52 protein-coding genes (1 of these 52 cut by a window edge) are annotated in these 57,184 nt (G+C 67.7%); 22 read left to right on the forward strand and 30 right to left on the reverse strand.

The window, feature by feature from the left end; translation table 11 throughout:
• Positions 1-822: 822 nt before the first annotated feature.
• From ABD231_RS17430 to murI, 3 genes are all read right to left on the reverse strand, one after another.
• Complete coding sequence (locus ABD231_RS17430; protein ID WP_344152380.1) at positions 823-1,668, reverse strand: alpha/beta fold hydrolase; 846 nt, start codon at positions 1,666-1,668, stop codon at positions 823-825.
• Positions 1,649-2,395, reverse strand: coding sequence for an MBL fold metallo-hydrolase (locus ABD231_RS17435; protein ID WP_344152383.1), 747 nt, complete (start codon positions 2,393-2,395; stop codon positions 1,649-1,651). Before ABD231_RS17435 ends, ABD231_RS17430 begins: the two co-directional genes overlap by 20 nt.
• 158 nt (positions 2,396-2,553) lie before the next feature.
• Positions 2,554-3,366, reverse strand: a complete 813-nt coding sequence (gene murI / locus ABD231_RS17440) for a glutamate racemase (protein WP_344152386.1) — start codon at positions 3,364-3,366, stop codon at positions 2,554-2,556.
• A 194-nt stretch (positions 3,367-3,560) separates the two neighbouring features.
• Between murI and ABD231_RS17445 the strand changes: the two genes are divergently transcribed.
• Positions 3,561-3,920 carry a hypothetical protein gene (locus ABD231_RS17445; protein WP_344152389.1) on the forward strand — a complete coding sequence of 120 codons (360 nt, stop codon included), beginning with the start codon at positions 3,561-3,563 and terminating at the stop codon, positions 3,918-3,920.
• 13 nt (positions 3,921-3,933) lie between these two features.
• On the opposite strand, the gene ABD231_RS17450 is transcribed toward ABD231_RS17445, so the two are convergent.
• The 4 genes from ABD231_RS17450 to ABD231_RS17465 are packed head-to-tail and all read right to left on the reverse strand — an operon-like array spanning position 3,934 to position 7,057.
• Complete coding sequence (locus ABD231_RS17450; RefSeq protein ID WP_344152392.1) at positions 3,934-4,881, reverse strand: PLP-dependent cysteine synthase family protein; 948 nt, start codon at positions 4,879-4,881, stop codon at positions 3,934-3,936.
• A gap of 2 nt (positions 4,882-4,883) precedes the next feature.
• On the reverse strand, positions 4,884-5,162 hold the full coding sequence (locus ABD231_RS17455) for a MoaD/ThiS family protein (protein ID WP_344152395.1): 279 nt from the start codon (positions 5,160-5,162) through the stop codon (positions 4,884-4,886).
• Position 5,163: 1 nt separating this feature from the next.
• Positions 5,164-5,616, reverse strand: a complete 453-nt coding sequence (locus tag ABD231_RS17460) for a M67 family metallopeptidase (protein WP_344152398.1) — start codon at positions 5,614-5,616, stop codon at positions 5,164-5,166.
• A gap of 1 nt (position 5,617) precedes the next feature.
• Entirely contained in the window at positions 5,618-7,057 is a 1,440-nt protein-coding gene (locus ABD231_RS17465; RefSeq protein WP_344152401.1) for an MFS transporter, read from the reverse strand.
• Between the two features lie 106 nt (positions 7,058-7,163).
• Here ABD231_RS17465 and ABD231_RS17470 point away from each other — a divergent pair, with 106 nt between their 5' ends.
• Positions 7,164-8,111: a LysR family transcriptional regulator gene (locus ABD231_RS17470; protein ID WP_344152404.1), complete on the forward strand. Its 948-nt coding sequence runs from the start codon at positions 7,164-7,166 to the stop codon at positions 8,109-8,111.
• Here ABD231_RS17470 and ABD231_RS17475 read toward each other — a convergent pair.
• Both ABD231_RS17475 and ileS read right to left on the reverse strand, forming a co-directional pair.
• Positions 8,080-9,057: an aldo/keto reductase gene (locus tag ABD231_RS17475; protein WP_344152407.1), complete on the reverse strand. Its 978-nt coding sequence runs from the start codon at positions 9,055-9,057 to the stop codon at positions 8,080-8,082. The two genes, ABD231_RS17470 and ABD231_RS17475, sit on opposite strands and share 32 nt — an antisense overlap.
• Before the next feature lie 10 nt (positions 9,058-9,067).
• A complete protein-coding gene (gene ileS / locus ABD231_RS17480; protein WP_344152410.1) occupies positions 9,068-12,148 on the reverse strand; it encodes an isoleucine--tRNA ligase in 3,081 nt (1,026 codons plus the stop codon).
• Between the two features lie 62 nt (positions 12,149-12,210).
• Here ileS and ABD231_RS17485 point away from each other — a divergent pair, with 62 nt between their 5' ends.
• The gene (locus ABD231_RS17485) at positions 12,211-13,056 is read left to right on the forward strand and encodes a phosphotransferase family protein (RefSeq protein ID WP_344152413.1); all 846 of its coding nucleotides are present in this window, start codon (positions 12,211-12,213) and stop codon (positions 13,054-13,056) included.
• 555 nt (positions 13,057-13,611) lie between these two features.
• Here the strand turns inward: ABD231_RS17485 and ABD231_RS17490 are convergent.
• Positions 13,612-14,163: a DUF2017 domain-containing protein gene (locus ABD231_RS17490; protein ID WP_344152416.1), complete on the reverse strand. Its 552-nt coding sequence runs from the start codon at positions 14,161-14,163 to the stop codon at positions 13,612-13,614.
• Entirely contained in the window at positions 14,160-14,447 is a 288-nt protein-coding gene (gene clpS / locus ABD231_RS17495; protein ID WP_344152419.1) for an ATP-dependent Clp protease adapter ClpS, read from the reverse strand. Before clpS ends, ABD231_RS17490 begins: the two co-directional genes overlap by 4 nt.
• A gap of 94 nt (positions 14,448-14,541) precedes the next feature.
• Here clpS and ABD231_RS17500 point away from each other — a divergent pair, with 94 nt between their 5' ends.
• Together ABD231_RS17500 and ABD231_RS17505 are read left to right on the forward strand one after the other, a co-directional pair.
• The gene (locus tag ABD231_RS17500) at positions 14,542-15,831 is read left to right on the forward strand and encodes a nicotinate phosphoribosyltransferase (RefSeq protein ID WP_425554188.1); all 1,290 of its coding nucleotides are present in this window, start codon (positions 14,542-14,544) and stop codon (positions 15,829-15,831) included.
• On the forward strand, positions 15,828-16,298 hold the full coding sequence (locus tag ABD231_RS17505; protein WP_344152425.1) for a MarR family winged helix-turn-helix transcriptional regulator: 471 nt from the start codon (positions 15,828-15,830) through the stop codon (positions 16,296-16,298). Before ABD231_RS17500 ends, ABD231_RS17505 begins: the two co-directional genes overlap by 4 nt.
• Positions 16,299-16,389: 91 nt before the next feature.
• Here the strand turns inward: ABD231_RS17505 and ABD231_RS17510 are convergent, their stop codons facing one another.
• Both ABD231_RS17510 and ABD231_RS17515 read right to left on the reverse strand, forming a co-directional pair.
• A complete protein-coding gene (locus ABD231_RS17510) occupies positions 16,390-17,778 on the reverse strand; it encodes a PepSY-associated TM helix domain-containing protein (protein WP_344152428.1) in 1,389 nt (462 codons plus the stop codon).
• Between the two features lie 97 nt (positions 17,779-17,875).
• Positions 17,876-19,099, reverse strand: a complete 1,224-nt coding sequence (locus ABD231_RS17515; protein WP_344152431.1) for a D-arabinono-1,4-lactone oxidase — start codon at positions 19,097-19,099, stop codon at positions 17,876-17,878.
• A gap of 104 nt (positions 19,100-19,203) precedes the next feature.
• Between ABD231_RS17515 and ABD231_RS17520 the strand changes: the two genes are divergently transcribed.
• Together ABD231_RS17520 and ABD231_RS17525 are read left to right on the forward strand one after the other, a co-directional pair.
• The gene (locus ABD231_RS17520; protein WP_344152434.1) at positions 19,204-20,190 is read left to right on the forward strand and encodes a hypothetical protein; all 987 of its coding nucleotides are present in this window, start codon (positions 19,204-19,206) and stop codon (positions 20,188-20,190) included.
• A 37-nt stretch (positions 20,191-20,227) separates the two neighbouring features.
• Positions 20,228-21,226, forward strand: a complete 999-nt coding sequence (locus ABD231_RS17525; protein WP_344152437.1) for a YdcF family protein — start codon at positions 20,228-20,230, stop codon at positions 21,224-21,226.
• A 249-nt stretch (positions 21,227-21,475) separates the two neighbouring features.
• Here ABD231_RS17525 and ABD231_RS17530 read toward each other — a convergent pair whose 3' ends face one another.
• Positions 21,476-22,240: a sulfite exporter TauE/SafE family protein gene (locus tag ABD231_RS17530; protein ID WP_344152440.1), complete on the reverse strand. Its 765-nt coding sequence runs from the start codon at positions 22,238-22,240 to the stop codon at positions 21,476-21,478.
• 46 nt (positions 22,241-22,286) lie between these two features.
• On the reverse strand, positions 22,287-22,988 hold the full coding sequence (locus ABD231_RS17535; RefSeq protein ID WP_344152443.1) for a FadR/GntR family transcriptional regulator: 702 nt from the start codon (positions 22,986-22,988) through the stop codon (positions 22,287-22,289).
• Between the two features lie 75 nt (positions 22,989-23,063).
• Between ABD231_RS17535 and ABD231_RS17540 the strand changes: the two genes are divergently transcribed.
• Entirely contained in the window at positions 23,064-24,320 is a 1,257-nt protein-coding gene (locus ABD231_RS17540; protein WP_344152446.1) for an SLC13 family permease, read from the forward strand.
• Positions 24,314-25,702, forward strand: coding sequence for a carboxyl transferase domain-containing protein (locus tag ABD231_RS17545; protein ID WP_344152449.1), 1,389 nt, complete (start codon positions 24,314-24,316; stop codon positions 25,700-25,702). Before ABD231_RS17540 ends, ABD231_RS17545 begins: the two co-directional genes overlap by 7 nt.
• Here the strand turns inward: ABD231_RS17545 and ABD231_RS17550 are convergent.
• The gene (locus ABD231_RS17550; protein ID WP_344152452.1) at positions 25,683-26,360 is read right to left on the reverse strand and encodes an alpha/beta hydrolase; all 678 of its coding nucleotides are present in this window, start codon (positions 26,358-26,360) and stop codon (positions 25,683-25,685) included. The genes ABD231_RS17545 and ABD231_RS17550 overlap by 20 nt on opposite strands.
• Before the next feature lie 125 nt (positions 26,361-26,485).
• On the opposite strand from ABD231_RS17550, the gene ABD231_RS17555 reads away from it, so the two are divergent.
• Together ABD231_RS17555 and ABD231_RS17560 are read left to right on the forward strand one after the other, a co-directional pair.
• Positions 26,486-29,455: an AfsR/SARP family transcriptional regulator gene (locus ABD231_RS17555; RefSeq protein ID WP_344152455.1), complete on the forward strand. Its 2,970-nt coding sequence runs from the start codon at positions 26,486-26,488 to the stop codon at positions 29,453-29,455.
• Complete coding sequence (locus ABD231_RS17560) at positions 29,452-32,427, forward strand: AfsR/SARP family transcriptional regulator (protein WP_344152458.1); 2,976 nt, start codon at positions 29,452-29,454, stop codon at positions 32,425-32,427. Before ABD231_RS17555 ends, ABD231_RS17560 begins: the two co-directional genes overlap by 4 nt.
• On the opposite strand, the gene ABD231_RS17565 is transcribed toward ABD231_RS17560, so the two are convergent.
• The 4 genes from ABD231_RS17565 to ABD231_RS17580 form a co-directional block, all read right to left on the reverse strand.
• Positions 32,417-32,983, reverse strand: a complete 567-nt coding sequence (locus tag ABD231_RS17565; RefSeq protein ID WP_344152461.1) for a thioredoxin-like domain-containing protein — start codon at positions 32,981-32,983, stop codon at positions 32,417-32,419. The genes ABD231_RS17560 and ABD231_RS17565 overlap by 11 nt on opposite strands.
• Positions 32,980-34,152 carry a hypothetical protein gene (locus ABD231_RS17570; protein ID WP_344152464.1) on the reverse strand — a complete coding sequence of 391 codons (1,173 nt, stop codon included), beginning with the start codon at positions 34,150-34,152 and terminating at the stop codon, positions 32,980-32,982. Before ABD231_RS17570 ends, ABD231_RS17565 begins: the two co-directional genes overlap by 4 nt.
• 100 nt (positions 34,153-34,252) lie before the next feature.
• A complete protein-coding gene (locus ABD231_RS17575) occupies positions 34,253-35,344 on the reverse strand; it encodes a HesA/MoeB/ThiF family protein (protein WP_344152467.1) in 1,092 nt (363 codons plus the stop codon).
• A gap of 325 nt (positions 35,345-35,669) precedes the next feature.
• Positions 35,670-36,749 carry an aldo/keto reductase gene (locus ABD231_RS17580; protein WP_344152470.1) on the reverse strand — a complete coding sequence of 360 codons (1,080 nt, stop codon included), beginning with the start codon at positions 36,747-36,749 and terminating at the stop codon, positions 35,670-35,672.
• A 111-nt stretch (positions 36,750-36,860) separates the two neighbouring features.
• Between ABD231_RS17580 and ABD231_RS17585 the strand changes: the two genes are divergently transcribed.
• The 9 genes from ABD231_RS17585 (at position 36,861) to ABD231_RS17625 (ending at position 45,465) form a co-directional block, all read left to right on the forward strand.
• A complete protein-coding gene (locus tag ABD231_RS17585; RefSeq protein WP_344152473.1) occupies positions 36,861-37,745 on the forward strand; it encodes an AraC family transcriptional regulator in 885 nt (294 codons plus the stop codon).
• 120 nt (positions 37,746-37,865) lie between these two features.
• Positions 37,866-38,987: an inositol-3-phosphate synthase gene (locus ABD231_RS17590; protein WP_344152476.1), complete on the forward strand. Its 1,122-nt coding sequence runs from the start codon at positions 37,866-37,868 to the stop codon at positions 38,985-38,987.
• Between the two features lie 274 nt (positions 38,988-39,261).
• Positions 39,262-40,236 (forward strand): SCO3242 family prenyltransferase, encoded by a 975-nt coding sequence (locus tag ABD231_RS17595; protein WP_344152479.1) that lies wholly within the window; start codon positions 39,262-39,264, stop codon positions 40,234-40,236.
• Complete coding sequence (locus tag ABD231_RS17600; protein WP_344152482.1) at positions 40,233-41,057, forward strand: sugar phosphate isomerase/epimerase family protein; 825 nt, start codon at positions 40,233-40,235, stop codon at positions 41,055-41,057. The genes ABD231_RS17595 and ABD231_RS17600 overlap by 4 nt, the downstream gene beginning before the upstream one ends.
• Positions 41,054-41,605, forward strand: coding sequence for an EboA domain-containing protein (locus tag ABD231_RS17605; RefSeq protein ID WP_344152485.1), 552 nt, complete (start codon positions 41,054-41,056; stop codon positions 41,603-41,605). Before ABD231_RS17600 ends, ABD231_RS17605 begins: the two co-directional genes overlap by 4 nt.
• Before the next feature lie 8 nt (positions 41,606-41,613).
• The gene (locus ABD231_RS17610) at positions 41,614-42,465 is read left to right on the forward strand and encodes a TatD family hydrolase (RefSeq protein WP_344152488.1); all 852 of its coding nucleotides are present in this window, start codon (positions 41,614-41,616) and stop codon (positions 42,463-42,465) included.
• Positions 42,462-43,607, forward strand: a complete 1,146-nt coding sequence (gene eboE, locus ABD231_RS17615; protein ID WP_344152491.1) for a metabolite traffic protein EboE — start codon at positions 42,462-42,464, stop codon at positions 43,605-43,607. The genes ABD231_RS17610 and eboE overlap by 4 nt, the downstream gene beginning before the upstream one ends.
• Entirely contained in the window at positions 43,604-44,971 is a 1,368-nt protein-coding gene (locus ABD231_RS17620) for an alkaline phosphatase family protein (RefSeq protein WP_344152494.1), read from the forward strand. The genes eboE and ABD231_RS17620 overlap by 4 nt, the downstream gene beginning before the upstream one ends.
• A 140-nt stretch (positions 44,972-45,111) precedes the next feature.
• The gene (locus tag ABD231_RS17625; protein WP_344152497.1) at positions 45,112-45,465 is read left to right on the forward strand and encodes a pyrophosphohydrolase domain-containing protein; all 354 of its coding nucleotides are present in this window, start codon (positions 45,112-45,114) and stop codon (positions 45,463-45,465) included.
• Between the two features lie 246 nt (positions 45,466-45,711).
• Here ABD231_RS17625 and ABD231_RS17630 read toward each other — a convergent pair whose 3' ends face one another.
• The 5 genes from ABD231_RS17630 to ABD231_RS17650 all read right to left on the reverse strand — a co-directional run bounded on the left by ABD231_RS17630 (position 45,712) and on the right by ABD231_RS17650 (position 50,389).
• Complete coding sequence (locus ABD231_RS17630) at positions 45,712-46,776, reverse strand: hypothetical protein (protein ID WP_344152500.1); 1,065 nt, start codon at positions 46,774-46,776, stop codon at positions 45,712-45,714.
• 156 nt (positions 46,777-46,932) lie between these two features.
• The gene (locus tag ABD231_RS17635; protein ID WP_344152503.1) at positions 46,933-48,228 is read right to left on the reverse strand and encodes an FAD-binding oxidoreductase; all 1,296 of its coding nucleotides are present in this window, start codon (positions 48,226-48,228) and stop codon (positions 46,933-46,935) included.
• Between the two features lie 68 nt (positions 48,229-48,296).
• Positions 48,297-48,860 (reverse strand): HutD/Ves family protein, encoded by a 564-nt coding sequence (locus ABD231_RS17640; RefSeq protein WP_344152506.1) that lies wholly within the window; start codon positions 48,858-48,860, stop codon positions 48,297-48,299.
• The gene (locus tag ABD231_RS17645) at positions 48,860-49,156 is read right to left on the reverse strand and encodes a hypothetical protein (protein ID WP_344152509.1); all 297 of its coding nucleotides are present in this window, start codon (positions 49,154-49,156) and stop codon (positions 48,860-48,862) included. The genes ABD231_RS17640 and ABD231_RS17645 overlap by 1 nt, the downstream gene beginning before the upstream one ends.
• Positions 49,157-49,276: 120 nt before the next feature.
• Positions 49,277-50,389, reverse strand: coding sequence for a sugar phosphate isomerase/epimerase family protein (locus ABD231_RS17650; protein ID WP_344152512.1), 1,113 nt, complete (start codon positions 50,387-50,389; stop codon positions 49,277-49,279).
• Positions 50,390-50,576: 187 nt separating this feature from the next.
• Between ABD231_RS17650 and ABD231_RS17655 the strand changes: the two genes are divergently transcribed.
• On the forward strand, positions 50,577-51,356 hold the full coding sequence (locus ABD231_RS17655) for an SDR family NAD(P)-dependent oxidoreductase (protein WP_344152515.1): 780 nt from the start codon (positions 50,577-50,579) through the stop codon (positions 51,354-51,356).
• A 19-nt stretch (positions 51,357-51,375) separates the two neighbouring features.
• Positions 51,376-51,954 (forward strand): nicotinamidase, encoded by a 579-nt coding sequence (locus ABD231_RS17660; RefSeq protein WP_344152518.1) that lies wholly within the window; start codon positions 51,376-51,378, stop codon positions 51,952-51,954.
• On the opposite strand, the gene ABD231_RS17665 is transcribed toward ABD231_RS17660, so the two are convergent.
• The 5 genes from ABD231_RS17665 to ABD231_RS17685 form a co-directional block, all read right to left on the reverse strand.
• A complete protein-coding gene (locus ABD231_RS17665) occupies positions 51,947-53,479 on the reverse strand; it encodes an AbgT family transporter (RefSeq protein ID WP_344152520.1) in 1,533 nt (510 codons plus the stop codon). The genes ABD231_RS17660 and ABD231_RS17665 overlap by 8 nt on opposite strands.
• Positions 53,476-54,414 (reverse strand): CE1 family esterase, encoded by a 939-nt coding sequence (locus ABD231_RS17670; protein WP_344152523.1) that lies wholly within the window; start codon positions 54,412-54,414, stop codon positions 53,476-53,478. The genes ABD231_RS17665 and ABD231_RS17670 overlap by 4 nt, the downstream gene beginning before the upstream one ends.
• A gap of 168 nt (positions 54,415-54,582) precedes the next feature.
• A complete protein-coding gene (locus ABD231_RS17675) occupies positions 54,583-55,326 on the reverse strand; it encodes a creatininase family protein (RefSeq protein ID WP_344152526.1) in 744 nt (247 codons plus the stop codon).
• Positions 55,313-56,092: a FadR/GntR family transcriptional regulator gene (locus ABD231_RS17680; protein WP_344152529.1), complete on the reverse strand. Its 780-nt coding sequence runs from the start codon at positions 56,090-56,092 to the stop codon at positions 55,313-55,315. The genes ABD231_RS17675 and ABD231_RS17680 overlap by 14 nt, the downstream gene beginning before the upstream one ends.
• Positions 56,093-56,124: 32 nt before the next feature.
• Positions 56,125-57,184: the 3' portion of a beta-N-acetylhexosaminidase gene (locus ABD231_RS17685; RefSeq protein ID WP_344152532.1), read on the reverse strand. The gene runs 437 nt beyond the window's last position; only the last 1,060 of its 1,497 coding nucleotides appear in the window; its start codon lies beyond the right edge, outside the window; its stop codon occupies positions 56,125-56,127.

Here is a 57,184-nt window from a genome sequence, read left to right on the forward strand (position 1 = left end):
GGAGGATCCACCCCCCCCCGAATACGACTGATATCCACCCCACACCAGTTCAACCCCGGCCGGCATCCTCCCCAAACCGGTTTGGGGAGGACTCACCACCACCGTTCCACACGGCTGGGGAGCGCTACCCGCCGATTCGGTGGGGTAGCGCTCCCCAGCCGCGCCGTACAGCACCACTCTTGACACCACCCCGAACCGCTTGACCAACCGGCCTGGGGGGCGGGTTCACCCATCACCTTGTGGGTTCTCCCACCGCATGCGGGTACAGAACCCACAACCTGATGGGGTAACCCGTGGCCGGTTGGTCAAGGCTCGCCGCCGCGGCATCCGGGTCCTCCTGCCCCAACGTCCGAAGGACTGCACGCACCGTCAGCACGCATCGTCTCCGGACCCTCGGACGTGAATCACCGCTCCCGGCTACCGCACGATCGGCGGCACGAGCGGGGGCGAGGGGCGAGTCAGCCGCAAGCGGTCCCTTCCCGCACGGCAACCACAGCCCGCAACCCCAAGCAACCTGAAGCCACGGTCACCGGACCGCACCATCCACCTCAGCCACCGCGGCGCCCAGCCACGCTTTCTTTGTCATCGGCCGGACGCGGCGATCAACCACAGCGCACGTCCCCGGCCGAGTCCCTTTCGGCCTGTACCCCGACTCGACCACCAACGGCGGCCGAACCGTGCTCAACGTTGCCCGGCCAACGCACCTTGAGCACTCCTCAACCACTTCTGGCCCGTGCAGATGGTTGACCCGTGCACAACGTCGTACCGGGTCATGGTGAGAGCCTTGGCCTGCACTCCCGGTTCTCGGGGCGAGGAGGACGATCAGGGGGTCTTGAGCACCACGGAGCGGAGGATTTCGCGGACGGTCTCGGGCTGTTCGCGCCACGGGGAGTGACCGGCGTTGGGGATGAGGTGGAAGGACGGTTGCTGGGCGTGCTCGGCAAGAGCCTGTACGGCGGTGTGGGGGCGCGGGTCGCCTTCGCCGTGGATGAACGTGATCGGGGCGGGGATCGCGGCGGCGTCATCGGTCTTGCGGGTGTCCGGCCAGCTGTTGATTTCGTTGCTGAGGGCGCGGTTTGCGGCGAAGTTGATGGGGAGGTCGACGGCTGCTTCTTCGGCGGCCCACTCCATCGCCCTCGACGCGTCTGCGTGGCTGGTGAACCAGGCGAGGACGCGGAACTCGGTTTCCTCGGCCGGGGTTCGGGGGCGGCGGGCGGAGAGGTCGTCGAGGCGGGCGGCTTGTTCGGGGGTCATGCGGCGACGTTGTTCGGCCTCGCAGGGGGTGTGCCAGTCACCGATGCCGACGCCGCCGAGGTAGACCACTGCGGCGACGCGGTCGGGGTGGGCGGCGGCGTAGGTGACCGCAAGGGTGGCTCCGAAGGAGTGGCCGATGACAACGATCTTCTCGTGGCCCCAGAACGCGCGTAGCTCGTCGATGTCCTGCACGCTGAGGGCCATCGACTGCTCGGCGGACGCGCCGGAGCGGCCGCAGCCCCGCTGGTCGAAGCGGTGTACGACGGTCAGGTCGTCCACCATCTCCGCGAGAACGGCGTAGTCATCCCACAAGCCGGGGCCACCGTGCAAGATGACCGCCGGCGCGGCGGCAGGGGTCGCCGTACCGGTTGTTGCGGTCCACAACGAGATGCCGTCAGATGTCGAAAACTGCATGGGGGGTCGCAATCTCGATCGGTCCCGAGTAGGTGCGCCGGGCGTTCTCCGCTTGGGTCACCCGGTTGTACCACGGTGGGACGTGCGTGATCACGAGCTTTTTGGCGCCGGCCTTCTTGGCGTGTTCGCCGGCGTCGGAGGGGGTCAGGTGCAGGTCTGTCGGGTTGTTCGGATTCTCGTCCTGCAAGGCCGCTTCGGACAGCAGCAGGTCGGCGCCGCGGGCGAGCTCGACGAGTGCGTCGTTCGGCCCGGTGTCTCCGGTATACACCAGCACCTTGCCGGCGTGCTCGACGCGGATCGCGTACGCCGGGACCGGGTGCACCATCTGTGCGGTGCGGACCGTGAACGGGCCGATCTGCTGAACGTCCTGCCAGGTATGGAATTCCAGCTCTTCCTCCATCCCGGGGTCGATGGGCAGGTCATAGGCCAGAGCCATGCGTTCGGCCGCGTTGGGCGGCGCGAACACGGGGATGCGGGGGATGGGCGAACCTGGCGCGTATTTGGCCGCGACGTACAGGCCGGTCAGGTCCATACAGTGGTCAGGATGCAAGTGGGACAGGCCGATCGCGCCGATCTGCGGAACGGCGATATGCCGCTGGAGCGATCCGAGTGCGCCGCTGCCGAGATCGAGGACCAGGTGGAAGTCCTCGGCAGTGACCAGATAGCTCGAGGCGGCCGAGTCCGGCCCGGGGACGGACCCGGAGCAGCCGAGCACGGTGAGCTTCATATCTTGAGATTACCGGCGGGTTGCCGGCTTCGCAGGGAACCTCGTCGCGTCGCCGGGCCGCCGAACGGGTTACCTGGCTAAGGTTTCGCGCAGGTCACGGCCGGAACCGGTGCCGTGGACAACATCCGGGGCGCCGTCCGAAGCACCTTCTGAAGCGCTTAGCGGACCCAGGCGAACTGGTCTACCCCGGAGAGCACCGGGCCGAGGAAGCGGGACCCGATCGCCTCGAACTCGGACGGAGTGCCAGTCGTGACGAAACGGTGCTTGGGTTCGGCGAGTGCGTCGGATCGGAGCAGCCCGGTCTTCGTCAGCACGCCGTAGACATCCTTCGCGCACTCCTCGGCGCTGCTCACCAGCGTCACGGCGTCACCGACGACGTACTGGATCACGCCGGTCAGCAGCGGGTAGTGCGTGCAGCCGAGGATGAGCGTGTCGACTCCGGCATCAACCAGCGGGTCGAGGTACTCGTGGGCCGCCTCGAGCAACTCCGGTCCGGACGTCACGCCGGACTCGACGAAGTCGACGAACTTGGGGCAGGGACGCGTGATCAGCTCGACCTGCGGTGCGGCGGCGAACGCGTCGTCGTACGCGAGTGACTGTGCCGTGGCGCGCGTGCAGATCACGCCGACCTTCTGATTGCGCGTCGCGGCAACCGCTCGCCGAGCAGCCGGGAGGATCACTTCAACGACCGGTACGTCGTACCGTTCGCGGGCGTCGCGCAGCATCGCGGCACTGGCCGAGTTGCAGGCGATGACCAGCATCTTCACGCCGGCCTCGACCAAGTGGTCCAGACACTCCAGCGCGTACTCCCGAACCTCGGCGATCGGCTTCGGCCCGTACGGCTGCCGGGCGGTGTCGCCGAGATACAGAACCGGTTCATGCGGCAACTGATCGAGCACTGCGCGGGCGACGGTGAGACCGCCGAAACCTGAATCGAAGATCCCCACCGGCGCATCTGTCACGTCGCGCATTCTATCGGGGACACGCCGAGTGCCGACTGCGACCCGTAACCGGGGCCGGATTCGGGTCGTTCTAGAAGACACCCCGTCCCTTCTCCTGAAACGACACGCCGAACCTTGTCCACATCTTTACGTTATGTAATTGCCAACCGACGTGATCCGCGCCACTCTGGACCGATGTTCGTACGATCCGCCCTCGAGCTGCCATGAGTCTGGCTCATCACTTCGTGGCGGTGCTGAGCAGCACCGCCGGACCGAATCCGCAACCTGATCACGTCGCCGCCTCCGGGCAGGCCGCCAATCAGGCCGCGGAAACCAACAGCACGGCCGCAGACATCGCGTCGTCCCTCGGGCCGACCGGAGTCCTGCTGCTGATGCTGATGGCGGCGTTCTTCCTGTACGTCGTCTCGCTGTCGCTGCACCCGAATGCCAAGTGCAACCGTTGTAAGGGCGCCGGCCGTCACCACGGTGGCGTCTTCAGCTACGCACAACGCCCCTGCACGAGCTGCAAGGGACGTGGCGTGCATCCCCGCATCGGCCGCCGGATCCTCTTCAAATCCCCATAGCAGTCACGACTTCTCAGGCCCAGAGCTGACCCTCGAGGCGGTCCTCCGCCTCGTCGATCGTGCCCTCGTAGGCGCCCGTCGACAGGTACTTCCAGCCGCCGTCGGGGACCACGAAGGCGATATCGGCTTGCTGTCCGTCACGCACGCACTTGGCCGCCTGGCCGAGCGCGGCGTGCAGGATCGCGCCGGTCGAGACGCCGGCGAAGATGCCTTCGTTGTCGAGCAGTTCGCGGACCCGCCGGACGGCGTCCCGCGGACCGACCGAGAACCGCGCGTCGATCAGCGTCGCGTCGTACAGCTCCGGGACGAAGCCTTCCTCGAGATTGCGCAGACCGTAGACGAGTTCGCCGTACCGCGGCTCGGCGGCGACGATCCGGACATCCGGCTTGTGCTCACGGAAGAAGCGGCCGGCACCCATCAGCGTGCCGGTCGTGCCGAGGCCTGCCACGAAGTGCGTCACCGACGGGAGGTCGTCGAGGATCTCGCGCGCGGTGCCGTCGTAGTGCGCGGCCGCGTTCGACGGGTTGCCGTACTGGTAGAGCATCACCCAGTCGGGGTGTTCGGCGGCCACCTGCTTGGCGACCCGGACCGCCTCGTTCGAACCACCCGCGGCCGGGGAGGAGATGATCTCGACACCCCACATCCGCAGGATCTGCCGGCGCTCCTCCGAGGTGTTCTCCGGCATCACGCAGACCATCCGGTACCCGCGCAGCTTGGCCGCCATCGCCAGCGAGATCCCGGTGTTGCCCGATGTCGGTTCGAGGATCGTGTTCCCCGGCCGGAGCCGGCCGTCCTTCTCGGCGTCCAGCAGCATCCGCAGCGCCGCCCGGTCCTTGATCGAACCGGTCGGGTTGTGGTCCTCCAGCTTGGCCCACAACCGCACCTCGGCCGACGGCGACAGCTTCGGCAGACCGACCAGCGGCGTGCCTCCGACCGAGTCGAGCAGGCTGTCGAAACGCATCGTCAGCCGCCGGCCACCGCAGGCAGAACCACGACCACGTCGCCGTCCTTCACGCCGGTCGCCAGCCCACCGGTGAACCGGACGTCCTCGTCGTTCACGTACACGTTGACGAACCGGCGCAGCTCCTCCGGCTCACCCTCGACGATCCGCTCCTTGATCCCCGGGTGACTGCCGTCCACGTTGTCGATGAACGCGGCCAGCGTCTCCCCCGCCCCGGTGACCAGCTTCTCGCCACCGGTGAAAGTGCGCAGGATCGTCGGGACCCGCAACTCGATCGCCATCTCAGTTCTCTCCTGTTTCACTGTAGGCCGTCACGACCTGGACCTCTTCTTCGGTGACCGTACCGTCGACGATCCGGAACGACCGGAACTCGACCGGCCCGTCGTACGTGAGCGACTCGGCGCCCTCCCGCGTCGACACCAGCACGTAGTGCGCGTTCGGCTCCCGTGCCTCCGAGATGTCGGTCCGCGACGGGTATGCCTCGGTCGCCGTGTGCGAGTGGTAGATCACGACTGCTTCCTCGTCGTTGTCCCACATCTCGTCGTACAGCTTCTTCCAGTCGTCGTCATCGAACTTGTAGTACGTCGGCGACATCGCCGCGTTCAGCATCGGCACCACCCGCACCGGCCGGTCCGAACCCTCCGGCCCGACGACCACCCCACAGGCCTCGTCCGGGTGGTCCTTCCGCGCGTGCGCAACGATCGCGTCGTACGCCGCCTGCTCGATGATCAACACGTCACCCACGGTACGGCGACCGCTCGGCCGCCCCCGCCATCTCGCCCGACGGTCCACGATGTGGACGCTCAGCGGTCATGATCACGGCCGCCAGCGCGGCACCGAGGACCAGGACGACGGCCGCCACCACGAAGGCCAGTTGGTAGCCGGACACAACGGCCTCTTCGACCTTCAGGCCGGTACGGCGCGCTGCCGCGGCGTGGCTGAGCGCGATCATCGTCAGCACCGCCAGCCCGAGCGCACTGCCCAGCTGCTGCACCGATGTCTGCACACCCGCGCCCAGCCCGGCGTCAGCCTCGGAGAGACCGTGCAGTGCGGCGTTCTGCAACGCCGGCAGGCCGATGGCCAGTCCCAGCGCCAGGACGACCGTCGCAGGCAGCAACTGCCCCCAGAACGAGCCCTGCGCATCGATGCGGGCCAGCAGCAACATGCCTGCCGCAGACACCACGAAGCCGGTGCAGATGGCTGCCTTCGTGCCGAAGCGGGTCACCAGCTGCGTCGACAGCACCATGCCCGGGACGAAGGCGACGCAGAACGGGACATCGGCCAGCCCGGACCGCAGCGGTGAGTAGCCCAGGACCTGCTGGACGTACAGCGTGACCATGAAGAACATGGCGGCCATCGCACTGGTCAGCAGGATCGTCGTGAGGTTGGCCGTGACGCGTGTCCGGTTCGCGAAGAACCGCAGCGGCATCATCGGATCGCTGGAACGCGCCTCCACCAGCGCGAACAGCGCGAGCAGCAGGAACCCGGCCACGAACCAGCCCCAATGGTGACCGTCGCGCAGCAGACCGTTCACCACCAGGATCAGCCCACTGGTCACCAGCAGACCGCCGGGAAGGTCGAGCGTCCGGCGTCCGCTCTGCGCGGGGATGTCGGGAACGAGCCGGATGCACAGCACCAGTGCGACGACGGCCACCGGGAGGTTGATGAAGAACACCCAGCGCCAGTTCGCGAGGTCGACCAGTACGCCGGACAGCAGCACTCCGGCTGTCGCGCCGAGACCGGCCAAACCGCCCCAGAAGCCGAGCGCCTTGGCGCGCTCTTCGCGGGTGGTGAACATGACCACGATCAGCGCCAGCGCCGCGGGCGAGGCGAGCGCCTCTCCAGCACCTTGCACGAACCGGCCGGCGATCAGGACACCCGAGTTCCAGGCGGCTCCACTGATCAGCGAGCCGAGCGCGAAGACCGCCGTACCGGTGATGAAGATGCGCTTGCGACCCAGCAGATCGGCGCACCGCCCACCAAGCAGCAGCAGACCGCCTGCGGTGAGCAGATAGCCGTTCACCACCCAGGCGAGCCCGGCCTGTGAGGTGCCCAGGTCGGTGCGGATCGACGGCAGCGCGATATTCACCACGGTGTTGTCGATGACGATCATGAGCTGCACCATCGCCAGCACGGCCATCGCGCGCCACCGACGAGGTTGCATCGTTGTGGACATCAGAACTCCCTTCGGACTCCTTCCAGCGAACGCCGTACGGGCTGCTGCGGTCCAACAACCGTCGGTCCTGCCTTGACAACCACTGGTTGTCGCACACGATGGATGGGTGGAACTGGACCTGGCACAGGTACGGGCTTTCGTCGTCGCCGCCGAAGAACTGCACTTCGGGCACGCTGCGGAGCGCTTGGCCGTGAGCCAGCAGGCAGTGTCCAAACGCGTCGCCAAACTCGAGGAGTCGCTCGCGGCGCGGCTCTTCGACCGCGGGACCCACAAGGTCGAGCTCACGTCGGCAGGTGCGCGTTTCCTCCCCCACGCGATCGAGGCGCTGGCCGCCGCCGACGCCGCGATCGCCTCCGTGGTGCCGACCACGCGCACGCTGCGGCTCGACGTACTGGATGAGCGTCTGGCACCGCTGCAGCTCGTGCAGCACGCCGTACGACGGTTTGACGACTTCCCGATCGAGGTGAGCATGCGGCACGGGCTACCGGCCGCACTGCCCGCGCTGCGCAACCGTGAGGTGGATGCGGCGTTCGGGCGGGTGCATGCGCTGACACCTGGCCAGCTGGCTGAGCTGGATCATCAGCTGGTGCTGCTGGAACCGCTGGCGCTGCTGGTGAGCCGTGAGCACCCGCTGGCCGACGCCGAGACGGTGACGCTGGCGTCCTTGCGTGAGGTTCGGCTGTGGGCGCCTTTGGGTGGTGCGGTGGCGGAGTGGGCCGACTACCTCGCGCAGTTCGCCGATGCCTGGCAGCTCAAGCTGGACACCACAGGTCCTGCGCTGAGTCTCGACTACCTGGTGGACGAGGTCGCGGCCCGGCCGGACGTGGCGACGCCGATCGGTGCCCGGATGCAGCTACCGCCCACCTCGCACACCGCTGTGGTGTATCTGACCGACCCGACGCCGGTCTACCCGTGGTCGCTCGTCTGGCGCGATGAGCACCCGCTGCTGCCGACTCTGCTGGAGTCGATCACCAGAGGCTTCACCTGGCCGTCGGATGTGTGGCTCCCCGAGGCCGACCGCGCTACCAGCGGTCGTGGATCTGCGGGCGGATGAGGTCGTCGTAGATCTCCCGTACGGCGGTCTGCTGGTCGTCGGTGAGTTCACTCAGGGCGGCGGCGGCGATGTTGCCGGCCACCTGCTCGGGGTTGCGGGCGCCGGGGATGACGACGGAGACGCCGGGATGGTCGATGATCCAGCGGAGGGCGAACTGGGCCATGGTCGCGCCGGCAGGGAGCCAGGGCATCAGGCGGCGGACGGCTTCGAGGCCAGTGCCGAAGTCGACGCCGGAGAAGGTCTCGCCGACGTCGAAGGCCTCGCCGTGGCGGTTGTAGGTGCGGTGGTCGTCGGCGGCGAAGACGGTGTTCTCGTCGTACTTGCCGGAGAGCAGGCCGCTGGCGAGCGGTACGCGGGCGATGATGCCAACGCCCGCCTCCTGAGCCGCCGGGAGGACCTCGTCGAGGGGCTTGAGGCGGAGCGCGTTCAGGATGATCTGGACGCTGGCCACGTTGGGGCGCGCGATCGCGGTCAGCGCCTCGGCGGTGGTCTCGACACTGACGCCGTACGCCGCGATCCTGCCCTCGTCGACCATCGCGTCGAGGTCATCGAAGACCGCGTCGGTCGAGTACACCGGGGTCGGCGGGCAGTGCAGCTGGACGAGGTCGATGGTGTCGACACCGAGGTTCTGCCGGGAGCGGTCGTTCCAGGCGCGGAAGTTGCCCGGGTTGTAGTTCTCGGGGAGTTGCTCGACCCGGCGGCCCATCTTGGTCGCCACGGTCAGACCCTCGTGTTCCTTGAGGATCTGACCGACGAGCCGCTCGCTCCGGCCGTCGCCGTACACGTCGGCGGTGTCGATGAAGGTCACGCCACCCTCGATCGCCGACCGCAGTACCGCGAGGGCGTCACTCTCGTCCACCGAACCCCAGTCGGCACCCAACTGCCAGGCACCGAGCCCGACGACGCCTACATCCCGACCGGTCCGTCCCAGCTTCCGCGTCTCCATGGGCGCAACCCTAGGACCTGAGGTCGATCTCCAGCTCAGAGCCCTCCTGTACGACGAGATCCGTGGCCAGCGTCTCCCGCATGATCAGCTCGCGATGCGTCTCCACGGCTCGAGCCACGGGCGGTTCCGCAGTCACGGCCAGCCGAATCCGGTCCGTCACCTCGAGCCCCGAATCCCGCCGAGCCTGCTGAATCGACCGAATCACGTCTCGAGCGGTCCCCTCCGCCTCGAGCTCAGGAGTGATCGTCGTGTCGAGGACAATGAAGCCGCCGCCCGGCAACAACCCACTGGCCGTTGAGGCCGAGGCGCCGGCCGGCCCGCTCGACACAGCCTCCGTCGCCAGGGTCGTTGTCAGCGTGTACTCCCCGTCGACCAGCTCGATGCCACCGGCAACCACCACACCATCCTCGGCGATTGACCAGTCGCCGGTTTTCGAGGCCTTGATCGCTGTCTGCACGGCCTTGCCCAGCCGCGGTCCGGCGGCTCGGGCGTTGACCGTCAACTGTTGTGACACCGGGGCGTCGATCGCGTCCACCGAGGTGAGCACGATCTCTCGGACGTTCACCTCGGCGGCGATCAAGCCTGTCAGCGCGTGCAGATCATCAGCCGTTGCCACGGTCAACTTTTCCAGCGGCTGCCGGGCGCGGATCCCGGTCGCCTTCCGGATCGCCGACGCTACCGAGCACACCTCGCGGGCACGCTCCATCGACTCCACCAACGCCGGATCGTCCGGCAGCTCGTCAACGACCGGCCAGTCGGTCAGGTGGACCGAGCGCTCACCCGTCAGCCCGCGCCAGATGTCCTCGGCAACCAACGGCAGCAGCGGTGCGACCGCACGACACAGCGTCTCGAGTGCCGTGTAGAGCGTGTCGATCGCCGCCTGCTCACCCGCCCAGAAGCGGTCGCGGGAGCGCCGGATGTACCAGTTCGTGAGCACGTCGACGTACTCGCTGACGGCGTCGCAGGCCGACGCGATGTCGTACCGATCCAGCTTCTCCTGCACATCGGTCACGAAGAGCCGCAGTCGCGCCAGCAGGTACCGATCGAGCAGATCCGTTGGCTGCTTGGTCGCTTGCCCCTCGATCCCCGCCGCGTTCGCGTAGAGCGCGAAGAACGACCAGGCGTTCCAGAGCGGGATCAGCACCTGCCGGACGCCCTCGCGAATACCCTCCTCGGTGACGATCAGGTTCCCGCCACGCAGGATCGGGCTCGACATCAGGAACCAGCGCATCGCATCCGCGCCGTCCCGGTCGAACACCTCGCGCACATCCGGGTAGTTCCGCAGCGACTTGCTCATCTTCAGCCCGTCGCTGCCGAGCACGATCCCGTGGCTCAGCACCGACTTGAACGCCGGCCGGTCGAACAGCGCGGTCGCGAGCACATGCATGGTGTAGAACCAGCCGCGGGTCTGCCCGATGTACTCGACGATGAAGTCACCCGGGAAGTGGCTCTCGAACCACTCCGTGTTCTCGAACGGGTAGTGCACCTGCGCGAAACTCATCGCCCCCGAGTCGAACCACACATCCAGTACGTCGGGCACCCGGCGCATCGTCGACTTCCCGGTCGGGTCGTCGGGATTCGGCCGGGTCAGCAGATCGACGTACGGGCGGTGCAGGTCCGTGACCTCGACCCCGAAGTCCCGCTCGAGCTCGGCGATCGAGCCGTACACATCGATCCGCGGGTACGTCGGATCGTCCGATCGCCAGACCGGAATCGGCGAACCCCAGAAGCGGTTCCGGCTGATCGACCAGTCGCGGGCGTTGCTCAGCCACTTGCCGAACTGACCGTGCTTCACGTGTTCCGGGGTCCACGTGATGTCCTCGTTCAGCTCGACCATCCGGTCGCGGATGCGGGTCACCTCGACGAACCAGCTCGAAACCGCCTTGTAGATCAGGGGATTCCGGCACCGCCAGCAATGCGGGTAGCTGTGCACATAGCTGTCTTCGCGGACCAGCGCGCCGTTGGCTTTCAGGTCGCGGATGATCGGGCGGTTGGCTTCGAAGACGTGCAGACCCTGGTACGGCGGGACCACGCTCGTGAACCGGGCTCCGTCGTCCACGGTCAGGATCGTGGGGATCCCGACGGCATCACAGGCCAGCTGGTCCTCCTCGCCGTACGCGGGGGCCAGGTGTACGACGCCGGTGCCGTCGTCGGTGGTGACGTGGTCGCCGGCGATCACCTGGAACGCGTTGGGAGTGTCGGCGAAGAAGTCGAAGAGCGGGGTGTACCGCTTGCCGATCAGCTCAGTGCCCTTGAACTTCCTGATGATGTCGGTGAAGCCGTAGGCTTGCAGGCGTGCCTCGGCGAGGATCATCGGGCGGCCCTCGTCGTCGTTCACGGTGACGTAGTCGAGGTCCGGGCCAACCGCCATCGCGAGGTTGCTGGGCAGCGTCCAGGGCGTGGTCGTCCAGGCGAGCAGCCGCTCCCCGGTCTCCAGCTCGACCGCAACCGTCACCGAGGGGTCCTGCCGCTGCTGGTAGACGTCATCGTCCATCCGCAGCTCGTGAGTCGACAGCGGAGTCTCGTCGTTCCAGCAGTACGGGAGGACGCGCAGCCCTTCGTACACCAGCCCCTTGTCGTACAACGTCTTGAACGCCCAGATCACCGACTCCATGTAGTCAGGACTGAGCGTCTTGTAGTCGTTGTCGAAATCCACCCACCGCGCCTGCCGAGTGACATAACTCCGCCACTCGTCGGTGTACTTCAGCACCGCCTCCCGGCAGGCCGCGTTGAACTTCTCGATCCCCAGCTCGAGGATCTCCGCCTTCGTCTTCAACCCCAGCACCCGCTGAGCCTCCAACTCAGCCGGCAACCCATGCGTATCCCACCCGAACCGCCGCTCCACCCGGAACCCACGCATGGTCCGGTACCGCGGCACCAGGTCCTTCACATACCCCGTCAGCAGATGCCCGTAATGCGGCAACCCGTTCGCAAACGGAGGCCCGTCGTAGAAGACGAACTCCTCCTTCGTCCGCCGCTCCACCGACCCCCGGAACGTGTCGTCCGCCTCCCAGAACGCCAGCACCTCCCCCTCAACCTCAGGGAAATCCGGAGCCCCACCCACCCTGCCACCAGTCCGCGGATAACTCACCCGTGCATCGTAGGCGGGATATTCGGTCGCGTCCGTCGCTGCCTGAATGGTGAGGTGGCACGGTGATCGATCTGGCCTGGGTGCAGGAACACCTCGACGCCGGCGAGCGCGTCGTCGACGCCGAGCCGCTCCACGGTGGTCTCACCGCCGATATGCGGCACCTGACCACCGCCACCCCCGACGGCCGTCGCCGTCACCTCGTCCTCCGCACGTACGTCGATCGCCCCGACGCCGCCGACTGGCTGTCCCGGGAGTCGCACGCCCTCACCGAGCTCGAGACAACCGCCGTACCGGCCCCTGAGCTCATCGCCGTCGCCGATCCGGCACTCCTGATGACGTGGATGCCCGGCCGAACAGTCCTCACCGACACCGGCCTCATCCCAGCCTTGGCCCGGCAACTCGTCGCCATCCACGCGGTCCAGCCCGTTGAGCGTCCACGCCCCTTCGTGACACTGACAACCGCCGCCACGGTCGTCACCCCGGACGGCGCCGACTGGTCAGCCGCCATCGACGTGATCCGCGGCGGGCACCCGCCGTACGAGGGCGTCTTCCTGCACCGCGACTACCAGCCCGGCAACGTCCTCTTCGACGGCAACCACATCACCGCCGTCGTCGACTGGGCCGGCACCTCCTGGGGCCCCACCGACCTCGACGTCGCCCACTGCGCCACCAACCTGGCCCTCCTCCACGGCCCCACCTGGGCCCACCACTTCATCGCCGCCTACGAACAAGCCGGCGGCGCCCTCTCCCCACACCGCCACTACTGGCTGATCCGAGACGCCCTCGCCTTCTCCGAAGAACTCGAACCAGCCACCCACCCCTGGCGCAACTCCACCCGCCCCGACCTAACCCCCGAACTCGTGGCGGCCCGTCTCACCACCTACGTAACAACCCTCATGACCCCCTAACCGGACCACACGCCCCCGGGCGCGGACCGCCACCGATCAACCTGTGCGCCGACGGCCAATCCACGCTGGAACACCCGACACCAACAGACCGGTTTTGCGGACCGCCCCCACTCACCAACTCCCGTCCGGCGGGAACGCCCCGCCTGGAGAACGCCCGTACGTCGGCCGTTCGCGAGGTTGGTGAGTGGCTGGCGTCCGCCCACCCGCTGACTCACACGCACGCCCCGTCACTCGCACGGTGGCTTCAGTGGCGGGGGCACGGTGGCTTCGGTCGCGGGGCACGGTGGCTTCAGTGGCGAGGGCACGGTGGCTTCGGTCGCGGGGCACGGTGGCTGCACTGGCAGAACGCGGCACCGTCCCCGCCGACTGTGAGGAGATTGTCGCCGGAAACCCCTTACCAACAACCCAGTTCCCGCACTCGAGCCGCCACTTCTCACACTCGCACGGTGGCTTCGGTCGCGGCGCACGGTGGCTTCAGTGGCGGAGGCACGGTGGCTTCGGTGGCGGCGCACGGTGGCTTCGGTCGCGGAGGCGGTGCCGCGGCCGGAGGTGGGGTCAGCGCATGTTGTGGAGGAGGGCTGATTGGAGGTAGCCGAGCCAGTCGTAGAGGTCGTAGGTGAGGCGACGGGGGTCGTCTTCGGGGAGTTTTTCCCAGGTGGCGTAGTCGTCTTCGTCTTTGATGTCGAGACGGGTGCCGATGGCCAGGCGGAGGTCGTTGAGGGCTCGGAGCCAGGACAACTGTTCGTCGGGTTCCAGGGCGATCTCGTCGGCGCCGGACTCCTCCAGGGCGGACAGGACGCGTTTGGCGTCGGCGATCTTGCCGTCGCGAAGGCCGCGTTCGGTGAAGCGGCGGAATTCGGCCGAGGCCATGTCGTCGGAGCCGTAGGCGTCGGGGAAGAGGCGCTGGAGGACGATGTCCTCGGGTGGGGAGGTGGGGCCGTCGGAGTCCAGCAGGGCGGCCAGGGGGTCGCTGGACTGGGTGGCGCGCGGGGGCATGCCGTCGTACAGGAGTTCGACCAGGTTGCGGAGCAGGTTGGCGAGGATGTCGGCCTCGTGCTCGGCGAAGCTGACCGCCACGATCTTGCGGCGCTTGCGGAACCGCGTCACGACTTCTCGCAGGTGGCCCACAGGCCGTAGGAGTGCATCGCCTCGACGTCGCGTTCCATGGCTTCCCGGTTCCCGTTCGACACCGCCGACTTGCCCTCCTCGTGGACCTGCATCATCAGCTTCTCGGCCTTGGACTTGGAGTAGCCGAAATACGTCTGGAAGACGAAGGTGACGTAGTCCATCAGGTTGACCGGATCGTTCCAGACGATCGTCACCCACGGTGGGCTCAGCTGGATCGCCTCGTCGACTTCGGGGCTCTCGAGCTCGCTCGGTGCGGTGGTCACTGACCCATTCTCTCCACTGGTAGTTCCGGACTCGCAATAGGCTGCCCTTGTGAACACCTCGACCGCGCTCCTGACGGACCACTACGAGTTGACCATGCTGCAGGCCAGCCTGGCCGACGGCACGGCGCAGCGCCGCTCGGTCTTCGAGCTGTTCGCCCGCCGACTGCCCGACGGCCGCCGGTACGGCGTCGTCGCCGGGGTGAACCGGCTGCTCGACGCCCTCGAGCAGTTTCGCTTCGACGAGCGGGCGATCGCCTTCCTGGCCGATCGCGGTGTTGTCGACCAGGTTACCTCCGACTGGCTCGCGAACTACCGCTTCAGCGGCGACATCTCCGGGTACGCCGACGGCGAAATCTTCTTCCCCGGCTCCCCGGTCCTGGTCGTCGAGTCGAGTTTCGCCGAGGCGGTGCTGCTGGAGACGGTCTTCCTGTCGATCCTGAACCACGACTCCGCGGTCGCCTCGGCCGCGTCCCGGATGACCTGGTGGGCCGGCGGCCGGCCGTGTATCGAGATGGGCTCCCGGCGGACCCACGAGGAGGCCGCGGTCGCGTCCGCACTGGCGGCGTACATCGCGGGGTTCGCGACCACCTCCAACCTGGAGGCCGCCCGCCGCTTCGGCATCCCGAGCGCGGGCACCGCGGCCCACTCGTTCACCCTGCTGCACGACACCGAGCGGGACGCGTTCACCTCGCAGGTGGATGCCCTCGGCAAGCGCACCACCCTCCTCGTCGACACGTACGACGTCGCCGAAGCGGTCCGGACTGCGATCGACATCACCGGCCCCGAACTGGGCGCCGTACGGCTGGACTCGGGCGACCTGCCATCACTGGCCGGTCAGGTCCGTGAGCAGCTCGACTCGCTCGGCGCGACCAAGACCCGGATCATCGTCACCTCGGACCTGGACGAATTCCAGATCGCCGCGCTCGCCCCGGCACCAGTCGACGGCTACGGAGTCGGTACGTCGCTCGTCACCGGCTCGGGCTATCCGACCTGCGGGTTCGTGTACAAGCTGGTTGCCCGCGAGGACGCGAGTGGCGAGCTGCTCCCGGTGGCGAAGAAGAGTGTCGACAAGATCTCCATCGGCGGCCGCAAATGGGCGCTCCGCCGTCGAACCACCGCCGGAGTCGCCGAAGCCGAGTTGATCGGTGTCGGCAGCCGCCCCGAAGACGACGGCGACGACCGCGAGCTGCTCCGACCACTCGTCAAGGGCGGCGAGATCGTCGGCCGCACCACCCCTGCCGAGTCGCAGGCCCACCACCTGAAGGTCCGCGACGAGCTCCCCCGCTTCGCCAGCCAGCTGAGCCGCGGCGAGCCCGCCATCCCGACCCAGTACGTCGGCGACTACGCCGCGCAGAACCCCTTCGCCCCGCGGAGTCACACATGACCACGCTGGACGAGAGCTGGCCGGTGGATTCACCCGCCGGCCCTCGTGACGTGCTGATCGCGTTGCGGTTCGCCGACCGCGCCGCCCGGAAGGCGGTCGCCGCCGAGCTGGTCGGCACCGGACTGCACACCGGCCAGGAGTTGGTGCTTGCCAAGCTCCTGCACCACGGCTCGCTGCCGGTCGCGAAGCTGGCCAAGGTCCTCGACGTCGAGGTCCCCACCGCCACCAAAACCACCCAGCGGATGGAGGCGGCCGGCCTGGTCCGCCGCGTGAAGAACACCACCGACGCCCGCCGAGTAGCCATCGAGCTCACCGACCACGGCGCCGAGCTGGCCCAAACCGTCCAAGACATCTACGACCGAGCCGGCAGCCGAGCCCTGGCCGACCTCTCCCCCGAGGACCGCCGCCAGCTCCGCAACCTCCTCTGGACCCTCACCACCACCCTCGAAGGCGACCCCCGCGACTGACGTCCGGACCTGAACAGCATCACAACTGACCCGCGCGACTACCTTCCACGCTGGGAAGGGAGCGCAGCGAGCAATTGTGATGGCCCTGGGGTCACACCAGGAGCTCGTCGCTCTCTCTCGCGGGCTGCGGTGCGGAGAGGCGCCAGCGGTAGAAGCCGATGGCCAGATCGACGACCACGAAGGCTGCGAGGGACAGTCCGAGGAGTGGGAGGAAGAGGCCGGCTCCTACCGCCAGCGCCAGGATGGTGATCAGGGCCGGGATCGGCAGTTCACGCCAAGTACCGCGGCGGGCCGGGCGGCCGAAGCGGAGCGGATGGCTTCTGGTCGGCCGACGCAGCCACCACATCCGGTAGCCCCAGATCACCATCGCCACGATCGTTCCGGCGACGATCAGCAGCACGAGCTGATTCACCACTCCGAACAGCAAGCCCATGTGCGCGTCGATCCCCCACCGCGACAGCTTCGCGACCAGCGGATAGTCGGCGAAGCGGACGACATCAACCACCTTGCCCGACATCGGATCGACGGCGACCGCGTCGGCCTGGGTCGGCCACGCCTTCCCGATCTCTTGGGCGACGAACGACGTACCGGCTTTCTTCGGCGCGGTGATCTCGAGCGGACCGTCGAGCTGCGCGGAGCGTGCGGACTGCAGGGTCTGATCCCACTCGCCGACCTCGGGATCGACTGCGCCACCCGGCATCGCGTGGCCCTCGTGCCCGACGTGATCCGCCGCGGTGAGCGCCGTACTGACCGCAGGTGTCTTCCACTCCAGCGAGGCCCGCAGGTCCGTCACGTTCTGGCCGGCGAGAGTCGACCAGGTCAGACCGGTCGCGGACAGGAACAGCATCCCCAGGATCACCCAGGTACCCAGGACACCGTGCCACGACAAGGTACGCCGACGTGCGCTGCCGGACCGCTCGACGCGTATCCGAGAGCCGGTACGGCGACCTGTCCACCACAGCACGAGCCCGGCCAGCGCGACCACCCACAACCACGACGCGGCGAGCTCGCTGTAGAGCCGGCCGGGCGCGCCGAGATGCAGGTTCGCGTGCAGATGCGACAGCCAGGTCCGGAACGGCAACGCACCGCTGGAGCCATAGGCAGTCAGTTCACCAGTTACCGCGGCGGTGGCCGGATTCACGAACACTGCAAGGCGTTCCGACTCACCGAGGCCCGGTACGTCGAACAGCACCCGCGTCGTGTCACCCGGCCCAGCCGCCGGCCGTACGGCGAGCAACGTGCCTTCCGGCTGGCGGTCCCGGGCAGCCGCAACCTGCTCGCTGATCGGCACCGTCGTACCGGAGCTCTCGACGAACATCGTGTCGCGGTAGAGCGCGTTCTCGATCTGCGGCGCCAGCGCGTACACGAAACCCGTCAGCGCTGTGACGAGCAGAAAGGGGCCGATCAGGATGCCGGCATAGAAATGCAGCCGCACCAGGAGCGGCCTGGTCCGGGACACAGCGTCAGCAATCGGGGGCATTCAGTCACTGTGGCGGGCCCGTGTTGCCGACGACATCCACTCCGATTGCCGTCCCGTTTCCCTTTGCTCTCGTCAGCGGCGCACCTCTGAGAGGACCTCACCGAGGCAGGTAGGTGTCCAAGTACTCGTTGCGGAACTTGCCGTCCGGGTCGTACCGCCCGGCCAGCGCGATGAAGTCCCGCACCTTCGGGTAGCGCTCGGCCAACGTGGTGGCGTCGGTCGCGAAGACCTTGCCCCAATGCGGCCGGGCATCCAGCGGAGCCAGCGCCTCCTCCAAGACCTCCAGAACCGGCCGTACGGCGGCCTCGTCCTGAATCCAGGTGAAGTGCAAAGCCACCGTGTCCCGCCCCTGGCTCGGACTCAGCCAGAGGTTGTCGGCGGCAATCGTCCGGATCTCCGAGACCTGGATGACCTCGGCAAACCGCTTGCCCAGGGCCCGTAGTACCTCGACCGCCTCGGCAGCGCGCGACCGCGGCACGAAGTACTCGGACTGCAGTTCGTCCCCGTTGCTCGGCGTGAACTCGAGCCGGAAGTGCGGCAGCCGCTCGTTCCAAGGACCCGGTACGCCGCCCTGCTGGGTCGCGTAGTCGGCCGGCATCACCTTGATCGGGTGCCGGGCGCCGTCCGCCACCTTCGCTCCGAGCCATTCGGGCTCGTACGACGTGGTCTTCTGCTTCCGCCACACCATCACGTCGGGATCGACCCAGTCGGTGAACGCGCTGACGCTGTAGGCGCTGCTCATCACCTTGTCGAAGTCCGACTGCAGCCGCCGTACCGGGAGGCCGTCGTACACGACCTGGCTGATCTCGTACGTCCGCTCGACGTTCAGGGTGAGGCTCACGATCACGCCGAGCGCGCCCAGCGAGATGACCGACCCGTTGAAGTCGGGGTCGTCGCGGGTGAGGGTGACCAACTCGCCGGAGGAATCGACGAACTTGATCGCGTAGACGGCATCGGCCAAGGGCCGGTTGGTGTCGCCGGAACCGTGGGTCCCGGTCGAGCAGGCACCGGCCACCGAGATGTGCGGGAGCGAACCGAGGTTGTGCAGCGCCAGGCCCCGGGCCTGCAGGGCCGCGGTGATCTCGCCGTACCGCAGGCCGGCCGAGACGGTCGCTCCGGACCGCCCGATCTCGAGCACCTTCGGCAGATCCGCGACGGTGACCAGCGTGCCGCCCGTGTCGGCGATCCGGTTGAACGAATGTCCGGTGCCGAGCACCCGGACCTTCTCCGAGCGGGCCACCATCTCCTGCAGCTCCGCCACTGACCGTGGTCGCTCGAGCACGCTGGCGAATTCAACATTTCCGGCCCAGTTTGCAACCACGGCGCGTCCCTTTCCGTCGTACCGGTCCCAGCTGACTCTTTCACACCCCTCGACGTTAAGGTCGGGGAATCGTCTCTTGGAGAGGAATCATCTTGCGTTTCGACATGACCCGTCGCCGGGTCGTCATCACCCTCGGCCTGGCCGGCCTGCTGGCCGCCGGTACCGCCACCACGATCGCGCTCACGGGCCCGGAGGCGTCGCAGGCCGCGACGACCTCGACCGCGGCGGCGACGCGGGCGATCAGTTGTGACACCAAGACCGGTGGCGGTAGCTTCGACTACGACGGCCCGTCGGCCTCGACGAAGTACGACAGCCGCTTCAGCAACAGCGCCGCGCTGCCGCAGCTGGGCAAGTACATCCCGCAGGGCATCGGCACCTGGTGGAACTGGTCCGGCAAGAAGAACCTACTGCTGGTCACCATGTACCACCCCGGGCAGAAGTCGCTGATCGTCGGGATCGACCCGGCCACCAACAAGGTCGTCGGCGACGTCAAGATCGCCGAGACGCACGCCGGCGGCATCACCACGTCGATGGGCTGGGCGTTCGTCCAGGGCAGCACGAACGGGATCCGCAAGTACAAGCTGTCCACGCTCGCCGCCAAGCTGAAGGCGTCCGGTACGCCGACGATCGACCCGGTCGGCCCCGAGCGCAAGGTCTACGGCGCGTCGTTCCTGACCAGCTACGGGGACTCCCTGTGGGCCGGGAAGTTCAACGACAAGGGCCGCGACAAGATGTACGAGTACAAGATCAAGGCCAACGGTTCGCTGGTCACGATCAACAAGGCCTGGGAGGTCCCGACCAAGACCCAGGGTCTGCTCGTCACCAAGTCGCACTTCATCTACAGCACGTCGTTCGGGCGCAAGAACCTGAGCAACCTGTACGTCGTCCGCCGGGGCCAGCCGGACCTCGACAAGGCCAAGCTGTCCTGCTTCCGGGCGCCGAGCATGTCCGAGGGCATCACCGAGTTCGGCGGCCGCGCCTACCTGGTGTTCGAGTCGGGCGCCTACGAGTACCGCTCGGACCCGAAGACCAAGAACGTCATCACCCGCTTGCACAAGGCATCGATTTCGTCACTGACCAGCCTGGCGTGACCTGATCGGGCGCCATCCGATGGTTGGATGGCGCCCGATGACCATCTGCTTCGCCATCGCCGGGTTCTGGTTCCTGATCTTCGTCGCCAGCTTCCTGTACGACCGGCGGTTGTTCCGCAACAGCATCTTCCTGATCCTGACGCTGATGTTCGCCGGGCTCGGCGTGATCTTCGCCGTCGAGTCGGTGAACCGGGGTCTGGCCCGCTGGCTCGTCTACGGGATCCTGTTCCTGATCCCCGTCACGATCGCCGTCCTCGCGGTCTTCCTGGTGGTCAACGGCGTGACGATGATCCGCCGCGAAGGCCGGCGGCCGAAGAACCTGCTGTCACTGGCCGCCGGGCTCGGCATCTTCGGTCTGGTGATCTTCGGAGTCGTCGTCCAGCAGCTCGACTGGGCTCCGCTGGCCGCGCTGCGCACCGCCATCATCAGCGTGCTGACCTACATCTCGTTCCTGTTCGTCTGTTTCCTGATCTACGCGTTCGTCTACAGCCGGGTCCGGTCGTCGCGGAAGATCGACTTCGTGATCGTGCTGGGTTCCGGACTGCGCGGCTCCCGCGTCACACCGCTGCTGGCCAGCCGGTTGGACCGCGGCAAGCTCGTCTACGACCGCGCGATCCGCAAAGGCCGCAGCCCGATGCTGATCACCTCGGGCGGGCAGGGCCCGGGTGAGGACATCCCCGAGTCGCACGCGATGGCGACGTACCTGATCGAGCGTGGAGTGCCGGCCGACGGCGTCCTGCGCGAGGACCGGTCGACCTCGACCGCCGAGAACCTGCTGTTCAGCCGGGAACTGATGGTTGCCCGCGTCCCGAACTACCGGTGTTTGATTGTCACGAACAACTTCCACGCCTTCCGCGCCGCACTGACCGCCCGCAAGGTGAAGGTCAACGGCCAGGTGGTCGGGTCGCCGACCGCGCGCTATTACTGGCCGACGGCAACGATTCGCGAGTTCGTCGCGATCCTGTTCAGCCACAAGTGGATCAACGGAATCATCTGCGGCGCACTCTTCGTGCTCCCGTTCATCCAGTTCGTCTAACGGGTCCGGCCGTCGCGCGGGGGGCGGACACCCAAAGGTGGGTCGCCTTCTCTTTGTGCACGAGACCCAACTTTGTGCACCCACCGACCATTTTCGTGAGCTCGAAGTGGTTGGTGGGTTCCCAAAGATGAGCTGGGTGCACAAAGACAAGCGAGGGGGTTGGGGAATGGGGGGCTGCTCTTTGGGGGCGAGGTGGGGGGCGAGGTGGGGGGCGAGCCGGAGATGCTTCTATGGATGGACCGCTCAGTGTCAGCGCAGCATGAGGATGGCGGCGGTGATGCCGGCGATGACGATGAGGGTGCGGAGGAGGCCGCCGGGGATGCGGCGGCCGATGTGGGAACCGACGTAGCCGCCGACGATCGAGCCTGCTGCCAGTAGCGCGGCGGCGGTCCAGTCGACGTCGGCGATCACGACGAAGATGGAACCGGCGACGACGTTGGCCGCCAGCAGGGACAGGGTTTTGAGGCCGTTGACGACCCGGAGTTCCAGGTCGAGGCCTAGGCCGAGGACCGCCATCATCATCACGCCGGCACCGGCGCCGAAGTAGCCGCCGTACACGCCGGTGAGGGCGGTGAAGAAATACGTTGCCGGGGACATCGAAGTACGGAGGCCGTGCGGGTGGTCGCTGCGGGCTCGGAGCCAGCGGGAGATGCGCGGCTGGACGCCGACGATCAGGCAGGTGAACAGGATGAGCCACGGCGCGAGGGCGGCGAACACGCCTGGCGGTAAGGCGAGCAGCAGTACGACGCCGCCGATCGAACCGACCGCGCAGATCACCACCACCGCGATCGTGACCGACCGCGGTACCTCGCGCAGCTCACGCCGATAGCCGAACGACCCGGACAACGCGCCGGGAAGCAGCCCGATCGTGTTCGACACGTTGGCGACGACCGGCGGGATCCCCAACGCGATCAACACCGGAAAACTAAGCAACGACGCCACACCGACGGTGGAGGTCAAAATGCCGGCGCCAAGCCCCGCAGCGACGACCGCGAGGTGCTCCGGCCCCGTCACACCTCCCTCCGCAGAGCGAGGCCGGCCCGGGGGTGGGCGGGGCCAGTCACTGGTTGTCCCGCAGGAGGGCGACGTCGGAGACGAGCATGACGTGCTCGTGCATGGCGCTCGCTGCGGCTACCGGATCACCGGCGGCGATGGCGTCGGCTACTTTGCGGTGGCCGGCCAGGGAGTCTTTCGGGCGGCCTGGTTGGGACAGCGACTCGAGCCGGGTCTCGCGGATCAGGTCGTGGATCGTCTCCATCATCTGCGCGAGCAGCGACGACCGCGCGGCCGCCGTCACCGCACCGTGGAACGCCTCGTCCGCCTCGACCCCGCGCCCGCCCGCCGCGATATCCCGCTCCATCTCCGTCAACGCCGTACGGATCGCAACCAGATCAGCCTCGGTACGACGGGATGCCGCCAGCGCGGCGAGTTTCGACTCGAGGGCGTCGCGGGCGTCGATGATCTCGGGCAACCGGTCGGCGTGGGCCCGGATCGCCTCCATCACCCGGCGGGTCCGCGCGCGCTCGGTCAGCAAGGTGCCGTCGCCGTGCCGGACCGTCACCGCGCCGATCACCTCCAGCGCGACCAGCGCCTGACTCAGCGTTGCCCGGCTCACGCCCAACCGTTGCGCCAACTCGCGCTCCGGTGGCAGCCGATCCCCGGGCTGCAGGCCGTTCTCGCTGATCCATGTGCTGATCTGGTCCGCCACCTGCTCGTACAGGCGGGACCGCGGCACCGGACGGGGTGGTAGCGGCGACTCCATGAACCCACTGTATTGACAGATGGCTCATTGGACTATTGGCTAGGCCACTCAGCCAATACTACTGTGAGGTAGCTCATGGGACCGGAATGGGTTGCGATTCTGGCGCTGGTGGCGCTGTTCGTCGTGGGCACCGTCCTGCCGATCAACATGGGTGCACTCGCGTACGTCGCCGCGTGGCTCGTCGGCATGTACTCGCTGCACCTGTCGGAGAAGGAGATTCTCGCCGGGATCAGCGGTGATCTCGTCCTCACGCTGATCGGCGTCACCTTCCTGTTCGCGATAGCGAAGAACAACGGCACGGTCGATCTGATAGTCGCGGGCGCGGTTCGAGGAGTCGGTGGGCGGGTCGCGCTGATCCCGTGGGTGATGTTCGCGGTCACCGCCGTCCTGACCGCGATCGGCGCGGCGAGTCCGGCGGCCTGCGCGATCATCGGGCCGATCGCCCTCGGCTTCGCGGCGCGGTACAAGATCAATCCGCTGATGATGGGCATGTTCGTCGTACATGGTGCACAGGGCGGCGGGTTCTCGCCGATCAGCATCTACGGCACGATCACGAACTCGGTGATGGCCGACAACGGTCTGCCGAACAGCGAGCTGACGGTCTTCTTCTCCAGCCTGGCCGTCAACCTGGTGATGGCGACCATCCTGTTCGTGGTCTTCGGCGGCCGGAAGCTGCTCGCCCAGCGGGCCGACCAGATCGAGCTGCCCGCGCCGACCGGCGACGAGCCGCAGGGCGCGCGCCGCGATCAGGTCCTGACGCTGGTCGCGTTCCTCGGGGTCGCGGTCGTCGCGCTGGTCTTCGACAAGAACATCGGGTTCGTCGCGATCACCGCCGCGGTCATCCTCGCGATCCTCTCGCCGATCAAGAACAAGGACGCCGCCAAGCAGGTCGCCTGGCCGACCGTCCTGCTGGTCGCCGGCGTCAGCACGTACGCCGCGATCCTCACCGAAGCGGGTTCGCCGCAGTTCGTCGGCAAGTGGGCCGCCGGGCTCGGTGCGGCCGTGATCGGCGCGCTCGTGCTCTGTTACGTCGGCGGCGTGGTCTCGGCGTTCGCGTCGTCGACCGCGCTGCTGCCGGTCATCATTCCGATCGCGTTGCCGCTGATCGCCCACGGCCATCTGAACGCCGGCCTGTTCGTCGCCGCACTCGCGGTCGCCTCGACCATCGTCGACGTCAGTCCGTTCTCGACGAACGGCGCGCTGATGCTCGCCAACCGTCCGGACACGATCACGGAACCCGTGTACTACAAGCAGATTCTCACCTACAGCGTGATCGTGGTGGTCGTCGGACCACTGCTGGTCTGGGCAGCCCTGGTGGCCCCGGGATGGTGAGTGCCGCGCGCGGTCTGATCAACGCGTTCCTGGACGCCGACTCCTTCGAGTCGTGGGACCAGCCGGCCGTGCAGGTGGCTGATCCCGAGTACCAGGAGCAGTTGCGCCGCGCGGCCGAACGAGCCGGTACGGACGAGGCCGTGCTGACCGGGCGTGGCAGCGTGCACGGGCGGCCGGTCGTCGTACTGGTGAGCGAGTTCGCGTTCTTGGCCGGTTCGATTGGGCGGGTCGCGGCGGAACGCATCACGGCCGCGATCCGCCGTGCGACCGCGGAGCGCCTGCCGATCGTGGCATCGACCTCGTCCGGCGGAACGCGCATGCAGGAGGGCGCACCGGCGTTCGTCGAGATGATCTCGATCTCCACCGCGCTGATGGCACACAAGGCGGCCGGCCGGCCGTACCTCGTGCACCTGCGGCACCCGACGACCGGTGGCGTGTTCGCTTCCTGGGGGTCACTCGGGCATGTCACGGTCGCCGAACCTGGTGCGCTGATTGGGTTTCTCGGCCCGAAGGTCTTCGAGGCACTCAACGGACAAGCATTCCCCGCAGGTGTGCAGACCGCCGAGAACCTGGCCGCGCACGGCGTGATCGACGGTGTCGTCGCGACGGCTGACCTTCCAGTCCTGCTCGACCGGGCGCTCGCCGTACTGGTCGATCCACCGGTCGCTCCGCGACTTCCCCGCCGTACCGGATCGATCGATCCTGGTGATGCCTGGGCTTCGGTCCTGCGCACGCGGCGGCCGGAGCGCGCGGGCGTGCGCGACCTGCTCCGGTACGGCGCGACCGGGACCGTACGGTTGACCGAACCGGACGCGAGCGTGCTGGTCGCGTTGACCCGCCTCGACGGCCAGCCGTGTGTCGTGGTCGGCCAAGACCGCTCGCAGTCCAAGCCAATGGGCCCGGCCGCACTCCGGCAAGCCCGCCGCGGCATGAACCTGGCCCAGTCGCTAGGCCTCCCGCTGGTCACGGTCATCGACACCCCAGGCGCCGAACTCTCCCCCGCCGCCGAGCAAGGCGGCCTAGCCGGCGAGATCGCCCAGTGCATTGCCACGTTGGCCACCCTGACCGTCCCCACCCTCGCCATCCTCCTCGGCCAAGGCACCGGCGGCGGCGCCCTAGCGCTCCTCCCCGCCAAAACCGTCATCGCCCCCGAACACGCCTGGCTAGCACCCCTACCACCCGAAGGCGCCAGCCAAATCGTCCACCACGACCTCAATCACGCCGAAACCCTCGCCAGACAACAACACATCACCGCCCTAGACCTCCACCTCAGCCGCACCATCCACCAACTGATCCCCGAGAACGACAATGACACCGCGGCAGATCTCGCCATCGCAGTCGTCGCCGAGGCCGCCGTACAACTCAGCCGCTCGACTTCGTAATCACCGCCGCCAGGGCCTCCGGGCACGACAAGAACGGCGAGTGCCCGGACGCGAGCCGCTCGACCGAACCCGCCCGCTGCGCCATCGCCTCCTGCGCGAACACCGGAATCGCGTTGTCGTTCTCACACACGACGTACGTGCTGTCGATCGTCCGCCACGCCGCCGCGGTCAGCTCCTCGGTCGCCACCGCATAGCTCTGCGTCTGAAGCCGCCGTACGGCGTCGGCCGGATCGTCAACGTCGTTGAAGAACACCGTCTCCGGTGTCAGTGGCCGGAACGTCTCCCCGTCGATCTGCCACCATGGCGGCGGAGTACCCCCGATCGCCTTCAGCAGCGACTCGCCCACATCCAGCAAGAACGCCGCAACATAGATCACGCGCTGCACCTCGGCCAGCCCTGCCGCCCCTTCGGTCGCCGGCTCCCCGCCGTACGAATGCGCAACAACAACCACCGGCCCACCGATCGCGCTGATGGCCTCCCGAACAGCCTTCGCATCATCATGCAGCCCGTACCGAACAGCCCCTACCGGCGCAACACTCGGCAGCGCAACGGTCTCCACCCGCAACCCTTCGCCGACGAGCAACGCCTTCAACGGTTCCCAGCACCAAGCCCCGTGCCACGCCCCATGCACCAGCAACACCGCAGGACGACCAGCCATCACACACTCCATTCACCAGGTGGCCTCAGTGCACGCCCCACCCCTCCCGGCAGCAAGAAGCACCTTCCACTGAGCGAAACCCGATCCGCGTTGCCGCTGCTCCCCTCGCACGGCAGACTGCTGTAGTGACCGAGCAGCTACGCATCGAGATCCTCGGCCCACTGCGAGTCCTCCACCGCAACGAACCAATCACCGTGGGCGCTCATCGGCTCCAGGCTCTCCTTGCCGTCCTGGCTCTGCGCGCCAACCAGGTCTGCACCCCGGAAGAACTCCTCGACCTGGTCTGGCACGACAACCCACCCGGCACCGGCCTCAAGATCCTTCCGCCCTACATCTACCGCCTCCGCCGCGCGCTGCCCGCCGAACTGCTCGACCGCACCGCGGAGGGTTATGTCCTGCAGCTCGCTGACGGATCGCTCGACGTCACCGATTTCGAATCCGCTGCGAGCCGCGCCGTCCGTCATCGCGAGGCCGGTGAGCTCGACGCAGCCGCCGCCGAGTACCGGCACGCGCTCGCGCTGTTCCGGGGTGAGCCGCTCACCGGCCTGCCAGGGTCGTACCTCGCGGCGCAGCGCCGTCGGCTGACCGAACGCCACGACCAGGTCTTCAGCGATCGGGTGGACATCGACCTGGACCGGGGCCGCGGCGCAGATCTCGTCGCCGAACTGGTTCCGGCCGTCTCCGCCCGGCCGTTCGACGAACACCTGGTCGGCCAGCTCATGCGCGCTCTCGGTGCTGACGGCCGCCAGGCCGACGCACTGGATCTGTACAGCCAAACCCGCCGAATCCTGATCGACCAGCTCGGAGTCGAGCCTGGCCCGGCCTTGCGCACCATCCATCGGACGATCCTTCGCAACGAGTCGGCGGCAGCGCGCGACGAACTCCCCCGTGCAGGTTCGGCGTTCGTCGGGCGGACAGCCGAACTCGACCGGCTCACCCAGGCCCTCGGCGCCCTCGATGCGGCGGTCCCCCCGATTGTGACGATCGACGGAATGGCCGGTGCCGGTAAGACGGCGCTCGCACTGCAGGCAGCACGGCAACTGTCCGCCCGATACCCGGACGGCGTGCTGTTCGTCGACATGCATGGTCACACTCCCGGGCGGCCGCCCCGCGATCTGAAGTCCGCACTGGACCAACTGCTCGTCGGTGCCGGGGTCGCGGTGACGAAGATTCCGCACGTCCTCGAAGCGGCTCAAGGTCTGTGGCGGACGACCGTGGCCGGTCGACGCCTGCTGATCCTGCTCGACAACGCGGCATCGAGCGCTGCGGTCGCGGGGCTGCTTCCCGGCTCGCCCTCGTGTGGCGTCCTGATCACCAGCAGGAACCAGCTGACCGGCCTGGACACCCGGGAACGCCTGCACCTCGACGTGCTCGCACCGGACGATGCGGCAGCGCTGCTGGCGCAGGTGATCGGCGCCGAGCGCGCCGGCCATGATGTTGCTGCTAGCAACGGTCTCGTGGAACGCTGCGGGCACCTGCCCCTCGCGCTGCGCATCGTCGGCGCCCGGCTGCAGCAACAACCCGGCTGGACCGTTGCCCGGATCAACGAGCTCCTCGACCGCTTCGGCGGCCGCCTGAGCGAGCTCAGCCCCGACGGCCTCGGCGTCAATGCGACCTTCGCACTCTCCTACGACCAGCTCCGCGCCGACCAGCAGCAACTCTTCCGCCTGCTCAGCCTCCTCCCCGGCCGGGACCTCGATCAGTACGGCGCCGCCGCCTTGACCGGGCATGATCCCGACGATGCCGCGGACCTCGCCGAATCGCTGGTCGACGCCAACCTCCTCGCGCAGCCGGTGCCGGGCCGGTACGAAGTCCACGACCTGTTGCGTGAGTACGCCGGCTCGCTTGCTCACGACACCGACTCACCTGCCACGCTGGACGCTGCGACGGACCGCCTGCTCGAGTACTACCTGCACGCGTGTCTGCATCCACTGGCCCGGCTGGCCGGCATGCGGTACGTCGGCCCGGTCGCGCCCACCGAGCTCGCCGTACCGGACCTGGACACGCAGGAGAGGTCGGATGCCTGGGCGGACGCGGAAGCCGGCAACCTCGCCGCGGCAGTGGAGTACGCCGCCGGGCACGGCCGGCCGACGGCAACCTTGCGGCTGGCGTTGGCAGCTGTCAGCTTTCTGACCCGCCGCGGGATGATCCAGGGACAAGACCGTGTTCTCGAGCTCGCCGCGACCGCGGCGCAGGCCCTGGGCGACCATGAGGCCGAGGCCCGCGTCCTGCACACCATGGGGCGACTCATTCGCGGTCAACGTGGCACTCACGAAGCCATCGCCCGGCTCCAAGATGCGCGAGACCGGCTGCCGGCCGATGGCGATCTGCTGCTGCGCGGGCAGATCCACTGCGGCCTCGGGCACGCCTATCAGACCATCGATCCCTACGGTCAGGCGTTGCCGAACCTCGAGGAAGCGATCCGGATCGCCCGCACGCTGCGGGACGAACCACTCCTGTCGCAGGGCCTTACCTATCTGGGGATTCTCTACAACAACCAGTGGGAAGTCGGGAAGTCGATCCGCGCCTTTGACGAGGCTGTCACGATTCAGCGCCGGCTCGGACCCTCCGGGCTGCTGGCGGATGCCCTCAGCGGGTTGGCCTTCAACCACCTGCACCTCGGACGCTACGAGGAGGCGATCGCGCAGGCAACCGAGGGGCTCGCGGTTGCGCTGGAGGTGAAGAATCCGTACGCGCCGCCGTTCGTCCTCGCGCACCTCGCGGAGGCTCATCGCCTGAACGGAGATCTCGAGACGGCCCTGGCCACCGACCGCCGGGCGGTCGAGGCAGCCGAGGTCAGCGGGATGCTGACCGCGAAATGGACGACCCTGCTCGGCCTCGGCGAGTCCCTGCTGGCTATCGGCGACCTCGACGGCGCCGTGGCCTGTTTCCGGCCAGTTCTCGAGGCAGCCACGGCAGACAAGAACACCGCCTACCTCGTGGATGCCTGGGAGTGCCTCGCCAAACATGCGACGGTCACCGGCGACCCCGACCTGGCCGTCGGCTATCTCAGTCAAGCCATCGCCGCCACCGAAGGCCAGCGCTCGCCCCAGATCCAACGTCTCCGCGACCGGCTCGGCGAGCTGAGCAGATGAGCGGTCGGTCGTTGCGCATCGAGATCCTCGGATCGTTGCGGGTGCTCTGGCAGGGCGAACCGATTTCGGTCGGGGCGCACCGGCTGCAGACTTTGTTGGCTGTTCTTGCGTTGCGGGCCAACCGCGTCTGTACGCCGGAGGAGCTGCTCGATCTCGTCTGGCACGACGAGCCGCCGGGCACCGGGCTGAAGGTGCTGCCGCCGTACATCTATCGCCTCCGCCGGGCCTTGCCGATCGACGTCGTCGACCGCACTTCCGAGGGCTACGTCTTGCGTCTGGCACCGGGCTCGTTGGACATCACCGACTTCGAAACCACCGCCGCCCGCGCGGAAGGTCTCCGCGACGCGGGCGAGCTGGACGCGGCAGCATCGGCGTACCAGCAGGCCTTGGCGCTGTTTCGCGGTGAACCGCTCACCGGCCTGGCCGGTCCTTACCTGGACACTCAGCGCCTGCGTCTCACCGAGCGTCGCGACAAGGTCTTCGCCGATCATGTGGACGTCGACCTCAGCCGCGGTCACGCTGCCGAACTGATCGCCGAGCTGGTACCGATCGTCGCCGCCAAGCCCTTCGACGAACGACTGGCCGGTCAGCTGATGCGGGCACTGGCCGCCGACAATCGTCAAGCCGAAGCCCTCGAGCTCTACACGCACACCCGCGACACCTTGATCGACCAGCTCGGTGTCGAACCCGGTCCGGCCCTCCGCGAGGTGCACCGAACCGTTCTGCGCAACGAGGCTGCCCGGGCCGTCCGCGATGAGCTGCCGTACGCCGGTGCTGCCTTCGTCGGCCGCGAGGCGGAGCTCGACCGGCTGACCAATGCTCTCGTCGGTGGTACGGCGGCGCCACCGATCGTCGCCATCGACGGTATGGCGGGGGCCGGGAAGACCGCACTCGCGGTGCAGACCGCACGTCGGCTGGCCGATCGTTATCCGGATGGCCTGCTGTTCGCCGATCTGCACGGCCATACCGCCGGGCGCCCGCCACGCGAGGTGAAGTCCACACTCGACCACCTGCTCGCCGGTGCCGGTGTCGCCGCGACCGCCATTCCATCTGGTCTCGAGGAGGCGCAGGTGCTGTGGCGAACCACCGTCGCCGGACGCCGGTTGCTGATCGTGTTCGACAACGCCCGGGACAGCAATGCGGTCGCCCCACTGTTGCCGGGCTCACCGACCTGCGCCGTCCTGATCACTAGCCGCGGACAGCTGACCGGGCTGGATGTGCGCGAGCGCCTGCACCTCGGCCTGCTCACCTCCGATGACGCGAACGCCCTGCTGGCTCAGTTGGCCGGTACCGATCGGATCGCCGAAGATATTGCCTCTAGCAACCGTCTCATCGAGCACTGCGGCAATCTCCCGCTCGCCCTCCGGATCGTCGGTGCGCGGTTGCGGCACCGCCCGGCCTGGACGGTTGCCCACATCAACGACCGGCTCGACCGGGTCGGTCGCCGGCTGTCCGAGCTCACCGCGGACGGCGTCGGCGTCTCGGCGACCTTCGAACTCTCCTACGAACAGCTGACGTCCGACCAGCAGCGCTTCTTCCGGTTGCTCAGCCTGCTCCCCGGCCGTGACTTCGACCAGTACGGCGCTGCTGCGCTCCTCGATCGCACGCCCGACGAAGCCTCCGATCTCGCCGAGTCGCTCGTCGACGCCAACCTCCTCCTGCAGCCGACGCCCGGTCGCTACGAGTTCCACGACCTGATCCGCGAGTACGCCGGCCACCTCGCCCGCACCACGGACCTGCCGGCGACACTGGCCGCGGCCGCCGATCGGTTGCTGGACTACTACCAGCAGGCCTGCTTCCACCCCTTCTCGTGGCAGGAGGGTATGCACTACTTCGAGCCCGAGACGCGATCGTCCCGCGCGCTGCCGGCGTTCGACAGCTGGGAGCAGGCGAAAGCCTGGGCCGATGGCGAGGCCGACAACCTCGCCGCCGCCGTCGAACACTCCGCGGCGGCCGACGATCACCGCCGTACCTGGCAGCTCGGCCTCGCGGCGGTCAACTATCTGGAACGCCGCGGAAAGATCCAGCACCAGGAGCGAGTCCTCGAGCTGGCCCTCTCGGCCGCGGCTGCCCTGTCCGACCGCGAGGCCGAGGCACGGGTCCTGCATGCCCACGGCCGCCTGATCCGTGCACAGCGGGGTGGACGCCCGTCCGCCGAGCTGCTGCGGTCTGCGTTGGATCGGCTGCCGCCCGACGGCGACCTGCTGGTGCGCGCTCACATCCTGACCGGTCTTGGCAGCGCCCTGCGAACGCTCGACCCGTACGGCGAGGCTTTGCCGGTCCTCGAGGAGGCAACACGCCTGGCCCGTCAGCTGAAGGAGGACCGGCTGTTGGCTGCCGGCCTCTCCTCCATCGGCATGCTGCACGGCAACGCGTACAACTACGAACCGGCGGTGATTGCCTTCGAGGAGGCTGTCGTCGCTTTCCGCCGCATCCCCGCCGGTGGCCTCTTCGCCGACACGCTCGCTGCTCTGAGTGTGATGTATCTGGCCCTGGACCGGGTCGACGAGGCCATCGCGACCGCAACGGCGGCGTACGAGCTCGCGGTCGAGCTGGACAACAAGTTCAGCCTGCCCTGGGCCTTGGGTGCGCTCGGCGCGGCCTACCGCGACAGCGGCCGGGACGTGGAGCGCGCCGTCGAGCTGCATCGGCAGGCTCTGGTCGCCGCGGACGCGATCGGCTCCATCCTCACCGGCTGGACCATGCAGATGCACCTCGGCAACAGTTTGCTGGCGGCCGGCGACCTGGCCGGCGCGCTGTCCTGGTTCGAGACTGTTCTGGAAAGCGCGACAACTGCGAAGGACTACGTGTACATACTCGCCGGGCACGAAGGCGTTGCCGACTACGCCATCGCGGCCGGTGATCCGCGCACGGCCATCGATCACCTCGAGCGGGCAGTTGCCATCGCCGACGAGCACATCCCGCCGCGCAGCTCCGGGCTTCGCGAGAAGCTGGCCACGCTTACGGGGTGAGGCAGTCGGTGGCTCCGTTGCGCCATTGGTGGTCGTAGCGGCCGGCTGCCTTGGTGATGAAGGACTCGATGCGGTCGTTGTCTGGGGCATCCATCTTCTGCAGGCGTTGCCAGGCGGTGAGGGCGATCGGGGTGGGGAGGCCGGGATAGGGGGCGACGATGACGTCTCGCGGGTGGCGGCGGCCGATGCGTTCTAGGCGGTCGATGTCGGCGGGCGTGGTGCCGGGGGCGTACTGGAGGAGGACGTGGCCGTGTTCGAGGATGTGGACCTGGAGCTCGGGCGGGATGGGGGCTCGGTAGATGCCGGGGATGACGACTCTTGGGGAATGGGGGCCTGAGGTGGGTGGGGTGGTTTTGTAGGGGTCGTGCGGGGCGTTGTGGTAGGCGAGGTGGCGGTTGCCTTCGAAGGGTTGCGGGGTACCGGGGATCTCGTTGCAGGGTAGGGCTTTGCGGTCGTTGAACTGGCCCAGGAGGACACCGAAGGCGAAGCTGGACATGGTGAGGACGCTGAGGGCAGTGACGAGGATGCCGACGATGAGGCCGAAGCGTTTCTTCATGCTGCGGCCGCCCTTCGCCGGTTGCGGATCGCTACGCCGAGGGGCAGGAAGACGTTCAGCGAGGTGAACGCAAGCAGGATCAGGCCTTCGCACCAGTAGAGGCTGAAGGTTGGTGCTTGCAGCAGTACGCCGAACGCCCAGCCGAAGGTGACTTTCGCGCTGGGCACGATGAAGTGGATGGCGAACCAGACCATCCAGATCAGCCCGGTGATGTACAGCAGGCGATACCAGCGGGCCACGCGGAGATCGCGGTCGTGGGCGGTGCTGAGGACATTCTGCTCGGCGGGGGTGAGACGGCGTACCAGGCGTCTCAGGGACAGCCGGGTGACCTGGTGCAGGTTGCCGCAGCCGGTGGCGGTGGCCATGACGAGGTACATGTCGGTGCGGAGGTAGGCGAGGGTCTGGAAGGCGAGTTTGGCGACCTGGCTGAGGACGACCATGGCGAGGATGCGGATCAGCAGCGGGGACAGGTCGATCCAGCCGCGCGACCACGCGTAGCGGGGTGCGACAGCGAGGAACAGTACGACGCTGTCGATCGCCATGCCGGCGAGGAACGGGCCGTAGCGCTTGGCCGGTGGGAGCGCCCACAGGCCGGACAGGTCGGTTTCGAGGACCGGGAAGATCCCGCGCCGCTCCAGCCGGATCCGGGACGGTACGCCGACGGCCGCGCCGGCGAAGGCGTGCCAGGTCTCGTGCAGGAAGGTCAGGGCGATCACGACCACGTTGGTGACCAGCAGACTCAGCACGATGTCCGGGAAGACGAACGTGTCCTCGTACGTCGGCCGCAGCGACGGCTCGATCACGAACAACGCCAGCGTCACGACCAGGCAAGCGCCGTACACGACCCAGGCGGTCGGCCCGAAGAACGGCCGGACCAACCGGGCCGGGATCCGCGAGATCGACCAGTGCTGGGGTTCTTCGGTTGACCGAGTAACCCCGGCAGCCCGCAGCACGTCCAGGAAGTCCGCAGCGTCGATGGCCTCGCCGGTCTCGCGTTCGAGCTCTGCGGCCGCCTCCTCGACGGTCCGGCCGGCCACGAAGAGCTCGACCAGGCGGGCCCCGATCTCCGGTACGACGACGAAGTTGCCGCTGGCCGGATCGCCGACGACGTACTCGTCCTCGCCTTCCTTCCGTACGACGACATGCGCGAGGCTCATGTACGCACTCATCGCCACGCTCCGCGCGGCAGGCCATGAGGTCTGATTCCATTTCTTCCCTCGTCACTCCAGTCGCTTCGCTCCCTACGCTCCTCAGTCCAGAAATGGGACCTCATGTCCACCCGCAGGTCGGACAGGTCGCGCCGGGGGTCGGGCGGACGGTGTAGTGGTAGGTCAGGTCGGTCAGGCTGAGGTGGAACATCAGGCCGCGTGTTGTCGTCGGGATGCCGCCGAGGTGGTAGACGGCGTCGAGCGCGGCGAGGTGGCCGGTGAGGTTGGCGGTCGGTGCGATCACTGCGTGCCCGTTGAACGGGAACAGGTCCTCGGGTTCCCTACCGTACTGATGAACCAGCCGGTCGCGGACGCTCGGCAGGCAGTCCGGGCAGCAGGTCTCCCCCGGGACGAACAGGCCGACGACGGCCATCGGACCGGCGTACTGGGCGAGCATCCATGGGGTCTTCGTGCGGAGCGCGGCCGCGTTCGTCCACTCGCGGATCGTGTGCATCGGTTGGTCGGCGCACAGGATGAGCAGGTCGCCCTGGTCCATCAGGTATGCGACAGCGTCGGCCGAATCGACCTTGAGCTCCTCGCCGGTGACGACCGCATGCTTGTTGATTTTGCTCAAACGCTCGACTGCGACCGGGATCTTCGGCTTCCCGAGATCGTCCTCGGTGTACAGCAGTTGGCGGGTGAGATTGCCGGCCTCGATCACGTCGAAGTCGGCACAATGCACCGCGCCGACGCCGGCCGCGACAAGCGACGCCGCAACCGCCGAACCGGTACCACCAAGACCCAGTACGACGACTTTGCTCGCCTTCAGCCGGGCCTGTACGTCGTACCGGGAAGGGCGCGGGGTGAGGTCGACCCAGGCGTAGTAGGTGAGCGCGCGGTCGTAGCGGTCGACCTCTTCCGGGCTCAGGTTGTCCGGTGGTGGTGCGGCCGCGTCCTCGACGTACCCGGCGTCGATGATCGCCTGCATCGCCTCGGCGGCCTCGGTCGCGGTCAGGTCGTTGCCCTCGGCACACAATGCGTCGACGATCTCAGTGCGTCTTCGGCTTCCGTCCATCAGGCCCAGCAAGCGCCAGACCATGCCGTCCTCGTCGTCGATCTCGGCGCCGATCCCCTGCTGCCGCCCGCCGATCGACACCAGCGTCGGTGTCAGTCGCGTCGGTTTGTGGATCCCTTTCACCCGCGGTCTCTCCATCGAACCCTCCCCAGAAGCCGCGAACCGGGGCGTGGTCGTGCCACGCCCCGGTCCTGATGCTGGTGACTAGCCGCAGACGTCGTTGCGGCAGCCCGGGTCGGTCACGATGACCGCGGTGGTTTCCAGCTTCTCGAGCCGGCGCACCATGATCTTGCGCGGTTCCGGCTTGGTCTCGATCTTCTCCATGACGGTTTCCCCTCTTCGTCGGGCGGCAACTACTGAAACGGCGGGCCCACCGCGAGCCTCAGTAGAACACCGAATTCCAGCCGGCGGCATGGGGGAAATCCCCATGATTTCGGGCCCTTTTCAAACCCTCGAATGAGAATCAGTACCGCTGGGCCGCGGCCAATGACGGATAAAGGGAATGCTCGACACCGTCGACGGTCGCACCGGCGAATTGCAGCATCGGTGCCAGTGCTGCATTGTTCTCCGCCGGGAAGTTCAGTTGCGGCGTTGAGACCTCGTCGAGCTGGGCGCGGAGCTCGGCCGGCAGTTCCACCGTCAGGGACCGCAGGTTCGCGCGAAGCTGCTCGGGGTGCCGCGCGCCGAGGATCGTCGAGGTCACCCCGGGCGTCCCGCGCACCCAGGCGAGCGCCACCTCGGCCGGCGTCGTCCCGAGCTCCTCCGCTGTTGCGTGCAGCGCGTCCAGCACCGGGTACGCCGACGCGGGTGGACGGCGGTCCCGGCTCCGGACCGTGTCCTCGGGCTCGGCCGCGCCGGTCCGGAACTTGCCGGACAGCCAACCGCCTTTGAGCGGCGACCAGGGGAACACACCGGCTCCCAGCGACCGCGCCATCGGCAGCAACTCACCCTCGGGCGTCCGCTCGAGCAGCGAATACTCGGCCTGGATCGCAATCACCGGCGCCCAGCCGTGTACGCGGGCCAGCACGATCGCCTCGGTCGTGGCCCACGCCGGTACGTCGGAAAACCCGACGTACCGGATCTTGCCGGCGGTCACCAGGTCGTCGAGCGCGCGCAGGGTCTCCTCGCGTGGGGTGGCCGGGTCGAAGTTGTGCAGCCAGTAGAGGTCGAGGTAGTCGGTGCGGAGCCGGCGCAGCGAGTCCTCGACCTGGTGCAGGATCGCCTTCCGGCCGGCACCGCCGCCGTTCGGGTCGCCGGGGTGCAGGTTGACGAAGAACTTCGAGCCGAGGACGAGGCGGTCGCGGCGGCTCGGGTCCTTGGTCAGCCAGTCGCCGATGATGACCTCGGAGTGGCCGTTGGTGTAGATGTTCGCGGTGTCGATCGAGTTGCCGCCGGCGTCGACGTACTCATCGAGCATCCGCTCCGAGTCCGTGACCGAGGCACCCCAGCCGTGGTCCTCGCCGAACGTCATGGTGCCCAGAGTCGCCGGGCTGATCCGCAGTCCCGAGCCGGGAACGGTGCGATAGGAATCGAGTGTGGTCATGTCTTCGAGTCTTCGCCCGGGGCAGCGAGTTCCGTAGCCGGATCCGCCCGGCTTCTTGCCTGATCCGCTCTGCCGCGGCCGGGATCGGGCAAGGCGAGGTTTACTGATCTCATGGACGCTCTGACTTCGCTGCGGGATCTGGTGCTGGCGATGACCGGTGCGCCCGACCGGCGGATCGAGGTCGACGGGATGACGCTGGTGCAGTCCTCGCGAACGACCGAATCGATGGGGTCGACCACCAACCCGACAGTCGCTTTCGTGCTGCAGGGCGCCAAGCAGTCGACTGTCGGCGAGCAGATTTACGAGTACCACGCCGGTGAATTCCTGATCGTGACGGTTGATCTGCCGATGATCGGGCGGATCACCGAGGCGTCGGAGGCGACGCCGTTCGTCGGGTTCGGGATGCCGTTGCGGGCCGCGCTGATCGCCGAGCTGCTGCTCGAGGGGCCGGCCGAATACCGCAGGGTGCCGACTCGCGGCGTACCGGGTCTGGCGGTTTCGACAGCTGATGAGCACTTGCTCGATGCGATCACGCGGCTGCTGAGACTGCATCGTCGACCGGCGGACTATCAGGTGCTGGCGCCGGGGATCATTCGGGAGATCCATTGGTGGTTGCTGACCGGTTCACAGCAGTCGCTGGTTCGGCAGCTCGGCGACACCGAGTCCGGTACGACGCTCGTCGCGGCCGCGGTGCGTTGGATCCAGCAGAACGTCGACCAGCCGCTCCGGATCGACGAACTGGCGGCCGGGGTCGGGGCCGGCGTCTCCACGCTCAACCGGCACTTCCGGGCGGTCACCCAGCTGAGCCCGCTGCAGTACCAGAAGGCGTTGCGGCTCCAGCGCGCCCGGCTCGCGCTGCTCTCGACGCGCACCGAGATCGCCCGGATCGGGCACGAGGTCGGGTACCAGTCGCTGTCCCAGTTCAGCCGCGAGTACCGGCGGATGTTCGGCGTACCGCCGTCGGCCGACCGCGCCGGTGCGGCCGCGACGCTTTAATTCGGCGGTTGACCCAACAAAGTCAGGACAACGCCTTCCCAGGAAGCATTCGCGGACCTTAGAGTCTCGCTGCCACGGATAGTCCGCCGTCCATCACCATTCGTGGCGTGAGGAGCTTCCATGCGTCCACGCGTTGGTGTCTGGTTGTTCGGAGCCCGGGGGTCGGTCGCGACGACGACCGTGGCCGGCGCGGCTGCGCTCGCCCACGGCGCGCCACCGGCCGGGGTGGTGACCGCCGGGCCTGCCTTCAGCGATGCCGGGCTGGTGCCGATCGAGAGCCTGATCTTCGGCGGTCACGACGTCACCGACACCCCGCTCGCCAAACAAGTCGAGCGCCTCGTCGCCGGTGGGGTGCTTCCGCCGGGGCTGGACGGGCTGATCGCGGCGGAACTGGCCGCGGCCGAGAGGAACCTGGTGGTCCTCCCGTCCGCCGCCAACCAGGCGGAGCAGATCTCGCTGATGGCGTCGGATATCCGGGCGTTTCGTTCGCGCCACGACCTCGACCAGGTCGTCGCGATCAACGTGGCGTCGACGGAGCCGCCGTACGACGTCTTGTACGACGACCTGGCGGCGTTGCGATCGGCGCTTCAGGACGGGAACCCGCTGCCGGGAAGTTGTGTCGCGGCGCTGGCTGCGTTCGAGGCGGGCGCGTCGTTCATCGACTTCACGCCGTCGACGTCGATCCGGCCGCAGGTGATCCGGGACTGGGCTGTTGAGCGTGGACTGCCGTTCGGTGGGCAGGACGCGAAGACCGGCGAGACTCTGGTGAAGAGTGTGCTCGCGCCGATGTTCACCGCTCGCGCTCTGCCGGTGCACGCCTGGTCCGGAACCAACCTGCTCGGCGGTGGTGACGGAGCCACGCTGGCCGATCCGCTTGCCGCCGAGTCCAAGAACGTGTCCAAGGAACGCGGCCTCGCCGACATGCTCGGGCCGGACGTTGTCGGCCAGGTCCACATCGACTATGTGGACCCGTTGGGCGACTGGAAGACCGCCTGGGACCACATCCTGTTCTCTGGTTTCCTCGGTGTCCGCATGACCCTCCAATTCACCTGGCAAGGCTGCGACTCCGCTCTAGCCGCTCCCCTAGTCCTGGACCTGGCCCGCTTGTCGGCTCTGGCTCTGGAGCGCGGTCACGTCGGCCCGATGCCCTTCCTAGGCTTCTACTTCAAGGACCCGGTCGACTCAACGGAACACTCCCTCACCACCCAGTACGACGCCCTCGTGCGCTGGGTCCAGTCATGACCCGCCCAGTGGCGCCACCGTGCAACAACGCGAATGTGACAAGCCTGCTGCCGGATATCGATTCCTGGCGACACACTCCCTCCACTCGATGGCAGGGAACTCACACTCGCACGGTGGCTTCAGTCGCGGGGGCACGGTGGCTTCGGTCGCGGGTGCACGGTGGCTTCACTCGCGGGGGCACGGAGGGTTCAGCGGCGGGCGGGTCGGCGCCGAGTTGCGGATGGCGGCGGGTTCATGTGGTGGGTGGGGCGCTCGGCGTACGGCGGGGGTGCGCATGTTGAAGGCGTTGGTGGAGCTCGTCCGAGCGCCGGCCGGGTTGACTGTGCCTGGGGATGTGTTGGCGGGGGCTGCGGCGGCCGGTGATCTGCGGGTTGGGCGGGCTGTCGGGCTGTCGGCTTCGTCGATCTGCATCTACTGGGCCGGGATGGCGCTGAACGACTGGGCCGACCGTGAACTCGATGCAGTCGAGCGCCCCGAGCGACCGATCCCGTCGGGCCGAGTCCCCGCCCAGACCGCCTTCAACCTCGCGGCCGGGCTCACCGCGGGCGGACTCGCGCTGTCCGCCCTCAGCGGTGGCAAATCCACCCTCGCCACCTCAACTGCGTTAGCAGCCACCGCGTGGACGTACGACGTGTTCGCGAAGAACACGCTGGCCGGTCCCGCGGTCATGGCCTCGGCCCGAGCCCTCGACGTACTGGTAGGTGCCGGCCCTAACCGCCGCCGCGCCCTGGCCCCCGCCCTCGCCGTGGGCACCCACATCCTCGCCGTCACCACCCTCTCCCGAGGCGAAGTCCACGGTGGTACGCCGACGCCTGCCCGAGCCAGCCTCGCCACCACCGCCGCCCTCGCCCTCGCCGTCTCCACCCCACAACGGGGTACGGAGGGGAGGGGCACCCGCCCCCTCACCACGCTCGGGCGGGTTATCGCGGCCGCCCTCGTCTCTCCACCACCGCACGCCACCCCCGGGCGGGGTGCGATCGTCTCGTCACCACGCCAGTCCGGTGTCGGGTGGGCTGCGGCGGCCGCCCTCGCGGGGTGGTTTGCGCGGGGGGTGGTGCCGGCTCAGTTGGCGGCGGCTCGGGAGCCGGATGCGTCCAATGTGCGTCGGGCGGTGGGGGCTGGGATTCATGGGTTGGTGCCGTTGCAGGCGGCTTGGGTGGCTCGGGCGGGGGCGCCTTGGGTGGGGGCTGGGTTGGCGTTGGCGTTTCCGGTGGTGAAGGCGTTGGCGAAGAAGGTGTCGTCGACATGAGGCTTGGTTATGGGACGAACGGGTTTGCCAACCATCGGTTGCCGGATGCGCTGGGGGTGATCGCGGACCTTGGGTACGACGGCGTTGCGTTGACGCTGGATCACAACCACCTGGACCCGTTCGAGCCGTGGTTGCGGAAGCGGACTGCTGAGGTGGGGCGGTTGCTGGAGCGGCATCGGCTGAGCGTGGTCATCGAGACCGGGGCTCGGTATGTGCTGGACCCCTTCCGCAAACACGCTCCGACGCTGCTGCACACCGACGGTGCCGAACGGCGGATCGACCTTCTGCACCGAGCGATTCAGATCTCCGCCGATCTCGGAGCCGAGGCGGTCTCGTTCTGGTCCGGCATCCTCCCGCCCGACGTCGAACCGACCGTCGGCTGGCAGCGACTCGTCGCGGGGTGCGAACAGCTCGCCGAGTACGCCGCCGACCGCGGCGTGCGGCTCGGGTTCGAACCGGAGCCGGGCATGCTGGTCGACGACCTGGCCGGCTTTCTCAAACTCCAGGCCGAGGTCGGCAACGACGCTCTCGGACTGACGCTCGACATCGGACACCTCGTCTGCAACGAGCCGCAGACACCACCCGACTGCATCCGCACCGGAGCGCAGTACCTGGTGAATGTGCAGATCGACGACATGGTCCGTGGTGTCCACGAACACCTCGAGTTCGGGACCGGCGAGGTCGACTTCCCGCCGGTCTTCGACGCGCTGCGCGAGGTCGGGTACACCGGTCTCGTCGCTGTCGAACTCCCCCGGCACTCGCACGCCGCACCGACGATCGCCCGCGACTCGATCAACTTCTTACGGGAGGCCCAACGATGAAGGCTGCCGACCTCCCCGTCGATATCTCCAACCTCCGCGACAAGCCGCTGGCCGAGGTGTTCCCGGCCGTCGGCCGGATCGTCGGTCGCGAACTGCTCGGCAACGGCTGGACCACCGACGAGGCCGCCCGCGCCGCCCTCCTCTGCACCGCGAGCGCCGAGGAGATCACCGAGATATATCGGTACGGCGACGCGGCCGAGAAACGCGCCGTTCTCAAAGCACTCGCCCTCGACGAGGTCGCCGCCATCATGAGCGCACATGGTGTCGACCTCATCGATGACGCTCTCCGCACCAACGACCCAAGGCTCATCACCGCCGCCCTCGGATCGCCGTACACCACCGAGAAGTTGCCGATGGCAAGTTTCCGGCACGCGGTGCTGAAATGCGTGTTCGCCGGAATCCCGCTGGCCGAGGTCGACGGCCTGCCGGACCGGGTGGACGCCGAACTGCTCCGGATGATGAGCGACTTCGCCGCCGAGAGGAGGGCCGCCGGACGCGCCGTACCCGCCGATCTCACGCCGTACCTCACCGACCGTACCGAAGGGTGACTCGACCGATGCGCATCTTCGACCCGCATATCCACATGACGTCCCGGACCACCGACGACTACGCGGCGATGGCCGCGCACGGCGTACAGGCGGTGGTCGAACCGGCCTTCTGGCTCGGTCAGCCGCGGACCAGCGCCGCGTCGTTCGTCGACTACTTCGACGGGCTGATCGGCTGGGAACCGTTCCGCGCCTCGCAGTACGGGATCAAGCACCACTGCACGATCGCGCTGAACCCGAAAGAGGCGAACGATCCGCGCTGCCGCGAGATCCTCGAGGTGCTGCCGCGGTACCTGGCCAAGGACGGTGTGGTCGCGGTCGGCGAGGTCGGGTACGACTCGATGACGCCGGCCGAGGACGAGGTGTTCGCGCATCAGCTCGAGCTCGCCGTCCGGTTCGGGCTGCCCGCGCTCGTGCACACCCCGCACCGCGACAAGGCAGCCGGTACGACGCGGACGCTCGACGTGGTCCGCGAGTCGGGGATCGAGGCGTCGTACGTCGTCGTCGACCACCTGAACGAGGTCACGGTGAAAGAGGTCGCGAACTCGGGGTGCTGGATGGGCTTCTCGATCTACCCGGACACCAAGATGGACCCGGACCGGATGGTCGCGATCCTGCAGCGGTTCGGCACCGCGCGGATGCTGGTGAATTCGGCCGCCGACTGGGGTCGCTCCGATCCGCTGCGCACGTATGCGACCGGTCAGGCGATGCTCGCCGCAGGTTTCACCGAGGACGACGTCGACCAGGTGCTCTGGCGGAACCCGATCGCCTTCTACGGCCAGTCCGGCCGACTCGACCTGAGCTCGGCGGAACCAGCCGACACCTATGCCGGCAACTCGATCCTGCGGGGAGCCCGCGCATGAGATTCCGGCACCCCGACGGCTCGCTCGTCCACCTCGCGTACTGCACAAACGTCCACCCGGCCGAGGACCTCGGCGGCGTGATCGCCCAGCTCGATGGCTGTTCGGCGCTGGTGCGGAAGGAGCTCGACGTACCGGTGCTCGGGGTTGGGCTTTGGCTCGCGTACGAGCTCGCCGAGCAGCTCGCGAACTCGTCCGATGCGCTGCACCGACTGCGGCATGCGTTGCTGCGCAACGGTCTTGAGGTCGTGACGCTGAACGGCTTCCCGTACGCCGGGTTCCACGACGAGGTGGTCGGGAAGAAGGTCTACCTGCCGGACTGGACGCAGCCCGAACGACTCCACTACACGCGCAACCTGGTCGACGTACTGGCGCAGTTGCTGCCCGAGGATGCGGCGTACGGCTCGATCTCGACGCTGCCGCTGGCGTGGCGGTCGCCGTGGTCGGTCGAGCAGGACACGCTGGCGCGAGCGGCCGTGAGCCGGCTGGAGATGCACCTGGCGCGCACCGAGGAGTCGACCGGGCGGCGAATCCGGGTCGCGTTCGAACCTGAGCCCGGCTGCGTGATCGAGCTGGTGCCGCAGGGTGCCGAGTGGCTCAGCCCGTACGGCGCGGGCGGGCGGATCGGGTTGTGCCTCGACACGTGCCATCTCGCGGTGCAGTTCGAGGAACCGGCGTCGGCCTTCGCCTCGCTGGATCGGGCTGGCGTGCCGGTCGTGAAGAGCCAGGTGTCGGCGGCTCTGCATGTGGCGGATCCGGGTGACGCGGAGGCGCGGCGGTTGCTGGCGGAATTCGCCGAACCGAAGTTCCTGCATCAGACGCGGGAGCGGGGTGGTGGTGGGATCGACAACCTGGATGCGCTTGATCAGCTGGAAGGTTCTGATGCTTGGCGAGTGCATTTCCACGTGCCGGTGCATGCGGCGCCGCGACCACCGTTGAGCGGCACGACCGACGTACTGGAGGAGTCGCTCGCTCAGTTGGTGGGTGGGGCGCATCCGCGCACGCTGCATCTGGAGTCGGAGACGTACACCTGGTCGGTGCTACCGTCATCGCCGCGTGACACGGCCGAGCTTGCCGAGGGGATCGCCGGTGAGCTGGATTGGTTGCGTTCGCGCATCACCGGACTTGGGTTGGAGGCCTTGTGACGCGGCAGGTGGTTGTCATCAACGTGGTCGGACTGACTCCGCGGTTGCTGCGGAAGATGCCGCGGCTGCGGTCGTTGCCGTTGACAAGGAATCTGGAGACGGTACTGCCGGCGGTGACGTGTTCGGCGCAGGCGACGTTCCTGACGGGCTCATTGCCTTCCTCCCATGGGATCGTTGGGAACGGCTGGTACTTCCGGGATCTCGGTGAGGTGTTTTTGTGGCGGCAACACAATCGCCTCATCCAGGGCGAGAAGGTCTGGGACATCGCCCGCCGCAGCAATCCGTCGTACAAGGTGGCGAACGTGTGCTGGTGGTACGCGATGGGTGCGGAGACCGACCTGCTGGTGACACCGCGGCCGATCTACTACGCCGACGGACGGAAGGCGCCGGACTGCTACACCCGGCCGGTCGCTTTGCACGATCGGCTGGTTGGCAAGCTGGGCGACTTCCCGTTGTTCAACTACTGGGGGCCGACCGCGAGCATCAAGTCGAGTCAGTGGATCGTCGATGCGGCCCGGGACATCCTCGCGACGGATTCGCCGGATCTGCTGCTGACTTATGTCCCGCACCTGGACTACGACCTGCAGCGGTACGGCGCTTCGTCGGTCGAGGCAACGCGGGCCGCGATCGAACTGGACGCCGTACTGGCGCCGTTGCTCGATGATGCGGTTGCGCGTGATGCGACGGTCGTCGTGGTTTCGGAGTACGGGATCACCGATGTCAGTCGGCCGGTCGACGTGAACCGCCTGCTTCGTCGCGAAGGGTTGCTGGAGGTGCACACGCAGGACGGGATGGAGTACCTCGACCCGTGGGCCTCTCGTGCCTTCGCGGTTGCCGATCACCAGATCGCCCACGTGTACGTGCGCGACCCGACCGACGTCGACCACGTCGCGAAGCTGCTCGCCGGGCTGCCCGGGGTGGCCGACGTACTGGATGCCGAAGGCAAGAAACGCCACGGCCTGGACCACGAACGGTCCGGCGAACTGGTCGCCGTCGCCGAACCCGACTCCTGGTTCACCTACTACTACTGGCTCGACGACGCCAACGCCCCCGACTTCGCGAGAGCCGTCGAGATCCACCGCAAGCCCGGCTACGACCCCGCCGAACTCTTCTTCGACCCCACCGACCCCCTGGTCAAGCCACGAGCCGCCTCCTACCTCCTCCGCAAGAAACTCGGCTTCCGCTACACCATGCAGGTAGTCCCCCTCGACCCCTCCATAGTCCGAGGCTCCCACGGCCGCCTCCCCGCCGACCCCGAAGACGGCCCCGTCCTCCTAAGCACCGACCCCGATCTAGCCGCCGAAGGCCCAATCCCAGCCACCGCCGTCCGCGACCTGCTACTCAAAGCCGCCGGCCTGAGTTGACCCCGGACCGCCTCCACTCACCAACCCCCTTCAACCGTGCTCTCCGACCGCCATCTGAGCGTGGCGACCCGAGCGCCACGGAGGTTGGTGAGTGTTGGCGGTCCGCCCGGACTGTCCGTGGCGCCCGGCATGCTTGCCCGGTGACCAACACCAGCAAGCTCGTCCGCGACCGCATCCCCGAACTCATCCGCGCCCACGGCGAAAACCCCACCTACTACACCGCCGACCCCGCCGAGTACCGCAACCGCCTCCGCACCAAACTCACCGAAGAAGTCACCGAGTTCCTCGCCGCCACCGACGAAGACGCCCCCGAAGAACTCGCCGACATCCTCGAAGTCGTCTACGCCCTCGCCGCCGACCTCAACCTCACCCAGCCCGACCTGGACAACCTCCGCCACCAAAAAGCCGCCAACCGCGGCACCTTCACCAACCGCATCATCTGGACCGGCACCAAGCCGGTCGGCGAAAGCGCGGAGGTCCGCCGCGGAGCTTGAACAGGTTTGGCCGATGGTTGGCGCGGTGGGGTATATACGGCGTCCAGTGGCTGAGGCGCGCTCGGATGCGGCCGGGCAGGTGCTGCAGTGGTGCATCCATCCGCGAGCTGGGGAGCGGGAACACCCCGGAAACGACCGTCCACACTCCCCACCCCTCGCCCGCGCCTCCCCCACACGGAAGCTGGGGAGCAAATCCGCCCGAAAACGACCGTCCACACTCCCCAGTCCTACCCCCTCCGGCAGCGGTTAGAGGATGGAGTTGGCGCTGACGGTGAAGCCGGTGTTGATGGGGGCGCCGGCGTTGGTGAAGCAGTTGACGTCTCGGACTATGAGGTCTGGGCCTGAGGTGCTGTTGGTCCAGAAGGTGTTGAGGCCGCAGAAGTTGGAGTTGGAACCGTAGGCGGTGACTTGGACTGTGTTCTGGGTGAAGGCGATGCGCGGGAAGGTGACCAGGGAGAGGCCGGTGCCTGCGGGGAGGATGGTGTTGGCGCCTAGGCCGAGGACCGAGTTGAGGTTGGTGGACGGCGGGCCGGCGGGTGGCTGGTTGAGGAAGTAGCCGTAGTACTTGGGTGGGATGGCGGCGCCGTACAGGGAGACCTTGTACTGATAGGTGAGCGTGAACCTCGTGTTCAGCAAGGCGCCGGCGGCGTTGAAGCAGAGGACGTTGACGTCTTGGCCGCCGCCGGTTGAGACCCAGTTGCGGATCTTGCAGCGGGCGCCTTGCTGCGGGTTGACCGCGGTTGCCTGCAGGCTGCCGTCGAGGGTTCCGCCGGCCACCAGGCCCGGGAACCTGACCTGGTACTGGCCGACGCCGAGGTTGGTCGACGTGTTGCCGGCCCCGACCGAGTTGTACTGGCTGATGACCCCGCCGCCCGGAGCCGAGTCGACGTACCCGTATGGGCCGGGTGCGGGACCGCCGGAGGCGCGGACGAAGAAGACGCTGAAGCTCGACACGTCGAGTGCTCCGCCGGCGCGGTAGCAGCGGATGTTGATGATCTCGTCGGCGCCGGACTGGCCCCAGTTCTCGGCCTGGCACCAGTGCGGCGAGTTGTTGATCGCTGTCACGTGGACGACGCCCTGCGGCGCGCCCTGGCCGACCAGCTTGACCTGGTAGCGGCCTGGTGAGATCGGGATGACGGAACTGCCGGCCGGCCAGGTGCCGCTCGGCACCACGGCGCCGGCGGTCTGGTTCCACAGCGCCCAGCCCTTCCGGTCCGGGACCGCGGCATCCGCGGGTGAAACAACGGTGAGAAATCCCGCCAGCATCAACAGACTTGCTGCGAAGCGGGCGGGCAAAGACAGTCGTGGCATCGGATTCCCCCCTCAGGAAACTTAGTGACCGATTACTGGGGGATGCAAGCACGCACACTGCGCATCGAGCAATAGCCCAATGTCATGAATTGTTGACGTAGAGCGTTTGTTTGGTGAATTCAAGAATGCATGACAAAGCCGCCGGCGGCGGTCGGCTCAATTGTCGGAGTCGGCATCCAGATCGCCTGATACACCGGCCGGCAGCGGGGTCGCGCTGAACACACCCCGCGGGTCGAGACGGCGCTTGATCCGGAGCAGCCGGCTAGCGTTCGGCCCGTACGCCGTCGCGGCCTGCTCCGTGTCGTCGGGACCGAGCAGATTGGGGTAACCACCAGGCAGCGAGTACGGCGCCAGCGTGGTGCTCGCCGCCCGCGACCACTTGCCGTCGCCGCCGACCTCGATGAACTCGACCATGAAGTGGTAGTCCCGCTGACCGAACGCCGACCTCTTGATCGGCACCCGGGTGGCCGCGCCGTGGAAATGATGGATGTTGATGAAGGTGCCGGGCGACGTGCGAGCCTCGTACGCCTCGAGCAGCGCCGACACCACGCGAGGGGTGAAGCCGGCGACATTGCGAGTGCGGAGCGCGTAATGGACCCCATCCGGGAACGCACCGTCGAACTCACGCAACTTCGCCAGCGGAGACTTCACCGTCACGTCCGCACTCAGCGGCGTACCCAGTGCGGCAAACCCGTCGAGGACATCCTTGCCCTCGGCAAGGTCTCCCGACCACGTCGGCGCCACCGAGACCAGCGGATTGCCGTCGGGACCGACGACAATCGCGATCACCGATGTGAGCTCATCCGGGCCACAGTCGAGAAGTTCGCCGTACCCGCGAAACACCTGCTCAGCCTCGTCATACGGAAACGCGAAGGACCCGACGAGCACCTCCGCCAACGGATGCACGGCAACCTCGGCAGAGGTGACCACGCCAAAGTTCCCGCCGCCACCACGCAATGCCCACAGCAGTTCAGGACCAGCCTGTACGGCGCTCCCGTCGGCGAGCACGACTTCCGCACCCAGCAGGTTGTCAGCCGCGAGCCCGAATCGCCCGCTGAGCGGCCCATAGCCGCCACCAAGCGTCAGTCCCAGCAACCCAACAGTCCCGACCGTCCCAGTCGCTACCGCAAGCCCGAGCCGATCCGCAGCCTCGGCGGCATCCGCAGCAGTCGCACCACCGCCGACAGTCGCCACCCCATCGTCGATCGAGACCTGACGCATCCGAGTCAGGTCGACGATCAGCCCGCCGTCCCGAAGCGCCCGCCCGGCCCAGTCATGACCACCACCGCGAACCGACAACGGCAGCCCCCGGTCGCGCGCGACGATGATCGCTTCCTGCACGTCGGCGGTCGACGTACAGAGCGCGACCACCTGCGGGCGATGGTCGACAGCCCCGTTCCAGATCGCGACAGCGGCGTCGTACTCGGGTCCTTCGGTGACGAGTTGAACCATGCACCAAAGCTAACTCCGATCGCCCAGCACGCAGCGAAGCTTGCCCGGAGAAGCCACCACGTCTGCCCTCAGGTGATGCTGATGACGGCCACCACGCCGTTGCCGGTGACCGTCAAGCGATCGGGCAGCTCACGCACCGCATCGCGCGGGGCGAGCACGACATCGTTCACCATCACGACACCGTCCAGCACCACCAGGAAGGCCGCACCACGAAGGTCGACCAGCTGCTGCCCGTCGATCCGATGGCAGACCACCGTCGCCGCAGTGCGACCCCGACGCGTCATCACATTGAGGTTCATCGTCGGCCCCGACGGCACACCCCGAACCTCGGCCTCACCAGGAAACGCGAACGGCTCGAACGGCCGCAGCACCTGCACCTCACCGTCCGCCATCGTCAACGTGAGCTGCCGACCGGACGCCAAGGTGATGATGCGATCGACCCCGGGGAACGTGGAGAACGGCCCGGGGCGTTCGACGGCCGCGAAGCTGAGTCGCCAGTCGAAGTCGGCATCCTCGAAGGCGGCACCCTCGGACTGCGCTACCTCGGACCGCGCCATCTCATACGTGAGCCCTCGCCCGTTCTTCCACTCCACCCGCCGGTAGTCGGCGTGCCGCAGCACCCGCAACCCCATCAGTCCTGCTTGACCTGCGACCGTCGCGCCAGGGCGCCACGTACGAAGTTGACCACCAGGATCACCGGCAGGAAGAACGCCTGGAAGAACATCCAGTAGCTGTCACCCTCGGACATGAAGCCCAGGAAGACGCCGTACCCGAGGAAGGCCGCACCCACGACGCCGCCGAGGATCCGCGCCCCGTCCGACTGCCCGGAGTTCTTCACCAGCGCCATCCCCACCATCGCCACACCGCTGATGCACAGCAGCACGACGTACCACGAAAACGTCGGGTCGGCCCCGAAATCGATGTTCACAAATCCCCCACCAGTAAGCAGTTGAATGAATCCCCCGCGCGGGACGCTACCGGACAGCCAGGGCCAGCGCAGGCTGCCAGCCGGGCCACAGATCGGCGGCGCGAGACTTGGCGGAAGCAGTCAGCGGCGATAGATGGTCAGCTCGGACATGTTGGTGTAGCTGGACGCGGCGAAGTTCAGCGATTGCGCCGGAATCGCCGTACCGCCGGAGGCGTTGTCGTGCTCCCAGTTCGCGTGGTGAAGGTGCGGCGCGCCGATGGTCTGGAAGAACTGCTGGAAGTTGATGTCGCCGTCGCCGAGCGGGACCATGTCGTGCCCGTCGGGAACGGACGGGTTGCGGTCGCCGTCCTTGGCGTGGAACAGCGGGAACCGGGCGGTGCGCGGGGCTACGGTCAGGATCGGGTCGAACAGGTCGGTCTGCTGGTTGCCTCGCCAGTCGGTGTACGTCGTGTGCTTGAACCGGGCCACGTACGCCCAGTAGATGTCCATTTCGAAGAACACGTAGCGCGGGTCGGCCTGGTCGAAGAAGTACTCCAGCCGGCGCAGCCCGGACGACCGGGTCGGCTTGCCGGCCGGGTCCAAGGGGCCGGCGTCCAGCAGGAAGTCGTAGGCCTCATGGTGATTGTGGGTGTACAGCCGCAGGCCGCGCGCTTTGGCGCGACGGCCCAGCTCGTTCCAGATGTCGGCGGCGGCGTCCCAGTCGGCTTTGTACGCGCTGTTCGTGGGGTCGCCGCCGGTGCCGATGTGCTTCATGCCCAGCTCCTGGGCGATGTCCATCTGCTGCTCGAACGTGCCCGGGTTGATCTGGGTATGGGTGCCGTTGGCGACCAGGCCGTTGTCGTCCAGGATCTTGCGGATCTCCTTGGGGGTGATCTGCCGGCCGAGGATCGCGGTGTTCTGGGTGTAGCCGGCGAACTCGACCTCCTTGTAGCCGATCTCGGCCAGCCGGGCCAGAACCCGCTCGAATCCGTACGGTACGCCGGTGCTGTCCGGCGCCGCGCCGATTCGGTCGCGGACGCTGTACAGGATGATCCCGCGGTTGCCGGACGGGATCAGTGGCTCGGCCCGCAGGCCACCACCGTGGCCATGGTCGCCGCCGGTGGCGAACGCCGGAGTTCCGGTGGTCAGCACCGGCAGTCCGGCCGCGCCGAGCGCGGCAGCGGCGCTCGCGGAGGCCGTGAGGACGTTGCGACGGGTGAATCTGGCCGGAGTCTGCTCTTCCTGCTCGTGCATGAGGGTCGCGCCTTTCGACTGGGGCGGGCAAGAGTCGACGGTGCTGGGTGCTCGTGGAAAACCCTTACAGAGGCGAGCCGAAGTTTCTACGGGTCGCAGGAGACTTTCGTGTCGCGCTGCTTGTCCCAGAATAGTTAGTCGGCTAAGTTCTTCATGTAGTCGGCTAACTATCTCACTGGAGTGTGTCATGGAGCTGGGACTGAAGGACGCCGCGGTACTCGTCACGGGTGGGTCGTCCGGGATCGGGCGGGCGGCGGCGATCGGGTACGGGCGGGAGGGGGCTCGGGTCGCGATCACCTACGGGTCGCGGAAGGAGGCGGCCGCCGAGGTCGTCGCGGAGATCGAGGCGGCCGGCGGGCAGGGGTTCGCCGTACCGATGGATTTGAATGCTGCGGGGTCGATCGAGGCTGCGGTGGCGGCGGTGATCGAGCGTTGGGGTGGGCTGGATGTTGCGGTGGCGAACGCGGTCAACTGGGGCAAGCTCGGCTTCCACGGACGGCCGGAGAAGATCGAGGATGCGCCTGAGGACTGGTGGACCGAGGTGCTGCGGGCGAACCTTGAAGGCAACTTCCGGTTTGTGCAGCAGGTCGCGCCGGCGTTGCGGCGGTCGGATGCCGGCCGGTTGGTCCTGGTGTCGACCGACGTCACCCTGCGGCCGCTGCCGGGTTCCTGGCCGTACGGCGCTGCCAAGGCCGGGCTGCACGGATTCATGACCGCCCTGAGTTACGACCTCGGCGCGGACGGCGTACTGGTCAATGTGGTGATGCCGGGGATCACGCTCGAGGACGGTAAGCACCGGGTGATTCCGCAGGAGGCGACCGACGAGATCGCCAAGGCCTTCAGTGCGCGGCGGCTGCCGCACACGACCGAGGTGGCTGACACGATCCTGTTCCTGACCTCGCCGCGGACGCCTGCGATCCAGGGCGAGATCATCCGTGTCACCGGAGGTGCGCTACTCCAGCAGTAACCGGCTGTACCTTGGGGACATGACTCGGGCACTGATCGTGGTGGACGTGCAGAACGACTTCTGCGAGGGCGGAAGCCTGGCCGTCAGCGGGGGCGCGAATGTTGCCTTCCAGATCGGCGAGCTGTTGCACAAGTGGCACGAGGCCGAGCCGGACGAGCGCCACTACCAGTACGTCGTGGCCACCCGGGACCACCACATCGACCCGGGTGACCACTTCTCCGACGAGCCCGATTTCGTGAACTCCTGGCCGCGGCACTGTGTGGCCGGGACGGACGGGGTGAGCTTCCACCCGAACCTGGACCCGCAGCCGTTCGACGCGATCTTCGACAAAGGTGAGTACGCGGCCGCTTACTCGGGTTTCGAGGGCAAGTCCCACGAGGGCGGGCTCGGGCTTGCCGAGTGGTTGCGCGAGCGCGGTGTCACCGATGTCGACGTGTGCGGGATCGCCACTGACTACTGCGTGCGGGCGACCGCGCTGGACGCCCGCGTCGAAGGCTTCGGTACGACGGTCATCACCGGCCTGACTGCTGGTGTGGCCCCCGGTAGCACGGAACAAGCCCTGAGCGACCTGCGTGCTGCCGGGGTCACCCTCACCTGACCGGCGCGCCCGGGCCGAGCGGGATCCCCAGCGCCCACCAGGCAAGGAACAGCAGTGTCCAGGCGACCGTCATTGCGAGCGCCAAGGGCACCGTGTACGACGCCAGGGTGCCGACGCCGGCGTTCTTGCGATAGCGCTGCAGGAAGCCCAGTGCCATCACGAAGTACGGGCTCATCGGGGTGATCGCGGTCGAGCCCGAGTCTGCGATCCGGAAGAGCGCCTGGGTGGTCTCGGCCGGCACGTCCAGCAGCATCATCATCGGAACCAGGATCGGCGCGGTCAGCGACCACATCGCCGAGCCGCTGGTGACGAGGATGTTGATCAAGGTCAGCAGCACCAGGATGCCAAGGAAGATGACGATCGTCGGCGCCCCGAGATCACCCAGCCAGCGGGCCGATTCGGCCGACAGCAGGTCGCCGATCCGGCTCCAGCTGAAGTAGGCCAGGAACTGCGCGATCGCGAAGAACAGCACCAGCACCGGCGCCATCTGCTTGATGCCCTCGGCCATCAACCTCGGTACGTCGGCCGCCCGCTCGATCGCGCCCACAGTGACGCCGTACGTGATCCCGACCAGTCCGAACAGCACAGCGACGACCATCGCGATCCCGTCCAGGAACGGCGAATCGACGATGCTGCCGTTCTCACCACGCAACGGCGAGTTGTGCGGCACCAGTACGGCGACGATCGCGACCGCGGCGAGCCCGAACACGATGGTTGCCCGCAGCAACCCAGTCTTCTCGCGGGCCGACAATGTCAGGGCATCCGGGTCGTCACCAGGGGCGTCCGGATCGGCTTCCAGGTCGTCCCGCTTGCTCAGCACCAGCTTGGTGACGAGCGTGATGACGAGTGCGAGCAGTACCGATGACGCGATGTTGAAGAACCAGTTCGACAACGGCGAGATCGAGGCGTTCGGGTCGACCGTCTTGGCCGCGGCTTCGGTGATCCCGGCGAAGATCGCGTCGTTCGGCGTCGGGATCGGACTGGCGTCGTACCCGGAGGCGATCGCGGTGTAGGCGACCACGATGCCGAGGATCGGCGACTTCCCGACCGCGCGGAACGCGAGCCCGCCGAGCGGGACCAGGATGATGTACGCCGCCGCGGACGCGACATGCGCCATCGTGCCGGCGAAGGCGACCGCGAAGACCACCATCGAGGTCGGCACCCGGGAGACGCTGACCTTCATCAGCGACTGCAGGAAGCCGGTGCGCTCGGCCAGCGCGACGCCCATGATGACGACCACGATGGTTGCCATCGGCGGGAACTCGGCGAAGTTCGAGATCGCTGTGGACACGGCCATCTGCAGGCCGTCACCTGACAGCAGGTTCTGCACCGCGACCGTCTTGCCGTCCTTCGGCGAGACGACCGACACGTCCAGCGCGGCCAGGATCGCGCTCACCACGGCGAGGATCCCGGACAGGATCCAGAACAACCAGAACGGATGCGGTAGTGCGTTACCCGCCCGCTCGATGACGGCCATCGCCCGAACCAGGCGTGGCAGCTCCTTCGTATCGGTCGCGGTGCTCATCGCCTGTGCTCCTTGAAGAACTTGCCGATCAGCTCGTGCGCCTCGAAGGTCTGGGTGACATAGCCCGGACCCGACGCCGCGTCCGAGCCCGGCCAGCTGTGTCCACCATCCGTGACGGCGACATGCACGACATCCGCGTCGCAGTCCTTGTACGTGAACTTGAGGACATCGTCGCCGACCTGAGATTCCCGCGGGTTCTGCTCGCAGTGGTTGCGCACCGACCAGTCCCGCACCCACGTCTGTACGTCGGGAAGGTCGCGCTGACCGTCGCCGCCGTACGGGATCGTGGTGTCGCCGGTGCCGTGGATGTCGAGCACGGGGACCGGTCGGCTCGGGGCGCAGCGACCGCCTTCGATGTAGAACGCGCCGTCGACCGGTGCGATCGCGGCGAACCGGTCGGCCAGCTTGCAGGCCAGGATGCCGGTGAAACCGGCGCCGTTGGACTTACCGGTCGCGTAGACGGTCCGGGTGTCGACGCAGTAGTTGGCTTCCAACTGGTCGAGCAGGTCGGAAGTGAACTTCACGTCGTCCACACCCTTGGCGGCGTACGGCGCTCCTTGCCACGCCTGCTTGTTCTCGTCACCGATCACCCCGTTGGGGTAGGCAACGACCGCGTCCAGCTTGGACAGGTCCGAGAACGCCTCGGTCTGAGCACCGGTTTTGCCCCGGCCGTGGAACACGAGGATGAGCGGGTAGCTCTTGGTGGCCTTGTAGTTGTCCGGCACATGCAGCCGGTACGTCCGCGTCAGGCCGCCGCTCTGCACCGTGTAGTCACCGGTGGCCGCGGCCTTGCCACAGCCCGCCGTACGGGCAGTCGTCGAGGCAGTTGCCGTAGGCAACACAGTCGCGGCGGTCACCAGGCCGGCCGCCACCAGGACGGCACCGAGGCGCCGGTGCCATTCGGTACCGCGCGTTTTCGGGCGTGCGAATCTCATCAGGGGTGCCTCCTCAGGCGAGCCGCCCCCACACCATCTGATGGGTTGACCCATCAGCTTGTGGGTTCCCCACCCGCATGCGGGTACATAACCCACAAGCTCGTGGGTGAACCCATGAGATGCGGTCGGGTGGGGGTGCGGCGGGACGGGGGTTGGGGGTGCAGCGGGTCAGGCCGAGAGGAGTTCGTCGGCGAAGGCGGCGATGCGGTCGGCGGCGGTCTCGACGAGGAGACGGCCGGTGTCGGCAGTGGCGGTTCGGGGGTCACCCAGGACGCCACGCTTGTGATAGTCGTCGAACCCGACGGACAGTCGCGGCCCCCGGCCACGACGGGACAATCGGGCCGGGACGGAGAGCTCGTCGAGCGTGGTGGCGCCCGGTTCCAGGCGGTCGGCCTGGACGAGTTCCGGGGCCAGGTACAGCATCTGCGCGGTTTCGGCCTCCCCAGCGTGACCGTGCACCTCGCTGACACCGGTGATCAGGTCGGCCACCACTTCGGTGACCGGGGTCCAGGTGAAGGTGAGGTCTTCGCGCAAGTACTCCTGCGCCAGTACTGAGAGCGCAGCGTTGTTGCCGCCGTGCCCGGTCACCACCAGGAACTGTTGCCAGCCGTGCGATCGCAGGCTGGTGATCAGATCCCGCACCACCTGCATGAAGGTTGCCGGTGACAATGACATGGTCCCGGCGAACGCCAGGTGATGCGGCGAAACGCCATACGGTACGACGGGTGCCACGACCGCCCGCCCGGCCAACCGCTCAGCCACCCGGTCAGCGACTCCGACCGCGCGCACGGTGTCAGTCGACATCGCCATCCCACCCCCGTGCTGCTCCTGCGCACCCACCGGGATGATCACCAACGGCGCCGTCCGAACTGCCGCAGCCGCCTCGTCAGTCGTCATCTCAGCGAGCCGCATCGGACCCTCCCGCGGTGGGCGTGGCGTCGAGGGCGGCGGGCGTGGAGCTGCCGGCGGGCGCGGAGTCGGCGGCGGGCGAGTCCATGGCGGCGGCGGCCTGGACTGCTACGCGGATGTTGTCCAGGTGCTCGCGGGTTAGGCGCTCGGCGTGGGCAGGGTCGCCGGCGCGGACGGCCTCCAGGATTGCGACGTGCTCCTCGTGGTCCTGGGCGCGGTTGTCGTACAGGGAGCGGATCTGCTGTTGCTCGCGGACTCGCACCTTCAGCAGGGAGGCGAGTACCTCTTGCAGGAGGGGGTTGCCGGAGGCGGCGGCTAGCTCGATGTGGAAGTTCAGGGCGAACGACGGGCCGCCCGGCGGGACGAGCGCGTTCGTGACGGCGGCTTCGAGGCGCTCGAGGTTCTCCGGCTGTCGCGCAATCGCTGACTGGGCGGCGATGGCGGGCTCCAGGACCAGGCGGGCGCTGATCAACTGCAGGACCGAGTCCTTGGTGATCGGCGGTCGGTGCGGGTTGGCCAGGACCACGTGATTGATAGTCGGGCCGACGTACGTCCCGGAGCCGTGCCGGAACTCGACCGCACCGGTCGCCTCGAGCTTCCGCAGCGCCTCCCGGACGGTCGGCGTGGTGATCGCGAAGCGTTTCGCGAGCTCGCGCGCCGACGGGATGGCATCACCAGGACCCAGCCCGCCGTCCCGGATGATGCCGAGAATCGACTCGGTCAACCGGTCGGACAGGCTGGGCGGCGCCTCAGACGCTGAGTAAGTCACAAAGTGACTAAATCACTTAGCCTTTCCAGCAGTCAAGAGCTCGGCGCCGGGCCAACAGCAGTCATCCGCCCCGCGAACTGGGTGTAGAACGGCGGCGTGGGACTTCGCCAGGTGTGCTGAGCCATCACCCGCAGCCGCGGATAGACCTCCGCGGCCAGCTGTTGCTCGGTCTGACGATCAGGCTGATCGCACCACAGATGCAGCTTGGCGCCGAGAGTGTCCGCCAGCCTGCTCCCATCGACGAACAAGCCGGGATCCCAGGTGTCGTACATGACCGCCGGCGCGGTGTTGAGCAGGGCGCCGAGCCCACCCACGGTGTAGTACGTCGGCGTGATCGAAGCGTTCATCACCTTGTGGCCCGCGGCAACAAGTTCGGCCGGGCGCCACGCCGGGCCGGCCCACGGCGTCAGGCCGCTCATCGACCAGTGCTCGACGACGATTGCCGGGTTCACCGTCAGCGTGCCGCCGGTCCGGACGAGACCGTCGTTCCACATCCGCGTGGTCTTGCCGGCCGCCCGGACGATCCCGTCGGCCCAGTTCACGAAGCCGAGATAGGCGTCCTGACCGGTGGCCGCCGTACCGTAGTGCTGCTTGGCGTATCGCTCAAGCTGTGGATAGTCGGTGAAGTTCTCGACGTACTCATCCGCGCCGATATGCCAGTACCGGCTAGGAAAAAGCGGCAAGAACTCGGTGATCAGATCACGCATCAGGTCGTACGCCGCCGGTTTCGACAGGTCGATGTTTCCATGCTGCACCTGTCCGTTAGCGGCGACCAGCTTCAGTTCGGGATGAGCGGCCAGGATCGGCTGCATGTGCCCCGGGAAGTCGAGCTCGGGGACGACCTGGATGCCGTAGCGACCGGCGTACTCGATCAGTTCCCGGATCTCCTGCTTGCTGTAGTGCTGCTCGGCGGTGATCTCCGGATGGGTCGCGCTCTCCAGCCGGAAACCGTGCTCGTCGGATAGATGGAGGTGCAGGTAGTTGAGCTTGAGATAGGCCATCTCGCGGATCTGGGTGCGCAGCCAGTCGAGACTCAGGTACTTCCGGCCGAGGTCGACCATGAATCCCCGCTCCTGGTACGTCGGCCAGTCG

The sequence above is a fragment of the Kribbella yunnanensis genome (assembly GCF_039529655.1).
Taxonomy (GTDB): domain Bacteria; phylum Actinomycetota; class Actinomycetes; order Propionibacteriales; family Kribbellaceae; genus Kribbella; species Kribbella yunnanensis.

Coding starts and splice junctions, on each gene's coding strand:
- ABD231_RS17545 (WP_344152449.1), top strand. CDS start 24,314: ATGGTGAGTGCCGCGCGCGGTCTGATCAACGCGTTCCTGGACGCCGAC.
- ABD231_RS17450 (WP_344152392.1), bottom strand. CDS start 4,881: ATGCGTTTCGACAGCCTGCTCGACTCGGTCGGAGGCACGCCGCTGGTC.
- ABD231_RS17535 (WP_344152443.1), bottom strand. CDS start 22,988: ATGGAGTCGCCGCTACCACCCCGTCCGGTGCCGCGGTCCCGCCTGTAC.
- ABD231_RS17510 (WP_344152428.1), bottom strand. CDS start 17,778: ATGCCCCCGATTGCTGACGCTGTGTCCCGGACCAGGCCGCTCCTGGTG.
- ABD231_RS17600 (WP_344152482.1), top strand. CDS start 40,233: ATGAGGCTTGGTTATGGGACGAACGGGTTTGCCAACCATCGGTTGCCG.
- ABD231_RS17560 (WP_344152458.1), top strand. CDS start 29,452: ATGAGCGGTCGGTCGTTGCGCATCGAGATCCTCGGATCGTTGCGGGTG.
- ABD231_RS17575 (WP_344152467.1), bottom strand. CDS start 35,344: ATGGAGAGACCGCGGGTGAAAGGGATCCACAAACCGACGCGACTGACA.
- ABD231_RS17635 (WP_344152503.1), bottom strand. CDS start 48,228: ATGGTTCAACTCGTCACCGAAGGACCCGAGTACGACGCCGCTGTCGCG.
- ABD231_RS17570 (WP_344152464.1), bottom strand. CDS start 34,152: ATGAGTGCGTACATGAGCCTCGCGCATGTCGTCGTACGGAAGGAAGGC.
- ABD231_RS17435 (WP_344152383.1), bottom strand. CDS start 2,395: ATGAAGCTCACCGTGCTCGGCTGCTCCGGGTCCGTCCCCGGGCCGGAC.
- ABD231_RS17665 (WP_344152520.1), bottom strand. CDS start 53,479: ATGAGCACCGCGACCGATACGAAGGAGCTGCCACGCCTGGTTCGGGCG.
- ABD231_RS17505 (WP_344152425.1), top strand. CDS start 15,828: ATGACCACGCTGGACGAGAGCTGGCCGGTGGATTCACCCGCCGGCCCT.
- ABD231_RS17455 (WP_344152395.1), bottom strand. CDS start 5,162: ATGGCGATCGAGTTGCGGGTCCCGACGATCCTGCGCACTTTCACCGGT.
- ABD231_RS17655 (WP_344152515.1), top strand. CDS start 50,577: ATGGAGCTGGGACTGAAGGACGCCGCGGTACTCGTCACGGGTGGGTCG.
- ABD231_RS17430 (WP_344152380.1), bottom strand. CDS start 1,668: ATGCAGTTTTCGACATCTGACGGCATCTCGTTGTGGACCGCAACAACC.
- ABD231_RS17525 (WP_344152437.1), top strand. CDS start 20,228: ATGACCATCTGCTTCGCCATCGCCGGGTTCTGGTTCCTGATCTTCGTC.
- ABD231_RS17540 (WP_344152446.1), top strand. CDS start 23,064: ATGGGACCGGAATGGGTTGCGATTCTGGCGCTGGTGGCGCTGTTCGTC.
- ABD231_RS17585 (WP_344152473.1), top strand. CDS start 36,861: ATGGACGCTCTGACTTCGCTGCGGGATCTGGTGCTGGCGATGACCGGT.
- ABD231_RS17610 (WP_344152488.1), top strand. CDS start 41,614: ATGCGCATCTTCGACCCGCATATCCACATGACGTCCCGGACCACCGAC.
- ABD231_RS17630 (WP_344152500.1), bottom strand. CDS start 46,776: ATGCCACGACTGTCTTTGCCCGCCCGCTTCGCAGCAAGTCTGTTGATG.
- ABD231_RS17595 (WP_344152479.1), top strand. CDS start 39,262: ATGTTGAAGGCGTTGGTGGAGCTCGTCCGAGCGCCGGCCGGGTTGACT.
- ABD231_RS17445 (WP_344152389.1), top strand. CDS start 3,561: ATGAGTCTGGCTCATCACTTCGTGGCGGTGCTGAGCAGCACCGCCGGA.
- ABD231_RS17605 (WP_344152485.1), top strand. CDS start 41,054: ATGAAGGCTGCCGACCTCCCCGTCGATATCTCCAACCTCCGCGACAAG.
- ABD231_RS17580 (WP_344152470.1), bottom strand. CDS start 36,749: ATGACCACACTCGATTCCTATCGCACCGTTCCCGGCTCGGGACTGCGG.
- ABD231_RS17675 (WP_344152526.1), bottom strand. CDS start 55,326: ATGCGGCTCGCTGAGATGACGACTGACGAGGCGGCTGCGGCAGTTCGG.
- ABD231_RS17565 (WP_344152461.1), bottom strand. CDS start 32,983: ATGAAGAAACGCTTCGGCCTCATCGTCGGCATCCTCGTCACTGCCCTC.
- ABD231_RS17650 (WP_344152512.1), bottom strand. CDS start 50,389: ATGCACGAGCAGGAAGAGCAGACTCCGGCCAGATTCACCCGTCGCAAC.
- murI (WP_344152386.1), bottom strand. CDS start 3,366: ATGCGCGACGTGACAGATGCGCCGGTGGGGATCTTCGATTCAGGTTTC.
- ABD231_RS17500 (WP_425554188.1), top strand. CDS start 14,542: ATGCTGCAGGCCAGCCTGGCCGACGGCACGGCGCAGCGCCGCTCGGTC.
- ABD231_RS17550 (WP_344152452.1), bottom strand. CDS start 26,360: ATGGCTGGTCGTCCTGCGGTGTTGCTGGTGCATGGGGCGTGGCACGGG.
- ABD231_RS17670 (WP_344152523.1), bottom strand. CDS start 54,414: ATGAGATTCGCACGCCCGAAAACGCGCGGTACCGAATGGCACCGGCGC.
- eboE (WP_344152491.1), top strand. CDS start 42,462: ATGAGATTCCGGCACCCCGACGGCTCGCTCGTCCACCTCGCGTACTGC.
- ABD231_RS17465 (WP_344152401.1), bottom strand. CDS start 7,057: ATGTCCACAACGATGCAACCTCGTCGGTGGCGCGCGATGGCCGTGCTG.
- ABD231_RS17640 (WP_344152506.1), bottom strand. CDS start 48,860: ATGGGGTTGCGGGTGCTGCGGCACGCCGACTACCGGCGGGTGGAGTGG.
- ABD231_RS17520 (WP_344152434.1), top strand. CDS start 19,204: ATGACCCGTCGCCGGGTCGTCATCACCCTCGGCCTGGCCGGCCTGCTG.
- ABD231_RS17590 (WP_344152476.1), top strand. CDS start 37,866: ATGCGTCCACGCGTTGGTGTCTGGTTGTTCGGAGCCCGGGGGTCGGTC.
- ABD231_RS17475 (WP_344152407.1), bottom strand. CDS start 9,057: ATGGAGACGCGGAAGCTGGGACGGACCGGTCGGGATGTAGGCGTCGTC.
- ABD231_RS17660 (WP_344152518.1), top strand. CDS start 51,376: ATGACTCGGGCACTGATCGTGGTGGACGTGCAGAACGACTTCTGCGAG.